General features: G+C 38.6%; 40 protein-coding genes, 7 tRNA genes and 1 other RNA gene (1 of these 48 running past the window's edge). 15 read left to right on the top strand and 33 right to left on the bottom strand.

Annotated features, from left to right (window positions below):
* Positions 1 to 3,998: the 3' portion of a T9SS type A sorting domain-containing protein gene (locus DDZ16_RS17725; RefSeq protein WP_109265822.1), read on the top strand. It extends 55 nt beyond the left edge of the window; the window shows 3,998 of its 4,053 coding nt (coding positions 56-4,053); the start codon falls outside the window, past its left edge; its stop codon occupies positions 3,996 to 3,998.
* Positions 3,999 to 4,058: 60 nt separating this feature from the next.
* Here the strand turns inward: DDZ16_RS17725 and cysK are convergent, their stop codons facing one another.
* The 6 genes from cysK to DDZ16_RS17690 form a co-directional block, all read right to left on the bottom strand.
* Positions 4,059 to 4,979 (bottom strand): cysteine synthase A, encoded by a 921-nt coding sequence (gene cysK / locus DDZ16_RS17720; protein ID WP_109265821.1) that lies wholly within the window; start codon positions 4,977 to 4,979, stop codon positions 4,059 to 4,061.
* 47 nt (positions 4,980 to 5,026) lie between these two features.
* Entirely contained in the window at positions 5,027 to 5,455 is a 429-nt protein-coding gene (locus DDZ16_RS17715; protein WP_109265820.1) for an RrF2 family transcriptional regulator, read from the bottom strand.
* Between the two features lie 419 nt (positions 5,456 to 5,874).
* Positions 5,875 to 6,294, bottom strand: a complete 420-nt coding sequence (locus tag DDZ16_RS17710) for a hypothetical protein (RefSeq protein ID WP_109265819.1) — start codon at positions 6,292 to 6,294, stop codon at positions 5,875 to 5,877.
* Between the two features lie 179 nt (positions 6,295 to 6,473).
* Positions 6,474 to 6,896 (bottom strand): DUF3244 domain-containing protein, encoded by a 423-nt coding sequence (locus DDZ16_RS17705; RefSeq protein WP_109265818.1) that lies wholly within the window; start codon positions 6,894 to 6,896, stop codon positions 6,474 to 6,476.
* 390 nt (positions 6,897 to 7,286) lie between these two features.
* A complete protein-coding gene (locus tag DDZ16_RS17695) occupies positions 7,287 to 8,975 on the bottom strand; it encodes a tetratricopeptide repeat protein (RefSeq protein WP_109265816.1) in 1,689 nt (562 codons plus the stop codon).
* A 15-nt stretch (positions 8,976 to 8,990) separates the two neighbouring features.
* Positions 8,991 to 10,157 (bottom strand): BamA/TamA family outer membrane protein, encoded by a 1,167-nt coding sequence (locus DDZ16_RS17690; protein WP_109265815.1) that lies wholly within the window; start codon positions 10,155 to 10,157, stop codon positions 8,991 to 8,993.
* A gap of 376 nt (positions 10,158 to 10,533) precedes the next feature.
* Here DDZ16_RS17690 and DDZ16_RS17685 point away from each other — a divergent pair, with 376 nt between their 5' ends.
* From DDZ16_RS17685 to DDZ16_RS17675, 3 genes are all read left to right on the top strand, one after another.
* Positions 10,534 to 11,067: an IS1096 element passenger TnpR family protein gene (locus tag DDZ16_RS17685; RefSeq protein ID WP_109265814.1), complete on the top strand. Its 534-nt coding sequence runs from the start codon at positions 10,534 to 10,536 to the stop codon at positions 11,065 to 11,067.
* Complete coding sequence (gene miaA / locus DDZ16_RS17680) at positions 11,046 to 11,993, top strand: tRNA (adenosine(37)-N6)-dimethylallyltransferase MiaA (RefSeq protein WP_232526806.1); 948 nt, start codon at positions 11,046 to 11,048, stop codon at positions 11,991 to 11,993. Before DDZ16_RS17685 ends, miaA begins: the two co-directional genes overlap by 22 nt.
* 64 nt (positions 11,994 to 12,057) lie before the next feature.
* Entirely contained in the window at positions 12,058 to 12,507 is a 450-nt protein-coding gene (locus DDZ16_RS17675; protein WP_109265813.1) for an NUDIX domain-containing protein, read from the top strand.
* Positions 12,508 to 12,628: 121 nt separating this feature from the next.
* Here the strand turns inward: DDZ16_RS17675 and DDZ16_RS17670 are convergent, their stop codons facing one another.
* Genes DDZ16_RS17670 through DDZ16_RS17660 form a run of 3 tightly spaced genes read right to left on the bottom strand, consistent with a single transcriptional unit; the run spans position 12,629 to position 14,887 of the window.
* Positions 12,629 to 13,360, bottom strand: a complete 732-nt coding sequence (locus DDZ16_RS17670; RefSeq protein WP_109265812.1) for a class I SAM-dependent methyltransferase — start codon at positions 13,358 to 13,360, stop codon at positions 12,629 to 12,631.
* Positions 13,361 to 13,370: 10 nt separating this feature from the next.
* The gene (locus tag DDZ16_RS17665; RefSeq protein WP_109265811.1) at positions 13,371 to 14,318 is read right to left on the bottom strand and encodes a glycosyltransferase family 2 protein; all 948 of its coding nucleotides are present in this window, start codon (positions 14,316 to 14,318) and stop codon (positions 13,371 to 13,373) included.
* Positions 14,318 to 14,887 (bottom strand): DUF4199 domain-containing protein, encoded by a 570-nt coding sequence (locus tag DDZ16_RS17660; RefSeq protein ID WP_109265810.1) that lies wholly within the window; start codon positions 14,885 to 14,887, stop codon positions 14,318 to 14,320. Before DDZ16_RS17660 ends, DDZ16_RS17665 begins: the two co-directional genes overlap by 1 nt.
* Positions 14,888 to 15,481: 594 nt before the next feature.
* Between DDZ16_RS17660 and ffs the strand changes: the two genes are divergently transcribed.
* The 8 genes from ffs to DDZ16_RS17620 all read left to right on the top strand — a co-directional run bounded on the left by ffs (position 15,482) and on the right by DDZ16_RS17620 (position 16,883).
* An RNA gene (gene ffs / locus DDZ16_RS17655) (signal recognition particle sRNA small type) lies at positions 15,482 to 15,575 on the top strand.
* Positions 15,576 to 15,582: 7 nt separating this feature from the next.
* A tRNA-Thr gene (locus DDZ16_RS17650) sits at positions 15,583 to 15,659 on the top strand.
* A 228-nt stretch (positions 15,660 to 15,887) separates the two neighbouring features.
* Positions 15,888 to 15,969: transfer RNA gene (locus DDZ16_RS17645), tRNA-Tyr, on the top strand.
* Between the two features lie 10 nt (positions 15,970 to 15,979).
* Positions 15,980 to 16,053, top strand: a tRNA-Thr gene (locus DDZ16_RS17640).
* Positions 16,054 to 16,251: 198 nt separating this feature from the next.
* A tRNA-Tyr gene (locus tag DDZ16_RS17635) sits at positions 16,252 to 16,333 on the top strand.
* 5 nt (positions 16,334 to 16,338) lie between these two features.
* Positions 16,339 to 16,411 (top strand) — tRNA-Gly (locus DDZ16_RS17630).
* A gap of 163 nt (positions 16,412 to 16,574) precedes the next feature.
* Positions 16,575 to 16,647 (top strand) — tRNA-Gly (locus DDZ16_RS17625).
* Between the two features lie 163 nt (positions 16,648 to 16,810).
* Positions 16,811 to 16,883, top strand: a tRNA-Gly gene (locus tag DDZ16_RS17620).
* 300 nt (positions 16,884 to 17,183) lie between these two features.
* Here DDZ16_RS17620 and DDZ16_RS17615 read toward each other — a convergent pair.
* Positions 17,184 to 18,791 (bottom strand): hypothetical protein, encoded by a 1,608-nt coding sequence (locus DDZ16_RS17615; protein WP_146192255.1) that lies wholly within the window; start codon positions 18,789 to 18,791, stop codon positions 17,184 to 17,186.
* Between the two features lie 375 nt (positions 18,792 to 19,166).
* On the opposite strand from DDZ16_RS17615, the gene DDZ16_RS17610 reads away from it, so the two are divergent.
* The 3 genes from DDZ16_RS17610 (at position 19,167) to DDZ16_RS17600 (ending at position 24,356) form a co-directional block, all read left to right on the top strand.
* Entirely contained in the window at positions 19,167 to 19,784 is a 618-nt protein-coding gene (locus DDZ16_RS17610; RefSeq protein WP_109265808.1) for an L-threonylcarbamoyladenylate synthase, read from the top strand.
* Between the two features lie 1,359 nt (positions 19,785 to 21,143).
* Entirely contained in the window at positions 21,144 to 21,938 is a 795-nt protein-coding gene (locus DDZ16_RS17605; protein ID WP_109265807.1) for a polysaccharide biosynthesis/export family protein, read from the top strand.
* A 12-nt stretch (positions 21,939 to 21,950) separates the two neighbouring features.
* Entirely contained in the window at positions 21,951 to 24,356 is a 2,406-nt protein-coding gene (locus DDZ16_RS17600; protein ID WP_109265806.1) for a GumC family protein, read from the top strand.
* Between the two features lie 5 nt (positions 24,357 to 24,361).
* Here DDZ16_RS17600 and DDZ16_RS17595 read toward each other — a convergent pair whose 3' ends face one another.
* The 23 genes from DDZ16_RS17595 to DDZ16_RS17475 form a co-directional block, all read right to left on the bottom strand.
* Positions 24,362 to 26,206 carry a T9SS type A sorting domain-containing protein gene (locus DDZ16_RS17595; protein WP_109265805.1) on the bottom strand — a complete coding sequence of 615 codons (1,845 nt, stop codon included), beginning with the start codon at positions 26,204 to 26,206 and terminating at the stop codon, positions 24,362 to 24,364.
* Positions 26,207 to 26,429: 223 nt separating this feature from the next.
* Positions 26,430 to 28,325, bottom strand: a complete 1,896-nt coding sequence (locus tag DDZ16_RS17590) for a polysaccharide biosynthesis protein (RefSeq protein WP_109265804.1) — start codon at positions 28,323 to 28,325, stop codon at positions 26,430 to 26,432.
* A 397-nt stretch (positions 28,326 to 28,722) separates the two neighbouring features.
* Positions 28,723 to 29,709, bottom strand: a complete 987-nt coding sequence (locus DDZ16_RS17585; protein WP_109265803.1) for a hypothetical protein — start codon at positions 29,707 to 29,709, stop codon at positions 28,723 to 28,725.
* Between the two features lie 215 nt (positions 29,710 to 29,924).
* Complete coding sequence (locus DDZ16_RS17580) at positions 29,925 to 31,253, bottom strand: MBOAT family O-acyltransferase (protein ID WP_158275702.1); 1,329 nt, start codon at positions 31,251 to 31,253, stop codon at positions 29,925 to 29,927.
* A 125-nt stretch (positions 31,254 to 31,378) separates the two neighbouring features.
* A complete protein-coding gene (locus DDZ16_RS17575) occupies positions 31,379 to 32,548 on the bottom strand; it encodes a DegT/DnrJ/EryC1/StrS family aminotransferase (protein ID WP_109265801.1) in 1,170 nt (389 codons plus the stop codon).
* A 61-nt stretch (positions 32,549 to 32,609) separates the two neighbouring features.
* Positions 32,610 to 33,218 carry a sugar transferase gene (locus DDZ16_RS17570; RefSeq protein ID WP_109265800.1) on the bottom strand — a complete coding sequence of 203 codons (609 nt, stop codon included), beginning with the start codon at positions 33,216 to 33,218 and terminating at the stop codon, positions 32,610 to 32,612.
* Between the two features lie 6 nt (positions 33,219 to 33,224).
* The gene (locus tag DDZ16_RS17565) at positions 33,225 to 34,271 is read right to left on the bottom strand and encodes a glycosyltransferase family 2 protein (RefSeq protein WP_109265799.1); all 1,047 of its coding nucleotides are present in this window, start codon (positions 34,269 to 34,271) and stop codon (positions 33,225 to 33,227) included.
* Complete coding sequence (locus DDZ16_RS17560) at positions 34,271 to 35,548, bottom strand: phenylacetate--CoA ligase family protein (protein ID WP_109265798.1); 1,278 nt, start codon at positions 35,546 to 35,548, stop codon at positions 34,271 to 34,273. The genes DDZ16_RS17565 and DDZ16_RS17560 overlap by 1 nt, the downstream gene beginning before the upstream one ends.
* An 11-nt stretch (positions 35,549 to 35,559) precedes the next feature.
* The gene (locus DDZ16_RS17555) at positions 35,560 to 36,948 is read right to left on the bottom strand and encodes an O-antigen ligase family protein (protein ID WP_109265797.1); all 1,389 of its coding nucleotides are present in this window, start codon (positions 36,946 to 36,948) and stop codon (positions 35,560 to 35,562) included.
* Positions 36,949 to 36,964: 16 nt separating this feature from the next.
* On the bottom strand, positions 36,965 to 38,020 hold the full coding sequence (locus DDZ16_RS17550) for a glycosyltransferase family 4 protein (RefSeq protein ID WP_109265796.1): 1,056 nt from the start codon (positions 38,018 to 38,020) through the stop codon (positions 36,965 to 36,967).
* A gap of 14 nt (positions 38,021 to 38,034) precedes the next feature.
* Complete coding sequence (locus DDZ16_RS17545; RefSeq protein ID WP_158275701.1) at positions 38,035 to 39,159, bottom strand: glycosyltransferase family 4 protein; 1,125 nt, start codon at positions 39,157 to 39,159, stop codon at positions 38,035 to 38,037.
* Between the two features lie 9 nt (positions 39,160 to 39,168).
* Entirely contained in the window at positions 39,169 to 40,305 is a 1,137-nt protein-coding gene (locus DDZ16_RS17540) for a glycosyltransferase family 4 protein (protein WP_109265794.1), read from the bottom strand.
* Positions 40,306 to 40,316: 11 nt separating this feature from the next.
* Complete coding sequence (locus tag DDZ16_RS17535) at positions 40,317 to 41,522, bottom strand: glycosyltransferase family 4 protein (protein WP_109265793.1); 1,206 nt, start codon at positions 41,520 to 41,522, stop codon at positions 40,317 to 40,319.
* A gap of 188 nt (positions 41,523 to 41,710) precedes the next feature.
* Positions 41,711 to 42,655 (bottom strand): hypothetical protein, encoded by a 945-nt coding sequence (locus tag DDZ16_RS17530; protein WP_109265792.1) that lies wholly within the window; start codon positions 42,653 to 42,655, stop codon positions 41,711 to 41,713.
* Between the two features lie 612 nt (positions 42,656 to 43,267).
* Positions 43,268 to 44,419: a sulfatase-like hydrolase/transferase gene (locus tag DDZ16_RS17520; RefSeq protein ID WP_109265790.1), complete on the bottom strand. Its 1,152-nt coding sequence runs from the start codon at positions 44,417 to 44,419 to the stop codon at positions 43,268 to 43,270.
* Positions 44,412 to 45,698, bottom strand: coding sequence for an oligosaccharide flippase family protein (locus DDZ16_RS17515; protein WP_262511945.1), 1,287 nt, complete (start codon positions 45,696 to 45,698; stop codon positions 44,412 to 44,414). Before DDZ16_RS17515 ends, DDZ16_RS17520 begins: the two co-directional genes overlap by 8 nt.
* Positions 45,699 to 46,387: 689 nt before the next feature.
* Complete coding sequence (gene trkA / locus DDZ16_RS17510; protein WP_109265788.1) at positions 46,388 to 47,728, bottom strand: Trk system potassium transporter TrkA; 1,341 nt, start codon at positions 47,726 to 47,728, stop codon at positions 46,388 to 46,390.
* Positions 47,729 to 48,305: 577 nt separating this feature from the next.
* Positions 48,306 to 50,426, bottom strand: a complete 2,121-nt coding sequence (locus tag DDZ16_RS17505) for a ComEC/Rec2 family competence protein (RefSeq protein ID WP_109265787.1) — start codon at positions 50,424 to 50,426, stop codon at positions 48,306 to 48,308.
* Between the two features lie 102 nt (positions 50,427 to 50,528).
* Positions 50,529 to 51,731, bottom strand: a complete 1,203-nt coding sequence (locus DDZ16_RS21155; protein ID WP_394340329.1) for a sugar transferase — start codon at positions 51,729 to 51,731, stop codon at positions 50,529 to 50,531.
* Between the two features lie 213 nt (positions 51,732 to 51,944).
* Positions 51,945 to 53,405 carry a class I adenylate-forming enzyme family protein gene (locus DDZ16_RS17495; protein ID WP_109265786.1) on the bottom strand — a complete coding sequence of 487 codons (1,461 nt, stop codon included), beginning with the start codon at positions 53,403 to 53,405 and terminating at the stop codon, positions 51,945 to 51,947.
* A gap of 577 nt (positions 53,406 to 53,982) precedes the next feature.
* Entirely contained in the window at positions 53,983 to 54,981 is a 999-nt protein-coding gene (gene nadE, locus DDZ16_RS17485; protein ID WP_109265843.1) for an NAD(+) synthase, read from the bottom strand.
* 4 nt (positions 54,982 to 54,985) lie between these two features.
* Positions 54,986 to 56,965 (bottom strand): asparagine synthase (glutamine-hydrolyzing), encoded by a 1,980-nt coding sequence (gene asnB, locus DDZ16_RS17480; RefSeq protein ID WP_109265784.1) that lies wholly within the window; start codon positions 56,963 to 56,965, stop codon positions 54,986 to 54,988.
* 3 nt (positions 56,966 to 56,968) lie between these two features.
* Positions 56,969 to 57,211, bottom strand: coding sequence for an acyl carrier protein (locus DDZ16_RS17475; RefSeq protein WP_109265783.1), 243 nt, complete (start codon positions 57,209 to 57,211; stop codon positions 56,969 to 56,971).
* Positions 57,212 to 57,671: the final 460 nt, after the last annotated feature.

The raw sequence follows: 57,671 nt of genomic DNA, 5'->3' as shown, positions 1-57,671 counted from the left end.
ATGCTTATGATTACAACATTCAATCGTTTGCAACGGATGAGAACTACCAAACACCGGTCGTGGCAGACATCAACAATGATCAGTCTCCGGATCTGATTATCTGTAATTCGACAACCAAAGAAATAGAGATATGGGAATATAGTGGTGGAACCTTTACCCAAACGGACGCCATAACAGGCTTCTCGTATATGGCATGGAATATTGCTACCGGCGATTTTGATGAAGACGGCGACATTGATATTGCATCTACCCATCGAAACAATGGACTCCATGTATCTTTTAACGAAGGCAATAGCTGGAATACCCAACAAATTGACAACACCTATGGCTGGCAAGTCATTGTTAAAGATTTCAATAATGATGGTCATCTCGATATTTTCGACGGGGTTGACTGGGATTATGCACTTCTCTATTATGGGGATGGAAGCGGTAATTTTTCTTCCGGCCCGACGCCTCAATTAAACGGATATTCAAACGGACATATCAGAAGTTTAAATGCTATTGAACTAAATAATGATGACAGAATTGACCTGATAGGCATCACTTCCGAGTGGAATTCGGGCGGAGACAACGATTCTTTCCTTAGAGCCTTTCTAAATAACGAAAATTCTACAACTGGAAATACAGAATGGAACACTTCTATTGGACCCGATGTTTCTTACGCATTCAATCCTGAATTTGTGTACAGTTCATCCAATTCTGCAGGGGACATCGACAAAAACGGTGTCATTGATGTTGTTGCATTCAATTCCGATAATGAAATTGTCATTTTCTGGGGCTCTTCCGATGCGGGGAACATGAGCTGGACGCCCCAGGTATTGGATACAGCTACAGGAGCACCCAACGCAACTTCAATTTATGACATCAACGATGATGGAAATTTAGACATTATAGCAGGTGGCAATACCGCTTTCAACAATCTCCTTGTTTATTACGGCAATGGGTCACAAACGCTTACCCCCTCAACCATTGATCTGGGGCACGGGGCTGCTGTCATCTGGCACGATATAAAAACTGCTGATTTCAATCAGGACGGACAAACAGACATCATCACAACCATCAGTGATGGCGGATTTGAACTTCTGACCTCAAGCAGGACTTCTCCCATGACACTTTTTGTGAATTTAAATGCTTCGGGAGAAGATACTGGCATGTCATGGCAGGATGCATTTAATGATCTTCAGGATGCGCTTAATTATGCCATCAGCGGAGACGAAATTTGGGTTGCCTCAGGAACCTATTACCCTACTTCTGAAGATCAAAGAGATGCAACTTTCACCATTCCTGATGCTGTAAAAATTTATGGCGGTTTTAGCGGAATCGAAACAAATTTGGAAGAAAGAAACCCTGATATCAATACAATCACATTGAGTGGGGATATAGGCATTAAGGGGGATAACTCTGACAATTCTTACCATGTTGTAACAGCAATCAATGTAACGAGTGCAACTATCCTGGATGGATTCACCATTACAAAAGGATATGCAGACCAAAGTGGATCCCCCAATGACCGTGGTGCAGGTATTTTTCACGAGTCAAATGAGTTTTACGGAAGCAGTGAGCTTACTTTAAGAAACTGTATAATTGAAGATAATCATGCTGCCAATTACGGTGGAGGAATCTGCAATGCAGGTGGAGGCCGGGATGCCAATATTTTACTCGATAATTGCATTATAGAAAATAATTCAGCCGGACAGGGAGGAGGTATGTATAATTATGGTTCTGGAAACGAGATATATCCTACCATTCAAAACTGCATTTTTTTAAATAACAACAGCACATCTACAGGAGGAGCGATTCACAATGGAGCTTTTGGGACTGGAGGAGAATGCCACCCCACTTTCATTAATTCAAAATTCATAAGCAACAGTTCCGACGGCCATGGAGGGGCAATGTATAACATATCACAATCAGCAGGTCCCTGTACCCCCAGACTCATAGGATGTGTTTTTTATGATAATACCACGCCGGGTTCAGGAGGAGCGATGGTTAATTACGAAGCAAATGCAGTTATTACCAATTGTAACATCATCGACAATAATGCGAAATGGGGAGGAGGTATCACGAATTCTTTTAGCAGCCCAACTATAACCAATACAATCTTTTGGCACAATAGTGCAACCAATTTGGGTGACCAACTATATAACTATTCTGCTACGCCTTCCATCGCCTTTTCTAACATCATGAATAGTGGCGGTAGCGATAGTTGGGATACAGCCCTTGGACAGGACAACGGAAACAACCTGGATGGGGATCCATTAATGACAGACCCATCTAATGGAGATTTCAGATTAACCCCCACATCTCCATGCATCAACGCAGGGACACCAGATATTTCAGAGCTAGGCCTGCCAGAGAAAGAAATTTTCAACAACCCAAGAATTCTAAACGAGAATATTGAAATTGGGGCTCATGAAAAATTTACTTCCACTGGTCAAACAATAATATTTGTAGATGCTGATGCCCAAGGGAACAACAACGGCAATTCATGGGAAAATGCATTCAATGACCTTGCCAATGCCATAGACTTTTCTGACGGCGAAGATACATTCTGGGTAGCAGAGGGAACATATCATACAACCACAGGAAGCGATCGAACCCTCAGTTTTTCTTTTCCGGACAACTCAACGGTTCTTGGTGGATTTTCAGGAATAGAAACAGCATCAGTTGAAAAGGATGCAGAGGCTCATCAAACCATATTATCAGGAGACATCGGAACGCAAGATGAACAAACCGACAACTCGTACCAGATTGTTAACGGAGCAAACTTCCTGGTGCTGGATGGATTTATAATTGAAGAAGGTTACGCCAACGGCACCAGCCCAAACGACTTAGGTGCAGGCATGTATAACCCGACCGGCCTTACCGATATATCCATAAAAAACTGTATTTTCCGAAACAATACAGCAATATCACAGGGAGGAGCTATTTTTAATGATCAATACATCAGTAACATCAAGGCCGAGGGTTGCGATTTCTTTAACAACAGTGCTAATGAAAGTGGAGCCATAAAAAGCCAAAATACCCCAATGGACCTCTTCTACTGTTCATTTGTTGAAAACAGCGATGAATCCCTGGGTGGAGCTGTCATGTATTGGGGCAGCAATTCAGGAACTCCCGCTATACGCAATTGTACCTTCCTGCGAAACACCTCCGGGGAAAGCAGCGGAGGAGCCATTCAATGCAGGGCATCGGGAATAAATGCCCAAATAAAAAACTGTTTATTTCTGGGTAATACACCTAAAGATATAAGTCTTACCAACTCAGCACAGGCAACCGTTTCATACTCCAGAATCACACAAGCTGAATATTCAGGAACCAATAACAACATGGATGAAGATCCACTGTTTTACAATGAAACATTCGGGAACATTGCTTTAATTGAATGCAGTCCATGTATTGATGCCGGCGATCCTACCTCACCTTTGGAACCAGATGGGTCGAATGCTGACATTGGAAATTACCACTTGATAAAAGCAGACGATATCATACCGGAAATCACCGTTCCGGAAACTCAAAACGTGGAGGCTGATGCATCCAATTCTTACACCGTTTCGGGGAATGAGTTTGATCCTGTTTATATTTATGATGACTGCCAATATTCAATCACCAATGATTACAACAATGCTTCAACGCTGGATGGGGCCAGCTTCCCTTATGGAACCTACCATATTCAATGGACCATTACAGATAGCAACGGCAACGAGAGTTCAAGTTCGTTTGAAGTAAATGTAGCGCAATACACTCAAATAAATGCCCCCAAAGATGATCTGTTTTCTGTAAGCCCCAACCCGACTCAGAGATTTTTAGAAATAAACCAAACAGAAAGCATTCCTTTACATATTGAGATTCTTGACCTTTCAGGCAATTCAGTGTTCAAGAAACAAATAAAGACAGGAACCTGCAACATTGACCTGTCACACTTACCCAAAGGTCTTTACCTCTTAAGAATGAGCAATGAGAACAGAGAAACAACCAAAAAGATCATTAAACAATAACGCAAAAGAGGCGCCTGGATTTACCGGCGCCTCTTTTATTTTAATGTTTATTCCGCTTATTCAAATCTCAAAAGTACTTAAATAGCGCTCACCGGTATCAGGCAGCAGAACCACAATTCTTTTACCTTTATACTCATCCCGTTTGGCGAGTTGAACAGCAGCCCATAAAGCAGCCCCTGAGGAGTATCCGCAAAGAATGCCTTCTTGCTTGGCGGCTTCGTGGCAAGTATGAATGGCATCCTCATTTTCAACTTTCACCACTTCATCAAAAACCTCGGTATCCAAAATATCAGGTACAAATCCTGCACCGATTCCCTGTATTTTATGAGGTCCGGGATCACCTCCCGACAACACAGGAGAGCCAGCAGGTTCAACAGCTACAATTTTCACACCTGACTTTTTCTTTTTCAGGTGATGTCCAACACCGGTAATAGTACCGCCGGTTCCAACACCAGCAACAAACACATCAACTTCCCCATCAGTATCATTCAATATCTCAATAGCGGTAGAGCAGTAATGAGCTTCAGGATTTGCTTTATTCTGAAACTGTTGAGGTATAAATGACTTGGGATATTGGGCTGCCAACTCCTGTGCTTTTGAAATGGCATTTTTCATACCGCCGGAAGCAGGTGTAAGCACAAGCTCTGCGCCAAACTTCTTCAGTAATTTCCGACGCTCAATACTCATACTTTCAGGCATCGTGAGAATTAGCTTATATCCCTTCACTGCGGATACCATGGCAAGTCCCACACCGGTATTACCACTGGTGGGCTCAACAATAACGGTATCTTTATCTAATAATCCCTCACGTTCAGCCGTTTCAATCATATTCAGTGCAGGACGATCTTTTACAGAGCCCCCGGGATTGTAAAACTCAAGTTTAGCCACAACTTCGGCAACTGCCCCTTCTGTCAGTCTATTAACTTTTACCAGTGGCGTATTCCCCACCAAATCAATCATGCTTTTTGCTATCTTCGTCATAGTTATTTCGTTTTATATAATGCGTATCTCAAATGAATATATCTCTCTTAAATATAATACATTAAAGTATCTTCATGTTTGTTTAAAGCCGGAAGAGCATCAAGTTTTACATCTCCAAATACAGTCTCCACAGAATGGGAGATATCTTTGAGAAATAATGACACCGCCTCTTGTTTGGAAGACTTTCTTTCCCGGCTGGTTACTACTGTTTGTCTCTCCCACTCAGGGTCGAGACATCGGATAACCTCCAGAAGAGTAATATCTTTAAGCGGCCTGGCAAGTTTATACCCTCCCTGGGCACCTCTTTTAACTTCACAAAAGCCGGTTTTCCGAAAATCAGACGCAATACCCTCAAGGAACTTTTGCGGCAATCCATCAGCTTCTGCCAACTCCTTAACAGCTTTATGACCTGGCCAGGCATAGTGCAGCTGCATTAAAAAAACCAGACCATAATTAACCTTTTTCGAAAACCTCATATTTCATTTCTTTTTAATATGCTTTGTTTGCAAATATAAGTTCCTTATTTTGAATTCCAATGTATTTTTCTTGATTTTTTCCCACCTTTTTTGTATGTTTTAAACAATCCAATCGATAAATGGTTCATCATTCCCATTCAATAGATCATTAGATTTTTAGATATTAGATGTAAGATGATTCGTATAATGCTAATTTTCTGCACATTAACTCAAAACGGGTGATTTTACAATCAATTGATTACGAATCTATTATAATCCCGACCCATCGGGATAACGGAGTATTGTCCCATTCAGAGAATAAAAAAACATGACAAAAAAAAATGAAAGCTTGAAATAATTAATGGAAATCACCTAAAGCCATCCGGAGAAGATGAGAAACAACAAGAACAACACAATAAGGCCATGAGAAGAATAGAATATCAAGAAACATTTTGAACCCAGTAAATTGCAGCTTTTAATGTTGTAAAGGGACGCAAACAATACCTAGCATCGGCCCTTGCCACAAGCATGGCAACAACAATATTGTGAGGATCATTTGCAACAAAACCAAGTCTTAAACGACCGAAGAAATCGAGGTGTTCCTTCAAAAAACCAACGATATGATCATAATCAGAAGCGGGAAAGACAAAATGACCTTCAGAGAGGTCAAAAACAATCCCTTTCATTTTCTCAGAGATAGAAAACCCATCAACAATTTCACCCCAAATGGAAGCTATACTATCAACAGTAACATCTCCAAAACATCTAATAACCAAAACCCCGGCTTCCTCATCATACGTAAAAGAGCCGGCATTTTCCGTTAAAGACCTGGAGATTGAAGATGAATGGTTAACTTGCATATAATAGCATATTAAACAGAACGGCAGCTAAAAAAGACGATGTAAACAAAGGGAAAAGGAAGGAAAATCACATCAAAACAAGGGTAAAGCTGAAAGTATAAAAAGCCCCCTTTGAAAGGGGGCTTCCTGGGGCTTGAAGGTTAAATTCGGGGTTTGGGATCCTAATTTTGGGTTTGGAATTAATTCTCTATTACAAATTTACCAACAAAGCTACTATCGGCAGTATCAATTTCTATTGTGTATTCGCCTGGTTCAAGAGATGAAATATCCACACTACACTCTGACGATCCATTAACATAGAAACTTTCAGAAACAGAGGAACCATTTAGCTGTCCATCGATATTGACTACCACTTCACCATAATAGTTACTAACGAAAATGGACATCTCACTTTCGTCAAAGGCAGCCTCAACAGAAACCTCTAAAGTTTTTGTAGTGCTAAAACTTTTCATTGAAAAAGAGCGAATAATAATATCACGAGTTCTTAACAAATCCACACGTTCTTGTTCCTCTTGTGATGGCTCTTCATCAGCTCTCAAAGGGCTGGCAAAAAAAACAGGAATAAGGAGAACAATTGCGAGAATAAACATTTTATAATTCATAGCGTAAAATTTTTAGCGTTTGCTGAAATAATCTATAATTCAAAGTAAGCCGATGTTTTTTATTCATTCAATAGATTTTCAGCAACCTCATTTTTTTTAATGGGCAAAAAACACCCAATAACCTGATTTTATGAGTTTTGGCAAAATTAGATTAATGCATACGGGGTGAATGAACCACAACGAAAAAAGCGACCGGGACATGTACCATTCACCCCAAAACCCTTTACTATGGCCATATAAAAACCACCCATCAGCGGCTCGAAGAAAACAAACTCAAGAATTCACAGTAGACGCAGAAGTGAAAAAACAGGGCGAAAAACAAATATTAATCAAAAAAACCCGTCAATTAGGCTTCTCCAATTTGATTTTAGTCCATTTCCAGAATACTTCTTAGAACAGAGAAACGACATTTTTCATAGAAGGATAATTCTCCAAATGATCTGTCATCCTTTTCTTTAAGTTCGATTTTCTTACTCTGAAGTTATTTGTGGAGATTCCCAAAACAGTAGCAATTTCTGTAGTGGGCATTTCATAATACATCAGAAAAAGCATAACCTTCTCTGAATCTGTCAACTGAAAATCCTCAGGTAGATTTAAATTTGAATAAAAAAGTTCATCATTCATAAGATCATACATCATTCCTGAGAATTCCTCTTTCAAAGTAAAAAGCTCGGTTTGAAGATCATTATATGCAATTGGATCTTCTTTTATATATTTTTGAGACAACAAATCAAATCGCTCCTGGGTCACCATTTCGCGTTGAGTAATAAGCTTGTAAAACTTCAAAAGATGCTCTCGCTGTTGATTTTGACGAATCGTCCCGGCAGCCTCCTTTTCAGCCGATTCTCTCAATATTCGCTCATTTTCAAGTTCAAGCCTGCTTTTCTTTAAGTTTAAATGGTAGATAAGAAAAACAAAAGACAGGGCTAAAAACAGGGCTCCTGCTATAAACAAAAACCGCTGAAATTTTTGTCGCTGTTTTAACGCTTCAACCCTGGCTTGCGAAAGATCATACTTCTTTTCAAGTTCCAATATTCGCTTCTCTGTCTTTTTCTCAGAGGCTTCCTTTAAACTCAGGAAAGCATTCTTATACTGCTTGGCTGCAATTTCAAATTCTCCATTTTTTAATGCAATATCGGCAAAATCAACATACAAATAGAAGTTATCGTACTTCACATCTGTTTTTGAAATATTCTCCACAGCCTTCTTGGCATAAACCATTGCAGAGTCAAGTTCAGCCATTCCTCTATATGACAAATACATTGAATAGTAAATATTAGAAACCCTCGGCTCCCCCTTAACTTGAGGAACCAATTTCTCGAGTTCCTGATACCCTGAAAGAGCTTGCCTGAAATCTCCAGTGGTATAATTATAACCTGCTTTAGCGTTTATCACATCATATCTCAGTTCGGGAGTAAGATTCTTCAATGAATCAAGACTAGTCAAAACTTGTTCGGCCTCATTAAAACGATCTTTTCTCAAATGGCTCCAGAACAGTAAAATTGAAATATTAACTACGTTTTCAACATCATCAATTCGAGAAGCTACTTTTAAAGCTTTTTCAAAATACCTCTTTCCAATTTCGTAGTTCTTATTGTCTTGATGAACAAGCCCCAGAAAGAAAAAAAGTTTAATTCTTGTTTTATCCTCATCCTCAAAAACATTCTTGGCCAAAATCCTTTCTGCCTCCTTTAGAGGCAAAAGAACAAGAGAATCAGGTACACTTTCGAGTCCGTAACGAACCATACCCTGATAAACCAAAGACCGGAAGTAATTTCTATCGGGCGGAAACCCTTTTAATTCTTCTGTAGTTTTGGAAATTAGGGAATCATTTTCAAATGGAATATAGAGCTTATGTCTGGTGATGACATCCAGCAGATTAGAATAAGCCTTATTGTCTTCTCCCAAATCGCTTTTATCAATTGCCGACAAACTATCAAAAGCCAATTCAGGTTTACTTTTCAAGAGAGTATCAATGCGAACCAGCTGCTCTCGTAATTCTATTTGCCCCGGCGGATCGCAGGAAACAAGAACCAATGCAACAAAAGCCACACAAAAAAATACGGTTTTAAAACTCATTGAAAATCCCTTTTATTAAAAAGCCTCTTTAAGTGAAATAAAAAATCCGGTGGTTCCAATAGATGAACGCCCAAAGTCAAAACGTACATTTAAAGGATCATCTGGCAGCATCCGAAACCTAAGTCCGGCCCCAAAAGAAGAAACAACATCTTCAAATGGATTCTGATAATTAACTTTTGCTTCACCAACACCGGCAAAAGCTGCAACACCAAACCGCCACCACAAATGCTGCCTCAATTCAACTCGGGATAACCAAACACTGTTTCCTGATCTTTTCAAAGGATGCCCAATACCCCTGAGTCTTTCTTTCCCTCCCAATTGCGGGGCATCATAGAAGGGAACCTTCTCTTCTGCATAATCCAAAACAGTTTGAAAAGCCAATGTTGTTTTTTCTTGTTTTAAAGGTACATATTTTCTAAAATCAACAGTAATTCTTGTGAAATTATAATCTCCAATGCCTCCAACCCCAACAAATAATGGTTGCAGCTCAAGCAAAACACCGGATTGGGGAGCCAAGGTTCGTTCCCTTGTATCCAACAGCAATTTTGGCCCCAACCCAAAAATCAATCCTCCTTTAAATCCTTGTAACCCTTCTTCCCGAAAACTAAGTTCAGCTTCATCAGAAAAATGATTACTATCAATAAATAATTGTAATCCAATCCAAAAACCCGGATAAATATTATTCAATAAGTCCCAGTCAACCTTAACTTCTCTTCTGTCAAAATAAAAATCCTCCTGGTCTCCACCAATCCAGAAGAGATCTTCTCTTTTATTTAGAAACGCTTCTCCACTAGTCAACCACTTTTCATGAAAATACCATTCATGCTCAAATTGCAATTGCAACATCCCCTTTGTAGAGGTTTCTGCATTTACAGTCAATGTATTTGATAAACCTTTTCTTTGACTTTCCCATTTCACGGCAGGCATTACACCATATACAAACCCGTTTCGAGGACTTACGCTCAACGAAGGGTAAACTGTAAAGACAAGCCCGTCTTTCTCCCATGTTACTAAATCAAGGATTTTCTCTCCAATCTGAGCTACCCCCCCTGTCTCTACCAAAGAATCTGTGGCTAAATATGTTTTCTCTATAATATGTGCCCCTTTTAGCGGCGAAAAAGGAAAAACAAAAAAGAGAAGCACAGAAATAAAAAAACGGCTTTCGATAAAAGAAATTTTCATTCGTTTAAAAATAGAGTTAAACATCCGGCCGAATGAAACGCACGATGATTTATTCATGCTTTTTTTAGATTTTAGCACTCTGAAATTCACGTTTGTTTCATTGGTATAAAACTTGCTTTTTTAAAGGTCTGTCTATATATTACCAGGGTGAAACCCACAAGGCCTGCATCCCCTATAGTGGCAGATCTGAAAAATTATTGTTCATGCCTGGTTTCATCCTAATTCTTTCTCATTTATTACGATCCGAAATTACCAGTTTTTTGTAACATATCTGCCAGTTTTGCGTTTTGGAAATTCAGAAGGAAACAATTAATTCGATAATATTAATCATTTCAATCAAGTTTACATTATAATAGGAAGGTCACATAAATAATATATGATTTACAAATTTCGGATTATATCAAGCGAACACGATGATTTCATAAGAGAGGTTGCAATTGATAGCAAGGCTGAATTTCTGAGCCTGCATAATTTCATTGTGGAAGAACTCGGATATGAAAAAGGACAAATGACCTCATTCTTTTTAACAGATCAGAACTGGCATAAAGAGATTGAAGTAACTCTTTTAGACATGGAGGAAGGACAAAATCCTGACAGAAAAGTCATGGACAAAGTCAAATTAGGAGAACTGTTAACTGAGAAAAAGCAAAGACTCCTTTATGTGTTTGACCAATTTGCCGAAAGGTCCCTTTTTCTTGAACTGTTTTCCATAATGGATGGGGAAACAGAACATCCATTATGCATTCGCCGAAATGGCGAACCCCCAAAGCAATTTGACCATAGTGCGATGGCAAGCGGAGATCTTGAAGACATCGATTTAAATGAATTACTTGGAGATGATGATCCGGATAGCAGTGATATAAATGCCGATGAAATTGACTTAACCGATTGGGAGGAGGATTGGTATTGAATTCTGCAAAAACAGCCATTGTAATTACAGGGCCAACAGGAATAGGGAAAACAGGGTTGAGCATTCAGGTTGCAAAGCATTTCAACAGCCCTGTCATTTCAGCTGATTCCCGTCAAATTTTCAAAGAAATAAAAATAGGAACAGCAGCTCCTACCAAGGCAGAACTTAGCCAAGTCACGCACCATATGGTGGGAACAAAATCCATCAATGATTATTACAGTGCTTACGAATACGAGCAGGAAGCGTTAAAAATCGCTGAAACCCTTTTTAATACAAATGACATTATTATTCTCACTGGTGGATCAATGATGTACATTGACGCTTTCTGCAATGGAATAGATGAACTTCCCACAATTGACCCTGGATTACGCAAAGACTTGCAGGATCAATACAACAACGAAGGCCTTGAAAACATGAGGAGGCAGTTAAAAATTCTGGATCCCGGGTTTTACAATCAAGTGGATTTAAAAAATCCAAAACGTGTAATTCATGCCCTGGAAATTTGTCTGATGACAGGAAAGCCCTATTCATCCCTCAGAACCAATACAAAAAAAGACAGGGATTTTAATATCATAAAAATCGGTCTTGACATGGACAGGGCATTATTGCATCAACGAATAAACCAAAGAGTGGATCATATGATAGCCTCCGGGCTTGAAAAAGAAGCCAATCAATGGCACCACAAAAAACACTTAAATTCCCTAAATACTGTTGGTTACAGGGAGTTTTTCAGCTATTTTGACGGGGAAGTCACAAAGGAGAAAGCCATAGAGCTCATAAAAAGAAATTCAAGACGATATGCACGAAAGCAATTATCCTGGTTCAGAAGAGACAAAGAAATAACCTGGTTTTCTCCTGATAATCTCACTGAAGTTATTAAATTTGTTGAAAACAAACTAAAACAGGCCGGAGTCCGGAATTATTAATTAATTTTTAATTTTTCTCGCGGTTTACAATCTTCTGAGAGGACTCCGGCTTTTTTTACTTTCCATGACCACAAGAAACTGTTTCAACATACGGGTATACGGTATATGCATTGAAAACAACCATCTGCTTGTCAGCGATGAATATGTAATGGATATGTACATGACCAAACTCCCCGGCGGAGGGCTGGAATATGGCGAAGGCCCTGTAGAGTGCCTGAAACGGGAGTGCCTGGAGGAAATGGACCTGAAAATAGATGTGACAGGGCATTTTTATACCACTGAATTTTTCCAGCCAACAAAATTCTATAAAAACACCCAGCTTATCAGCATTTACTATTCTTTCTTACTTCCACATGACCACCAACTTAATATCTCCAACAAAAAATTTGATTTCGAAGCAGAAAAGAATGGCATGCAATCGTTTCGATGGATTCCTATCTCTGAATTATCTCCGGAAGATATGACCTTTCCCATTGACAAGGAAGTGGTAAAAAAAATAAAGAAAAGTCATTAAGGGTAATGGTATTTTGAGGGCTGCACTATATCCAACAATGCATTACAAATCAATCCTTAACCATAAGATAAAACGAATTCATCACCCAAAGTTTTCACCTCATTGCCAAAATCCTCAACACTCATACAGGTTTCATCGCCGAAAAAACCAGGGGTATTGAATCAGATGTGAGGCCATTACCGCCAAAACCTCCAAAAACCCTCATCTTCTCAAATCCCGTCTCTTCAAACAGGCATTTAAGGTCTTTTTGACGAACCGGGAGCAATGAAACAACATTTCTCATTACAGTGTTTGATTCCTTAACAGTCAAGATTGTCCTGAAATCTATATGATTATCACCTGGCCCATAATCATAAAATCGCTCAAAAGAGATTTTTTCATTATCAATAGTGGGCAACGCATTAATTTCGTTATCCAAAATGCGGTCATAATTAATAATCTGAACCAACAATTTTCCGCCAGGCTTTAATACCATAAAACATCCTTTCAGAAATTGCAGCACCTGCTTCTTGTCTTTTAAATGCACCAGGGTATTTCCAAAAGAAACAACACCATCAAATGTTTCCTTCGCCCAGCGTTGATCAATCTCTAAAATATTCAGATTTTCAAAAGTAATTCGTCCATTGGCAGGCACCTTAGTTTTGGCTTTTAAGATCATCTCTTTATCCAGATCAATACCAGTAACATCTGCTCCCTTTTCTGAGAGCAAAGAAGCAAGATTCCCTGTTCCACACCCTGCCTCCAGCAAAGTTTTCCGCTCCAAACCGGATAACTCTTGCTCTATAAATGCCCTTTGCTTTTCGGACGGGGGAAAAATAAAATCATAATATTCGGCAATAGACTGGTAAAACATATCAGGAAGATTAAAACTTTTCAGCTATGGCATAAGCATTTCTATCGGATCTATTTCTGGAAACCAATTCAGCAAGGAAGCCTGTCACAAAAAGCTGTGTCCCCAGTATCATACAAACCAAGCCAATATAAAAGAAGGGATTGGTTGTAACCAAAGGAGCTACAATCCCCTTAGCAACACAATAAAGTTTGTGAGCGCCAAGCCAAAGAGCCAGACCTGAACCTAACAGAAACATAAAAGTTCCCAGAGATCCGAACAAGTGCATAGGTCGATTGCCAAATTTAGATATAAACATTACCGACAAAAGATCCAGAAAGCCTTTTAGAAACCTCTCCATTCCAAATTTGGTGGTGCCATACTTTCGCTCACGATGATGCACTACTTTCTCAGTTATTCTTTCAAATCCGGCCCTTTTAGCCAAAACAGGGATATAGCGGTGCATTTCGCCGTAAACCTCTATGTTTTTCACCACATCATGACTGTAGGCTTTAAGACCACAGTTAAAATCATGCAATTTGATTCCGGAAACCCATCGGGCAGTACGGTTAAACAGCTTACTGGGAAGTGTTTTATTCAGGGGATCATGGCGCTTTCTCTTCCAACCACTTACAAGATCATACTTTCCAGAAACAACCATTTCATACAGCTCAGGGATTTCATCAGGGCTATCCTGTAAATCGGCATCCATAGTGATTACTCCCTTTCCTTCAGCAAGGGCAAAACCGGTATTAAGGGCTGCTGATTTACCATAGTTTCTCCTAAAACGGACTCCCCGCAACCAGGAATACTCTTCTTTAAGTTGGCAAACAACATCCCAGGAGTTATCCGAGCTACCATCATCTACAACGATTACCTCAAAGGCTTTGTCCATCTTACTGCAAACATTACCAACCCATGCCAGTAGCTCAGATAATGACTCTTCTTCATTATAAAATGGTATAACAATTGATAAATCCATTACTCAATATTTTTCATGGCATCTGAAAAAGGATCTCCCTTTCTTCTTTGAAAGATGGCAATAATTAGTGAAAAAATAAAAGCGGAAAAGCCGGCACCTAACACCCCGGAAATAATCATCAGAACCGGATTGGCGGTTAACCTGAACATCCCTTCCATTTGAGCAACTTCTTCTTCCTTTAATCCCAGCTGAAGATAAGCCTCCTGCATTTGCACAATAAGTTCATCAATATAAGCCGGATTAATAACTTTCATAAAAAGAAACAAATAGGCTCCAACAATAATACCGGCAAGAATTCCCATTCGGGTTCCCATCCAGACACCTTGGCCATAGGATAATAGTCCGTCCTGAAAATGGTCACGGTATTTAACCATAGACACATGGATAAAGCCAATATAAATAGCCCAGGTTAAAATACTTTGAACAAAAGAATCCATCATTCCAAGCAGATGGGTCAAGTAATAGGCCCCTGCAAGTGAAACCCCCATAAAAGCCCCCTGATTTAAAACAAAGCGACTTTTCAAACTCTTCAGTTCTTTTTGTCTTTCTTCTGTGGACAAATCATTCATTCGTTCAATATTTTTAATTCTTGATTTATTACAATCAAATCTCTTTTTATACAACAACACCAGCGGTAACAAAACTAAAAAGCACCATAAACAACACATTCCTATTAGTAAAAAGCCTAATAAAAAATTTCATGCTTCTATCCTGCTTTATTTACAAATTTTCTATTCCGATGTCCAACTATCGGCAAAATACAACCGTCCTCTATAAAGATGGATTTGAAAATAATTCATTATTTCCTGCATCCATTTTATTTGCGGTTAATTGTATTTCTTGATATTTGAACATCTCATAACGATAATTCATGAATAAAGCAGGCTATATAGTAAATATGGAAAATGGGCATTCTCAAATATTGGGCTAAAATACACAAAATGTATGGGAAAACATACAAGCCGCAGGAACTCTCAATGGCAAACAACATCAATTTTGATGAAAATGTGATGGCTTTCGGTTGGTTGATAAAAAAAGATGAAAAAAACTTTTAAGCAAAAACAAATTGAAATAAAATACTTTAGCTTTCCGGAACGATTAAGAGCTGAAAAATTCTCCACCGGAAATTTGCCAGCAAAATATAATTATCTACTTTTGCGGTCGGGTAAGTCCTATACGACCAGCTCCTGCTGAATTCCCCCAGGGCCTGACGGCAGCAAGGGTAGGCGGTCGTAGCGGTGCGATATAGGTAGCTTACCCACCCGCCAATATAGCTCAGTTGGCCAGAGCAGCTGATTTGTAATCAGCCGGTCGGGGGTTCGAATCCCTCTATTGGCTCCATCACCTAAGATCTTTGACATTACGGGCATTGTAGATTCCATTTTTAAATGGAAAAAATCGAAGTGGTCAATCGACAATCCCGAACCATCGGGATAAATCTGTTGGCTCAAGCTTCGTTTATATAACATAAATAATATTGGGGAGATACCGAAGCGGTCAAACGATGGTCCCGAAGCATCGGGATAAATCTATTGGCTCTGCATTCGAAATAGTATCAAAAAATAAATTGGGGAGATACCGAAGCGGTCAAACGGGGCAGACTGTAAATCTGTTGGCTCAGCCTTCGTAGGTTCGAATCCTGCTCTCCCCACTTAAAAGATGCCAATATAGCTCAGTTGGCCAGAGCAGCTGATTTGTAATCAGCCGGTCGGGGGTTCGAATCCCTCTATTGGCTCTAAAAAAATTATTTTTACCATTAAAGTTTGCTGCAAAGATTTTTTTACTATCTTTGTCGTCCCAAACGCAAGGCACTACAAGGCCTGTAAACGTTCTTAACAACACCGGGGAGATACCGAAGCGGTCAAACGATGGTCCCGAAGCATCGGGATAAATCTATTGGCTCTGCATTCGAAATAGTATCAAAAAATAAATTGGGGAGATACCGAAGCGGTCAAACGGGGCAGACTGTAAATCTGTTGGCTCAGCCTTCGTAGGTTCGAATCCTGCTCTCCCCACTTTTGCGGGAATAGCTCAGTTGATAGAGCATCAGCCTTCCAAGCTGAGGGTCGCGAGTTTGAGTCTCGTTTCCCGCTCAACCAAAAAAACCTGTTGGATTTCCTTCAGGTTTTTTTAGGTCTTATTGTTTTTGAGAGTATATATTCGAGATACCGAAGCCGTCAAACGAGGGTCCCGATGCTTCGGGATAAATCTGTTGGCTCAGCCTTCGTAGGTTCGAATCCTGCTCTCCCCACTTTTGCGGGAATAGCTCAGTTGATAGAGCATCAGCCTTCCAAGCTGAGGGTCGCGAGTTTGAGTCTCGTTTCCCGCTCAACCAAAAAAACCTGTTGGATTTCCTTCAGGTTTTTTTAGGTCTTATTGTTTTTGAGAGTATATATTCGAGATACCGAAGCCGTCAAACGAGGGTCCCGATGCTTCGGGATAAATCTGTTGGCTCAGCCTTCGCAGGTTCGAATCCTGCTCTCTCTACTTTTGCGGGAATAGCTCAGTTGATAGAGCATCAGCCTTCCAAGCTGAGGGTCGCGAGTTTGAGTCTCGTTTCCCGCTCAACCAAAAAGCCTGTTGGATTTCCTTCAGGTTTTTTTTTCTTATTGTTTTTTGAAAAAGTTCCGGATCATATCCAGACGGATCCAGGTACAAATCTCACATTATTTGCAAAGACAAAATTTGTTGTCATGCAGAATTCTTGGTAGTGCTATGCAAAACTTTTTTGAAGTCTATTTCCTGCTGTGAGCGACTATCCTGCAGCATAAAAAAAAACCGGCATTGATTATTACATCAATGCCAGTTTCCCATTTAAGCTTCAATTCCATATTTATCCCAACAAATAAAAACAGATGATGGCTGCTATCTTGAATATATTTCATCTATCTCTCTCAAAATAGAATAAACCTCATCCATATTTCCTTCATAATTTCGTCTCATCCAAAATGACAAACCAGCTGGAATACTCTGAAACCGATCCATATCAGGATTCAGTTTTTTCATTATAAACTCATTTAAATCATAGACAGAAAATCCATAAGCTGAATTCTCAAACTTCCTGAACACCTCCTGGCCGTCAACGTTAATAAATTTCCCTGTCATTGTATCAAGGGCAGTATATGTATCAGATAGTTTTTGGGCGTAACCATCAATCTCTGACAGCATTTTATACGAATTGATTAGTTGCTTTAATTTTCGATCTATTCCAGACCTTTCATAACTGGTTGGTGGAAAAATCTCCATTAAAACAGGCTTGGCATAATCAAAAAGCTTCTTCACATTTTCGGGACTCCTGTCAAGTCGATATATAGAATAGGCAATTAGTTTTTCCCTGAAATTTGATTCGTTCTGTCCCGAATAATACCCCTGATGACGTTCTTTTTTTGCAACAAACTCAGGCAAAGCATTATATACATTCCAAAAATATGCCGATTTTAAACCAGGACCAAAAGGTGACCTGCCTCCAAAAACCGTCTTTTTCAGATAATCTTTCATTGTCTTAATTGAAGCCCCCTCAACAACCTCTAAATCATCATCTTTTAGTATTTTCTTCAACGTCTCTATTTCATCTTCAGGTAAGTCAAAATAGTTGGTCTTTACAGAAATGTTATCCTCTTCAACATCTGTAATCAAATTTTTCCTACCGTCAAGACTGGTAAACTTGTTCACAAAACTTCCCCTGTGGAAACCTTCACCCATGCTGCCAGTTATTTCATAGAGAACAAACCCATCTTCTACCACCTCATAATGGAACACCTGTGTTTTCCTATCTGGATTTACCACTCTTACCTGATCCATATGAATATCAAAGAAATCTTCAACAATTTCGTAACCATACCCCTCATACTTTGGATGCCCTTTAATTTCCCCCTTCGGAGTAAAAGAAATATTGGTTCCATCTTCCATTTTATATGAACCTGCCAAAAGAATATTGTTTAACGCATCAGGCATTTCAACTTTTTTGAAAGTCTGGATGGTCCTGCCATCCATTGACTTTAAACTGATTTCCTGATCAGTGTTAAAAATAATTTTAAAAGGCTCATCTGTCAAACTATTCTGATCGACAGAAGCACTTTTAAAGTAATTTCCTTTTTCATCCCAGGTCAACCGTGCCATGTAACCACCTTCGTGCGCTGATGCTCCTCCGGCATATGGGTTGTCCCCCATGAGGGCTTCTTTGTCAAATCCACATGAAATGACCGTTTCAGCCTCCCGACCAGCCTCCAATACAGAGTAAGTTGTCTGAATCATTTTGATATACTCTGAGTCATACCAAAGTCCATCCAACATCTTAGAGAATCCTTCTCTGTCTGGTTCAGGTGAAGAGGCGGATGAATAATTCTCTGTTTTCGGAGCTTCCCCTGCCGGGGAACTTAACTCTTCCTTATTTTTATTCTTTTCTGACGGTCCTCCGCAAGCCAAAAGCATGCTCAGCATTACAAATGGGGGTAAAAAACAATGTTTTCTCATAATTAACAACGAAACTATATGAAGTACAAAAAAAATGGCAATTACATCTCTACCTTCGCCCTATTTTAATCAAGGCATTATACATAGAGGTGTTCCTTAATCCAAGTCCAAAATATTAGTAGCATTTTGATAATAAAATTGAAAACCTTTTACGGAAAATACCCCCATGCATTGAGTTTACTTTCTAAAGCCGAATTGCTAAAACTCCCAATTATTAAATCCGGAGAAACCAAAATTAAATGCTATATTTATAATAGAAAGAACTCCCTTTTATGGGAGCTTTGAAAGTGAAACAAAAATCCATTAGTGAAGATGAAAACCTCAAAAATTAATTTTGATTTTTGCAGGAAGGAATAACACTTAAATTTTCAAGTTATGTTGATAAAGATTTATCCTGAAAATCCGAATCCCCGGGAAGTGGAAAAAGCAGTTGAAATTTTAAGGAATGGAGGTATTGTTATTTACCCAACGGACACTGTATATGGCATGGGATGCGATATCAATAATTCCAAAGCACTTGAGAGAATTGCCCGAATAAAAGGCATAAACCCTAAAAAAGATCACCTTTCCGTTATTTGCCATGACCTTAGCCATCTGTCCGATTACACAAAACCTTTAGATAGCAGCACATTTAAACTAATCAAAAAGAATCTTCCAGGCCCCTTTACTTTCATTCTTCAGGCAAACAATAGTGTGCCAAAATTCTTCAAAAGTAACAAGCGAACCATTGGCCTGAGAATACCGGATAACCCTATCATTATTGAGATAGTCAAGCAATTGGGCAATCCAATTCTTAGCACTTCTATCAAAGACGACGATGAAATAATTGAATATACAACTGACCCCGAGCTCATTCATGAGAAATATGAAAACATTGTAGATCTCGTTATCGATGGCGGTTACGGAGGAAATGAAGCATCAACCATCGTTGACTGCACCAAAAGCAATGAATGTGAGATTACCAGAGAAGGAAAAGGGGAGCTGGAGTTTTGAGGAAACACTGAGTATCCCGGCTAAACTGGTTAGGACAGTCCTTCATAGAATTCTCAAATGAAAGGTTGAATGTGAGTATTCAATTATAGCATTTTAAAACTATAATACTTTTCCAATAAGCATCAGCAGAATGCTACAATCTCATAAAAAACCATTACCTGAAATCAGGTTTCCGCTTCTTTCAAAATATCAGCAATCTCTTCTACCGACTTCTGCAATACAATACTCCGTTGTTTTTTCAAAACCCTCATAGTCCAACACTTAACACGCAATACATTTGGATTAAAAAAAAGATTTTGAAAAACATTTGATTTATCTTGGATCTTAATAAGTGCGTGTACATAAATTTTGACACTGTTTGCTTAGTTTATAGATGGGCACTAATTATGATAGATCGTTAGAGTTTTAGATATGAGATGTAAGACAAAAGCTGTAGTTTAAAAATGCGTTTTTGCCCTTGGAGATTAAATAGAGCAAGGCCTTGCAAGGACAAAGTCACCATATTAAAGTAAAAAAGGCATCATTGGTACTCCTGAAAAGGTAGTACCGAATTAGGTCTGGCGGATTCCGATCCGCCACCAGAGGTAAAACGGCGGATTGGCTTCGGCTCTGCCGCTTTCCCAGAAAGAATCCGCCGCACCTGATCTTCCATTGGTAAGGTTCGATCCCCAAAAACACGCAAAAATAAACTTAAGCCAAGACAAATATTATAACACTAAAAACCTATGCATTAGCCTAAATAAACATGTGCCTGCACACAATTAATTACAAATGTGCTGTAATAGTTTAACGGAGTATTGAATTAAAAAACACACCGATTTATAAGCAAAAGGTTCTTTAAAAAACCCCTTTCTTCTTTTCAGAGTTATTAGCCAGTCATAGTCATAAGTCAAATACGGGTCTGGTTAAAATTTCTTTCTAAGTTTAATACTTTCCCGGTTCATATTCAGGCCAACTTCAATGGGGGCAAAAAACTTTTTTCAAAGTCTGTTCAAGACATATCATACTTTCCAGTAAATAACCTAAATTATTTGACAAGAGACCATTATTCATTGATCAAATTACCTCAAAATATATTAACTTTGGTTAAGATCATGGGTTTTATCATGTTTTCCAAAAGAATATAATAGAGAAAGCAACCTCAAGGAGGAGACTTAAGGCCCCCTTTTTTCCGGGGAAACTGACCAAATCACTACCATAAGAGACAACTGCAAACCGCATAACTATTTCGGAGAAAAAACAAAACTCTGATTTCATAAACCTGCCTATAATTAAAAGTATAAAATATAAATCTGATCAATTATAGACCAACTCCTTTCAGTGCAAAGGAAATCTAAGAATCTAATTAACTTTTAACTTATGAAAAACCGAATAATCAACCATATAATTGTCGTTTTGATTATTTCTCTAACCTCATCATGTTATTCCCTGAAAAAATCGATTTACCTGGACGGTGAATTATCGCAGGAGCTAGAGGATATTGATGGAAAATTCTCCCAAAGACCTGCTGAATATACTGTTGAAATAAACGACTTGTTATACATCAGGGTAACCAGCCTGGATGAAAGGACATCGGCATTTCTGAACAATGAATCGGGCTATACCAGCATGCCTGAATCCATCTCTTCAACCAGCTTGTTAGGATACCGGGTCGACTCGGATGGATCGATAGAGTATCCGTTTATCGGAAAAATCTACGTAGCAGGGCTGACACTTGAAGAAGTAAGAGCCAAAATAATGTTGGCTGTAAGTAAATACCTTGAGCAGAGCAATGTTATTGTCAAACTGATCAATGACAATATTACTATCATGGGAGAAGTCACAAGGCCGGGACGATTTCCTCTCAACAGTGAACGAATAAATATAATGGAAGCCCTCAGTCTATCTGGTGATATAACTAATTTCGGAAACAAAAAGAAAGTCAGACTGATTCGTTTTAGGTATGAGGAACCGGAGATGTACTCAATGGATGTATCTGATGAGAATATAATTTTCTCAGAATACTTCTGGCTACAGCCTGGAGACATAATTTATGTTGAACCCCGCTCCTTTAAAGCGTTAAGTCTTAACTCAAATTTTATTACAATCGGGGTATCCATGCTTACCGCTACCTTCACCTTTTTAACCTACCTCAACTCACTTGAAGAGGAATAAAACCAGAAAGAGATGGCCAATTACTACGAGGATAATGCGAATGAAAAGAACCTGAATATTTCTAAGGTATTATGGCAGATGACCAATTATTGGTATTACTTTCCCATATTCTTTTTTATCACTTTGGCCGGGGCAGTTCTCTACCAAAAAACAACCACTCCGGAATTCCGCATAAGTACTAAATTATTGATTTCGGATAGCAATGAACCACAAACCCCTATACTTGGAGAAGATCAAAATGCTATTCCGGTTTTTAATCTTGGCAGCCAAAGCAACATTGAAAATCAACTCATTATAATAACATCAAGAAGACAATTGAAAAAAGTTCTAAAACAGCTTGATTTCTCCATTTCATATTTTCAGGACAATCTATTCCGTACCAACGAAATTTATCAAAACAGCCCATTTACAGTTCTTCCGGATACATCCAAAGTACCATTGGAAAACTACGATTTTGAAATACAATTCATCAGTAAAAACAAGTTCGCTTTAACGCTATTGCACGAAGACATTGATTATTCTGAATCCCACAGTTTTTTTGAAAAAATAGAAACACCTCATTTCTCATTTACAATTATCCCTAATGAAGAAAACATCTCCGCCAGCAATGAGTACATCGACCAGGACTACCTTTTTGAAATCCGCACTTTGGAGAAGCTGGCCCAAACATATCAATCCAATTTAGTACTCCAAAGAATCAATCCTGAAAGCTCAATTATTGAAATCTCGATAACTGAGAATAACATCAGAAAAGGGAAAAAATTTTTAAATAAACTTGCACAAAATGCCGTTAATTACAATTTGGACAAGAAAAACCAAATAGCTACGAATACCATTAATTTTATTGAAAAAGAACTGGTCGGTGTTATGGATTCCCTTGCTGCCGCAGAGTCTGTTTTGGAAGATTTCAGAAGCCGCAATGAAGTAATGGATGTTTCATTTCAGGGACAAATGATTATTACTCAGTCTAACGAACTGGAAAACGAGAAGGCAACTCTGGAAGCCAAATTGGATTATCTTAATTACCTGGTGGAAAATATTGAAAGCAATTTTGACCTGAATGAAATAGTCGCTCCATCATCCATGGGGGTTGAAAATCCAGTTTTGAATCAATTGATTGGGGAGTTTGCATCATTAAATGCTGAAAAATCCAGCTTGCAGTTCAATACCAGTAGCGAGAACCCCAATATAATCAGAATAAACAGGCAAATTAGAGCACTGAAAACCTCTATCCTTGAGACCACAAAAAGTTTAATAGAAACGACAAAAATCTCCCTTGCTGACATTAACAACAGATTGTATCAACTGAGTAATCAAATAAGAAAACTTCCAAAAACCGAGCAAACTCTTCTTAATATTGAACGACGGTTTAGAATGAATGATGAGATGTATACTTATCTGCTTGAACGTCGTGCTGAAGCACAACTTGCGAAATCAGCCAACCTACCCGATCATGAAATTGTGGAAGAAGCTATTTTGGATGGACAGGTAGCTCCCGATACGACAAGAAGTGCCTTGATGGTAGTGGTATTTGGTATTATGCTGCCTGTAGTCATTACGTTTTTAAAAGTCTACAACAACAACAAAATCCAGGATGAAAATGACATCCAAGAAATTTGCACCAATCCCATAATCGGGTCTATTCCCCTATCTTCATTCAAAAAATCAAGTCAAATAATTAATACCAACTCACACAGTCAACTTGCAGAAGCCTTTAGATCTATCCGAACTTCTATTAACTTTTATGCGATAGATAAAACTCAAAAGACAATCCTCATAACCTCATCTGTTCCGGGAGAAGGAAAAACTCTTGTGGCAGCCAACCTGGCCAGCACGTTTGCACATTTGGGAAAAAATACTCTTCTTGTTGGATTTGATTTAAGAATGCCAGCCATAAACAGTGAAATGTTTCCGTTTCTTAAGCCCGTAGGACTGATGCAATATCTTATTGGAGAACGGGAATTGGAAAATCTGGTGCAAACCAATCATGCTAAAACCATGAATGTCCTTCCCGCCGGGGGTGTCCCCCCAAATCCGGCGGAACTTATAGCCAACAAAAAAACGGAAGATCTATTCTCTGAACTGAAAAAACAATTTGAAATAATTATTATAGATTCTCCTCCTGTCGGTTTGGTCAGTGATGCCTATCTTTTGGCAGAACACAGTGATCTGATGTTGCTGATAACGCGCAGCAATGTTACGCCAAAACCTGTATTCCAAAAATGCTTGTCAGATGAAAAAATGAAGAAAATGCAACCTCTGGGAATCGTTCTAAATGGTATCCCGTCGGAAAAAAAAGGATATTCGTATTACTATGAATCAGGTGAGAAGAGAAAAAGGAGAAAAAGAAAAAAACTATTTGGGCTAATCCCCATGTCATTTAACCATAAAGAAAAATCCAGTCAATCTGTTCATTAATATCTCTACTGGTGATATACGGGAACCTGCGTTGAAGCACTGTCGGAATATTCCTGAACCTTTGAAAAGCCGGGATTGAAGTGGTTATCCTGTGAGGATGTAAAGTCATTTTTAACAACTTTACAGCTAATATTGGTTCCATCCTCTCCGGTCATTGAAACAATGTACATCCCAGCCGGAAATGGGGCCAAATTCAACACTGCTCTATTATTCCGGGGAGTTGGATGAATAACTTCATTATGAACAAGATGCCCATTATTATCAAAAACATTAACCTCCATCTTTCCAAAGTGCACATTGGCAAATTCGATTACAAAAATATCAACTGTAGGGTTAGGATAGCACCTGGATATTCTCATGGCAGGTGCATTATATACATTATTAGCACCTGACTCCCCTATTACTACAAAGGCCCCAAAATCGATTCCGGTATGAGGGGGAATAGCAGACAAATTCCCATAAGGCTCAAAGGTTTCTGTTAGGTTCATAGGAACCAAAATAGAGTTTCCACTTACCTCTCCCTCCACAACAGGAATCCCGTTCATGTTTTCTGCATCAAACAGATAGTATTTTTCGCCATCGGAAAGAAAAGATGAGACATCTACCTCCACCTGATCAAGAAACTCCCAATTATAAACAGCAATATTTGCCCTGGCTTCTTCATATTCGTTCGGATAAACAAACACTTTATTACTTGACGGAAGATTTTCTGAATAACTACTATTTTGATCAAATCCGTAAGCATCTTGCCATTCAGAAAATGAAACACCATTAAAGGTGCCCCCAAAATAGGCATTATTGTCCCAATCGTATACAGAAAAATAACCTTCATCATTTTCCAACATCACCAATGTTGAAGGATTAACAAAGGTATTGCCCCTTATGGTTAAATCTTCCCAGGCCTGAGTTACACCTAAAGCTTCATCTCCGCCAACAATATAGTTGTTCAAAACTGTGGCATCAACATTAATAAGGGTTCCATACCCAAGTTGCATAGAATATTCATCATACATTTCCGGACTTTGATACAAGCAATTATTAGAAATGGTAATTCTCGAAGCAGGTTGAAATCCTCCCACCAAAAGAGCTGTTTCAAGAGTATTGGCCAGAAGACCACAATTAAAAAAGATATTATTAAAGATATTATATCCCTCTATTCCCCCATTTTCAGTATACACATGAAATCCAAATCCGGCAGAGTTAAAAACAATGTTGTTGGCAATACGCTTGGTTCCACTCTCATTTTGGGTATATACAGCGTGCCCATGCCCCCTATCCGTGCCGATCCATCCATTATTAAAAATGATACAACCATATATTTCAGAATTTGGAGCAGAGCTCCAAAAGCCTATACCATTCCCTATATTGTCATATATCACACAATTAATCAACTTATTATAGTCACCAAAAATGGCTACTCCATCAGCACGGTAATAATCATCCGGTGAACTTCCGGCCTCACTACGAGTCTCCTTCTGTGAGCGAAAAATAAGGCCAAAAATATGGCAATACTGACCTTCAAAACTCAAAGCAGCAGTGCCACTTTCTTCGGATGGAGGTTCAATAATTACGCGTTCCCCCTGGTAAGGGCTAACGATAATAGGATTACCATCAGTTCCGGAAAGTTGCGAAACAAAAAAACCAGAATAAATCCCCTCATGAATGAGTATAGTATCACCGGCTTGCACTGTAAAAGGATGACTAAAAGCGGTTTGCAAATTCCATGGATCATCAATGGAACCGTTTGAAACAGAAGAACCGCCGGGAGTAACATGAAATGAGGTCGCATGCAAGCTCAAGATCAGCACCCACTCCAGTCCTACAACAAAAAATAAACGAATTGATTTCATGGCTCATTCAATTCAATCAAAAAACAATTAAAGATACTCTACTTCAAAATAATAGATCGTTAGAGTTTTAGACACCTGCCTGACGGCAGTCAGGTTAGATGTAAGACAAATCTTATAACACTGAATTCCTGCGTATTAACATAAATCAAAGTATACCTGCAAATACTTAATTACAAACATAAGGGCTAATTATTCTAAGACATTTCGGTTTGTGTCCAGGAGCTTAGTCTATTTGCTTAATTACCGGCACCAACTGATTACTTTCAAATTCAGGGACCAACTCTTTTAGTTTCACAATCAACATTTTGTCAGAAATAAAATTCAAAGTTTCCAATAAATCACTCACCATATTCCTGACAATCAGAAAATCGCAGGAACGGACTTTGCCAATCATAATCTTATCATGATAAGTAGGTAAACAATTTTCTGCTGATGCCAGAAGTTCCTCATAAAGTTTTTCTCCCGGTCGAAGACCGGTATATCTTATGTGAATATCTTCCCCCAACTGAAGTCCGGCTAGTTTAATCATCCTTCTGGCTAATTCATCAATTTTTATTGGTTGTCCCATATCAAAAACAAAGATTTCCCCTCCTTTACCCATAAATGCAGCCTCAAGTAATAATTGACAAGCTTCCGGAATGGTCATAAAATAACGGGTAATTTCCCGATGAGTTACTGTTAAAGGACCTCCCTGTTTGATCTGTTTCTTGAACAGGGGAACGACTGACCCATTAGACCCAAGCACATTTCCAAAACGGGTTGTTATAAAACTGGTCTTATGTCCTTTGGCAAGAGCCAGGGATTGGACATACATTTCACAAACTCGTTTCGTTGCTCCCATTACATTTGTTGGGTTCACTGCTTTATCAGTACTTACCATTATAAATTTTTCCACCCCAAATTCAGTGGATAAATCAGCAAGGTTTTTAGTTCCCCCAATATTTACACTAATACCCTCATATGGAGCTCCCTCCAACATAGGCACATGTTTGTATGCTGCAGCATTGAAAACAATGTTTATCTCCCTACTTTCAAAGACCTTTCTTAATCTTTGTCTATTGACCACATCGCACAACTCAATTTCAAACGGAGCATCATAGTGGGTTAACAATAGCTCCTGTTGCAAGTCATATAGTCCCGATTCGGCCTGATCCAGTAAAATAAGCTTTTGGACAGGGAAACGAATAAGTTGGCGGACTATTTCAGAACCAATAGAACCAGCAGCCCCGGTAACCAAAATATTTTTCCCCGTCAAACCATCCATTAATCGTTTCTGGCTCAACCGAATCTCCTCCCGGCCAAGAAGATCTTCAATTTTCACATCTCTTATTTGCATATTATTGGAGATCCCATTTAACCAATTCGTGGCTGTTGGCATGACCTTAAATTTCCAATTTTGCTTAAGACAGGTATCAGCAATTTGTTGTTTGCGGTCCACTCCAATATTATTTTCTGCCAGAATAACCACCTCTATTTTGGAAAAACGACCTTTGCCGGAAATGACTTCCTGCCAGCAAATGACTGGCAGTGATAATAATTTAACGTGCTTCAGCCCCGATTTCTCATTAACAAATGCCAGCACATTGTATTCATTTTCTTTGTTGTTTTTTATCGCTTCCATTGTAATAATAGCAAGATCATCCGTTCCGACAATCACCGTATTGATGAACCCCTTTTTGCAGGTGAAATAGTTGTAAGCTTCTTTTACAACCATTCGAAATCCAAAGGATAGAAAGATTAACAACAAGTAATGAATAATCAATACCAACCGGGGAGTACTCCCAAATAAAAACCAGTCAGACTTCACCAAAGAATTTGCAACCAAAAGGAATAATAAGGCAACTGAAGAGGCAGTAAACATATTTCGTAATTCATCTAAATCCGTATGTCTAACAACGCCCCTATAAGCTTGAAAAAACAGAAACGAAAACGCATAAGTAGCAGATACCAATACTGTAGATTTAAGAAAATCCCACATGGAGAATTCTGATAAGTGAACATTTAAACGGAGAAAAAAAGCCATTAACAAGGAAGAATTTACCAACAACATATCAATAGCGAAAATCCACCAGGGTGAAATTATCTTCCCTCCCAATATCTTGGAGATCGTCCTTTTCATCGGTCTAAAATTTAATTCTTAAACTCACCACACTTAAATCTCTCAATTCTCAAAACACCAAATAATTAATCCAATTGAGCCTACATCTTCAGGGAACTAAAAAAGTTAAATAAGGGGGTTAATAAAAACAGCTACAGGCAATTGAAATAAAAAATGGATTATTCGATTTTTTTAAACTTTTCCAAATGGATAGGAACATAATCCGAAAATAAACTCATTTCAGAGACCCGGAAAAGAAATAAAAAAAGAAGCCTGCCTTTAGATAAAAAAAGGTTAAATATGATCTCAGCAATGAAAAGCCAGGTCATTTAAAACAGAAACTCATAGACAAATTATTAAGAAAAGTCCTCCCTTTTAAACTCTTTATCCCCAGAGATCAAATCAGTAGACATAAAGGTCAATCTGGTTTGAGAGAAGTCCACTTTACTTCTTTATTCATAGATGAATAGTGAAGAATTGAATCGTTAATCATTTTTGATATAGAATCTGCCCCGGACCTGCTTAAATGAAGGTGATCTTTAAATAATCCATGGGATTTTAAACATCTCGAAAAATCCCAGAAGAAAACATGATCATAAGAAGTTGCTTCTCTTGCTCTTGAGTAATAGAATTCTAGATTGAAATCGGGAACCTTATCGTACAATTCAACATGCATGGGCATTCCCACCAGAAAAAGATCCACATTTAACTTTTTGGTGAGATTAATAATGGAGTCGAGGTACAAACTATTGGTCTTGCTCACACAGCAATCCTCTTTCAAAGGGTCAAAATATTTTCCGGAAATTTTTTGATAATCGCGCTTTTCAATTACCGCTTTTCGTGTGTTGAATTCATCATGATCGTTGAACCCCCCTATATGCGGAAAACATAAAGAATCATTACTCACAGAGTTCACTATCAGTGGCCAAACAGGGAATACCCTGTTGCGAAGATAAACCTCAAAATAGTCAAGCTTTGATGGGTGGTATGGTGCAAAAAACCGAAAAGGAACGTCCTGTCTTAAGAATGAAACACGAGAGAACATTTCAACACTATTTTCGCGACTTTCATTGAAGACTTCATCAAATTCAGGATTGGTCTCAATTAATGAAAAGGACAAGATTACACGCTCGACTCTATTGTTAGGGGAGGTCAATAAGTCTCTTAATTTAAGGTAAGATATGGACATCGGCTCCTGAGAGAGCGCTATGTTACAGGCCTTATGAATCCATATTGGATTAATACCATCGGTTACGACAGAACTGCCTGTAACAATAGTCACGACAGAATCGGGGGGAGAGTAATTGTACTCATTAAAGAAAATGCTATTTATCCTGTAAGAGAAAAAAAGAAGAAGTCCAAGGATAAAAGCAAATAATGCCAAACGTTTTATCAATTTAATCATAATAGAAACCAATCACCCGAACCTGGATTATTCATAAATTATCTATTACAATGTTCAATAACCTGCCAAATACCTACGTCTTCAATAAAACTGACTTGAAAAAAGTTCACTATTTCCTTCATCAATTTTCTTTGCGGTTGCCAATATTTATTGGAAATTGTACATTTCATAACGAAAACTCATGAATCGAAGATCGACGAAGTCAATAAACCAGGCTAAAATTCGGCATAAACAAATATCAATTGATTCTTTGAAAAGAAAACAACCAGAAAAAGCCACATAAAATAAAAGCTCCATTTATAGCCCCTCCGCAGGTTTGTGAACCAATTCAACAGATCAATCTTTTCGTCCTCATAAATTGTTTCAATCAGCAAACACAATATTGCTAAAATCAAAGCCATCCCAAGTTCCCAATGGACAATATTAAATCCATAAGAAGTATTTAAAATATCGGATACCTGGGGCATGTATCTAAAAAAGTGCACTGCATCGCTCAGGTTTTGTGAAAAGAAGAAGACGAGTGAAATTGAAAAAAAGAAATAAACAAAAACTCTGCTTCCCCATTTGTATAAAAAGGGCGGAACACTTTTACTCCAACCTGTGCGTCTCCTTTTAGAAAGGAATTCATATGTAAGAGCTATTCCCTGAAGCACCCCTAATATTACAAAAGTCCAATCAGCACCATGCCAAATCCCTATCACTAAAAATGTTATAAATACTGCGTAGATAGCAGCTCCTTTTCCCCACTTTCGATGTTTTAGCAACAAACGATTGTAGATAAAATCATTACACCAGCTTGAAAGCGAAATGTGCCACCTCCTCCAAAAATCAGAAACGGTTTGGGCCATAAATGGTCGTCTGAAATTATCGATCAACTTAATACCAAAAATCCTGGATAATCCTAAAGCCATATCGGTATACCCGGAAAAGTCAAAATACAATTGGAGCGGCTGGATTATGAAAACAATTACCAGAGACATGCCCTGATAAGCTTCAATATTTCCGTAAACCTTGGTAACAATCACTCCTAAGGTATCTCCAATAATAATTTTTTTAAACATCCCCCACATAAACAAACGGGCTCCATCCATTACACGCTGATAATCAAAAGCCCAGGGCAATGATTTTAGTTGGAGAAAAAAGGAACGGTGGCGGGCAATAGGCCCGGCAATGATTTTTGGAAAAAACACTGTATAAAGAGCCACATTTAAAAACCTCTTTTCTGCTGGATCAATACTCTTATACACCAAATACAGATAGCTGATGCTCTGAAAAGTGTAATACGAAATACCAAGAGGTAATACAATATTACCTAAAGCCCCTAAATTTGCTTGTTCAATGCCAATCAACAAAAATAAGTTTTCAACAATAAAATTCAGGTATTTAAAAAACACCAGTCCACCAATATTAAAAGTCTGGCCTGCCAGATAAACAAATTTTCTATTTCTGGACCCGGGTTCTTTCTCAACATACAATGCAACGAAGTAATTTACCAGGGTAAACACTCCAGCATAAACCAAAAAGGTGATTGAGAAAGAAGCCATAAAAATAAGACTGGCAACAAATAGAACTGCAGGTCTTGCTTTCCCGGGAAAAAGAAAGAACAAAAAGAAAACGATCGTAAAAAAGATCAAAAATTCTAATGAAGCAAAAAGCATCTTGTTTTTCGTTAAGCGGTCAAAACATTCCTTATGGAAGTAACAACATACATAAACTCTTCATCAGTCATGGAAGGATACAAAGGCAGAGTTACCGTCCCTTTCCAAATCTTTTCAGACACCGGAAAATCTTCAGGACTCAAATTGTAGGTATCCTGATAATAACTTAGACGGTGCATAGGCTTATAATGAACAGAGGTACCAATGCCCAATTCAGAAAGTTTTTCAATGAATTCATTCCGTAAAATTTTACTTTTTTCATTCAATATAACCGGAAACAAATGCCATGCATGGTTATTTGGAGGAACTTTACATTGGGGAAGATCTATCATCTCCATATCACCCAAATATTCATAATATTTCAGCGCCCATTTCTCACGTGCATCCCTGAATGCATCGGCCTGCTCCATTTGAGCTAATCCTATAGCTGCATTTACATCCGGCATATTGTATTTATATCCGGGAGCTACCACATTGTATTCCCAGGAGGGTTTATTGGAAGTAAACCTATCCCAAACATCCCTGTTAATGCCATGGAGCCGCATTATTTTAACCCGCTTATAGATATCCTCATCATCTGTTACAAGCATTCCCCCTTCACCAGTAGTTATGGTCTTGTTGGCATAAAAACTAAAACAGGTTATATCTCCAAATGAACCGACCATTTGGTTCCCTACTTTCGCAGGAAAAGCATGAGCGGCATCTTCCAATATTTTTATCCCGTTCCTTTCACAAATATCAACAATACCCTTTCCATCCTTCTTAATCATTTCGCAGGGTTGGCCTCCAAAATGAACAAGGATTAAATATTTGACATCAGGATAGCGCCTAATAGCATCTTCCAAAATATCCGGAGTAATCAAACTGCTCCCATATTCCACATCCAAAAAAACAGGATGGGCATTAAGGTAACGAACCACCTCAGCTGTTGCAGTAAAAGTCATATCAGGAACAAACACCCTATCCCCCGGTTTTACATGCAAAGCCTCTATTCCAAGATGCAAAGCAGCAGTGCAACTATTTACACAACAGGCATATACAGCTCCAACTTTATCAGCAAAAACCTTTTCAAATTCGCAAGCTTTCTGGGCCGTTGTAAGCCAGCCACTCTCCAATACTTCGGTAACATACTTTAATTCGTTACCCTCACATTTTACTCTGGAAAAGGGAACCTTGAGCATAATTTTTAACTGGAAATAATTCTTTTTGTATGATTTTGGAGATTTTAATTAAAAACAAAAATCACAAAGGAGCATTTTCCCTATAGAACAGAACCCTGATAGTTCTGAGAATAATCATCAAATCAGAAAAGAAATTATTATTTTTCACATAGGCTTCGTACAGGCTCAATTTGTAGGGGAGAATAACCTCCCGGTAGTAGGAAATTGGGTTTTTTATATTTGTCAATATTCTTTCTTCATTTCTGAACTGCATTGAGGCATTATCGGTAATCCCCGGCCTCACCTGGAGTACTTTTTCCCACCGGTCATGGTAGACTTCGGTCCATTCCTTTATCTCCGGTCGAGGCCCAACCAATGACATATCACCCTTTAAAACATTAAAGAGTTGAGGAAGCTCATCCAACTTAAATTCTCTTAAAAAACGCCCTGTGCGGGTAACCCTTGAATTATCTCCAGCATCAAAGGATCCATAACGGGCAGTTTTCAGCACTCCCATAGTCCTGAATTTTATCATCCAAAAAGGACGTTCAAACCGTCCCATACGTTGTTGAATAAAAAACACAGGCCTACCCGAATCCACCAAAATAAAAACTGAGATTATTACCATTGGAATTAATGCAATAATCAAGAGCATAAGAGCACCAAATATGTCAAACCCCCTTTTTATCATAGCAAGTTAACGATTGGGTGAATCAATCTTAAATGCGGATTTATTTCCACAGACTATTGCCCATAGCCCTTTGAGATACCCGAGGCCATATGACAAATGAATAACATTAAAAGACCAGATTACCGGAAAGAACATTTGATGCTCTCCCATTAAAACAGAGGAAAATGCAGTGATACTCAATAGAATTAAATAGAGAAATAAGACACCGGCAAATACAATAAACCACGAAAAATTAAAAAAAGATCCTACCACTCCGAAAATCAAAAAAAGTACAAAAAGCACCGGGATTAACTGACGCCATGAAGGAAGCAAATTGAGTTTCTTAACCACCAAGGGTTTAAACAACCCGTATTGAAAAAACATTTTAAACAACTTTCGGAAAGAATCTCTCACATAATATTTTATTTTCACCTCGGGGATTATCACAATCTTCATCCCTGCTTTTTTCATTCTTCCGTTGAATTCATCATCCTGATTGCGGATTAATTCCTCGTCAAAAAGTCCGATTTGCTCAAAAACACTTCGCCTAAAACACCCATATGGCACGGTATCAACCTCTTTGGAAACAATACTCCCTATCCGGTGAAATGAGTTTCCCACCCCTACGGGATGAGCAACAGCAAATGCTATTGCTTTTGATTTGGTAGAACCATCATAAGCACTTGACAAGAAGATTCCTCCTACATTATCAGCCTCATATTCATATAGCCCCCCGACTAATAGCTCAATGTAATCAGAAGGATATTCAGCATGAGCATCCATTCGGACAATGACTTCACCTGTGGCTTTCCTTATAGCAAGGTTTAAAGCTATTGGAGCTATTTTACCGTGGTTGGGAATAACCATAATCCTCAAGGTCTTAATTCTCATGCGGAATTCTTCAATCACACTCAGAGTTTTGTCTTCAGACATGCCATCAGCCAAAATAACTTCGATTTTATCGTGAGGATATGTTTGCTGATAAATTGCTTCCAGAGAGCCTGCAATAAACTTCTCCTCGTTTCGAACGGGCATGATAACCGAAACCGTTGGACGTTGGCTAAATTCAGTCATCACAATTTCACAAAAGTCTTAAATTTTCCGGCCCCGGTTCTATCTATCCTGGTAACTCTGGTGACAGAAACATTTAAACCCGGTTCCACATACTTCTCAAAAACTCTCTTTAGAGCTTTCCTGAGTGTATGAGTAATTGCAGAATCAGTTACAATCTGAATTTCGAAATTAAAACTATCCTTTGCAACAACTCTTGATTCCAAAATATCCTCTCTTTTCTCCAGAACATCCTGAATGGCATAATAAAAGGTAACACCCGGTACAATTCTGCCAGAAGGTAAAGACATCACTTCGCTGATTCGCCCCATCAAATCAGTTATGTATGTATGGCCATTTTCTCTTTTAATGGAAGCATAATCGCCTACCTCATATCGAATTAAAGGGGTGCCTTTATTAAAAAGCTCGGTACACAAAAGCCTTCCGGATTGTCCTTCCGGCAAAAGGCTCCCGTTTTCATCCACAACTTCAAGATAAATCAATGCATCCGAAGCCTGCCAATTGCGTCTGGCTCCAAACCCCATAACACATATTTCAGAAGCACCATATTCGTTGAATACCGGAATGCCAAAATTCTTTTCCAAAAAGGTTTCATCAGAAGCTGAACACATCTCTGAGGTTACAATACAGGTTTTAAGCGTAGGGCAAACTTCTTTTAGTATAATTGAGTTTCTTCGGAGAAACCGACCAAATGCAAGCAAAAGCGTAGGATAGCCATAGATGTAAACAAATGAACGCTTGCTGAAGTCATGCAACCAGTATTTTAAGGCGTTTTCATGCAAATTGAATACACTAAAGCGTCTACGGTTGGAAATAAAATCTTTGATCTTCTCTTTTACAAAAGGAAATCCTGCAGAAGGAATGCCATAAAAGCGTGCTTGTAAATCATTCAAAGTCACTCCTACACGTGAGTAATGATCCTGGATATTCACCCAGGTTAAGGCATGATTAAAATAATCTTTCGCAAAAACAAACGCCTGACCATCTGAACCTGAAGTCTTGGAAACATAAAAATGATGATCAGAGTTTGCGGGAATCCTGGCTTTATAGTCTCCCCGTAAATCTGATTTGGTTATAATTGGCAAATGGCTCCATATACCATCCCATCTATTTACATGTTTCCGATAAAATGAATTCTCCCTGAAATGATAGTCGAAAATATCCTTCCTTTTTTCTTCCTGCCAGGCAAGGATATCCCTTTTTGCCATAATATCCGCATATTCTTTTTGAGCTTCGTAAACAGGGAACCCAACAAAATTTAAAACTTTAAAAAAATCCATGTGCAGAGATTTTAAGAACGATGATCAGATAAACTGCGGTTATTTTCCCTTGCTGATCCGGAAATAACTATGAATGACAAACCATACACAATGCCGGGCATAGCCAAACGCATGGCAGAGTGAAACATGGTCAGGACACTTATGAGAAAAAAGGAGATAAACAAAAACTTATTGCTTCCGCTTTTGATAAAATGGTATTGTCTAAAGGGTAGGACAATGAAAGCGATTATTAAATACAAAAGACCCAAAATGCCATGTTCCGAAAGGAGTCTTGCATATTCGGTATGAGCGGCTGCCAGATGCCCAAAATACCGGGCATGCCACTCAGAAGCCATTCCATATCCAACCCCAAAAACCGGATATTCTTTGAATGCGTCCAAATCTCCCTTCATAATTTTTCCTCTTCCGGTAAGTAAATCTCTCTCACGTGATAATTGTCCGGTCTGAACCTCATTGGTGGTCTTCCCTTCATACCTGTAAAGCAAATAATTATCAGTCAAACTATTGGCATAGAAAACAACGACAACAAGGAACAAAAATCCAACAACAATCTTCGAAAGGTATTTCAGCACCACCCGCCGAAACCGATAATCATAATAAAAATAAATGGTCAGACCAACAATCAGAGAAAAGACAAAAGAAAGCATTCCACCACGTGAAAAGGTAAGCAGTCCGCGCATCAATAATAAACCAATGATTATCCAATCGGCCCATCCAAAGGGAGTAATAGAGTTGCCAAAAATCTTCAAGATAAGCCCCAACAAAACAAACCATCCTAAAATACTGGAAACCTGATTGGCTGCAAATCCTCCGGCGGTATCTGTATTGGACTGAACGCTTTCAAACTCAAGTGATCCTAAACCCGCCCGGATGGACATTAACACAATTAAGGCAAATGCAGGAAGAAATGAAATCCATAATCCGTTAAGCAGTTGTTTTTTTGATACAGCCCTTTGATAAAAATAGAATCCTGATAACACCAGTGATAATGGACCTGAGAAGTTAAACATGATCATTGACCTCAATCTACCTGATTCATCCGCTTCGCTAAGGAAAAATGAAGGAACAAGTAATAAAAACAACCCCAAAAAGATTAAAGGAATGTGTTTTCTTTCTTTTGCAATTATTCCTGTAAGAAGCATTAGAGATGAAGTATATTTACCGAATTCCCAAGAAATTACTTCTCCCCCCATCCGGTATACTATCTCAAAACTCATCAAATAAAGGGCAAAAAATCCGGCTCTTGAATTTCTATCTCTGGAAATGATAACATCAATCACAAAAAACATAAAAGCACCCAGATAGGAAAGGGTTATAAGCACAGGCATACTGGCTCCTACAAGCCCCAATACCAAATGATAAGCAATCAATATGCTGGTTTTCGTTTTCTCAGGAACCATTTTATTCTCAGCATTATCAATACACCCCCCAACCCTTGTTCTTTAATATGGATAGGGATGAATTCACCACATTCGAAATGGTAAAAGCTTTCACTGCTGTTCTAAGTCCTCCGCTCAACTGAACCTGAAGCTCTTTATTATCATACAATTCTTTCACTTTTTCTACGATGGCATCAATAGCCAAAGGAGGAACAAACAAAACACTTTCTTTGTCGCAAAAGAATTCATCCAATGCTTTTATTCTTGAGAGAATGGTGGGTATACCAACAAAACCAGCATCAATCATTATTCCGGGTAAGCCCTCCCCATCATGATAAGTAGGTAAAATGAATAAATGATACCTGCTCATTACTTCCTGCACTTTATCGGGCGTAAGCACTCCTTCATAAGAAATCAGCCCTTTTTTCCGGGAAAGCAATCTTTCAAAATCTTTGCTGACATTCTTATCAATTGGCCCATAAAAATCAAGTTTGATGGCAGGATTAAACTCGCGACTCAAAATTTCAACTGCGGTGGCCAGCTCAAATATTCCTTTGGCTTTTGTGATTCTTGAAGCGAATACCAACCGGCCATGCTTATTCTCTTTTTGCCACCGATGCCCAAAATCCTTTTTCCCGTTATATACAACAAATACATTTTTTACGCCGGAATCATTCAGATCACTTTTCAAATTCAGCGATTGTACAAATATTGCATCCAAATCGTTAAGACATTTGACAAAAAGGGTTCTGAAAAAGCGGTTTAGGTGTTTAACTTCTTCCCCCATTGCTCCACCCATCACGAAAAGAGCCGTTCTCCTTTTTCTGAAAAAACTTAACAAATAAACCAATGGAACCATGGTATACCTTCCTCTGATGTTTAAGGACAAAATCACTTGCTCTGAAACCAATAAGTACCTTAATATCCTGAAAAAATTGGTAAAAAAAGATTGATCTCTGGGAATGGTATCTAAAAACATTATATTCTTGAATCCTCTTTCTTTTAGTCCCTCCTTCAAGGTGGTGTTTTTCACCCCATCTCCATTGTAAGGTGGAGAAAACGGTCCCACAAAACAAGTTTTTAAATTTTCCATCGATGCTTTTTTCTTTACTGAAGATCAAGTGTTGTTTGGGCGAGATGGTGGTTATATATGGTAGTTATATCATCGATAACCGAAGCTTCAGAGTACTTCATTTCAACCTCTCTTTTTAAAGCTTTCGCTTTATTCTTACTCCCATCCGGATTGTCTAAAACAGAAATTATAGCTTTTGAAAAGAGGTCAGGTTGAGCAGGGGCGACCAATGTCCCAAACTCTCCGTTATTTAAAACTACAGAACATTCCCCCACGCTTGTGCAAACAACCGGCAAACCAGCGAGGCCGTATTCCAATAATGCCAGTGGAAGTCCTTCCGAGACCGAACTCAAAACACCAACATGACAATTTTTTAGAATTTTTCCCACATCATCTCTTGACCCCAGAACATGAATAGATGCATTATCTGAATTCAGTCGTTCTATTTCTTGCTTAACTTTTTCAAAATACTCATCTCCCTTATTTCCGCCTACTAAATACAACTGAGCTTCCAAGTACTTTTCTCTTACTCTGGCAAATGCTTTTAGCAACATAAAATGGTCTTTGGGTGGTCTAAAATATGCCAGATGCAGAATTTTAGGAAAAGCGTAACTCTTGGGCAAATCCTCTAATTGATATCTGTCTTTTTCGAATCTTAAAGACGGAAAATTCCTGAGACAGGAAATTCTGGATTCAGGAATTTTCAACTTCTCTATCCCCCATTTATACAATGGTTGATTGACAACAAACACAAAGTCAAAAAACGCAGAAATATTTTTTAATAACCAGGTTCTTATTTTAGAATAATTGACACTGTTGCCATGATGAATATGCCACATCACTTTTATTCGGGGAAAAAAGAGCTTTATTCCAAAAGCCCATGAAAATGAAGTGGAATGGGCATGAACAATCTGTATGCTGTTATTTTTTATATAGTTGATCAACTGCATGAAAGCCCTAATATCCAAAAAGTTTCTTTTGCCAAGAAAAAAATAATTTACCTCATTAGAAATAAATTTTTTCAGAGGTCCCTCCTGCCTGGTGGCGCAAAGATGGCTTTCTACCCCATTCTTCACTAACCCGTTGGAGATATTAACCGCAACCCTTTCGGCTCCCGCGGCAACCAGTGAATCAATCAAACTAAGGACTCTCAGCTTCACCAAAGAATTTTAATTTATAAAATGAACGATACTCCTTTCAAAACGCTCTAAGTTATACTGCCGTGCCCATTGCATTGCCAAATTTGCCTTTTTTGAATACTGATTCGGATGTTTTATTAAGAAAACAATTGCATTTGCCGCTTCCTTAAAATCCGGTAAAACCAATACTCCACGGGTATTACCCCCAAGCATCTGTTTCACACACGAAACATTGGTTACAACAGGAACACAACCCCACCACATTGCCTCGGCCACAACTTTGGGCCAACCTTCTGTCTCGGATAAAAAGACAAGAAAATGGGAATTTCTGTAGCACAACTCCACCTGATCGGGGAACATTTTACCGGTAAAACGGACAAACTCATCAAGGTTGTTTTCAACCACATACTCTCTAAGCTCTTCCTCCTGATTTCCGCCGCCTATCATGGTCAAATGGGCAGAAATATTTTGTCGCAACAACTCTTGCAACACCTTAATGGTAATTAGTGGTCTTTTATTAGGTGTTAATGTACCCACAAAAATCAACTTCACAGATTCATCTTCTTCAATATTCCGGGGTAAAACAGGCATAGCTTTCGCTTCTCCGTAAGAAGCAGTGAAAAAAGGAACCACATTTCTGCTTTTCTCCCCCCAGTCTCCATAAACCAGAAGCTTTGTATTTCGGGTCAGAAACTCATTTTTAAGTATATACTGCTGAAGTCGGTATGTCAATGGTTGCCGGGAACTCCTGTCCCAATTGTTAGCATATTTTACAGTCTTTCTTTTTTGAGGAAAACAGATCTGTAAAATAGCTCCCAGTAATCCCATATTTCCGGGGCAACGCAAATGAATATGATTAGACCAACGCATCGCTTTGAAAATCGAGAAAAGAATCTCGGGAAGCCTAAACAGCGACTCAACCCCTTTCCAAAAACTTTGAAAATCAAGCAATGGCACATCAACAAATGAAAGATTTGGATGCGCATAGGCCATTTCGAGGGAGGACAATGGCTCCGATACCAAAGGAGCCACTATCCTTACCTCATCAACATACCGCAACCAAATATTCATCTCGCGGATGTAAGGAGCATAACCATAATAATCGTCGTTATATATTTTGTGACGACCATGACCTATAATTAGAAACTTCACACCTTCATGACTCATTAGCTTATCGACTAAAAGATTATTGACTTAAATGTTAATGTCCCAGCACCAACTATATTGGGATCTTTCACCATTTTCCGGTTCAATATACCGGCATAGAAGCCAATATTATCATTTACAATTTTTTCTAACGCAAATTTTTCCTGAATATCTTTCAAGGCCTGACTGGCCAGCTTTGCTCCTTCGTCAGGGTTCTTTAATAAAAAAATGATTTTCCCGGCTAAATCATCAGGGTCATTGGGATCAGCCAGAATTCCATTACGTCCGGATTCAATTATTTCCCTCCCTGATGGGATATCACCTCCAATCAGGGGGACACCAACAGCCATTGCTTCAAGCCATGCAATGGGCAAAGCTTCTATTTTTGATGGCAACACACATATTTGCCCCTTACTTAAAACTTTAGGAATTTCAGAATGAGGAATTTCCCCCATAAAAAAAATTTTTGTTTTCAGGGAATCATCCATTAAACCTTTCAAAAACTGCATATAAGTCAGGGAGTTTCTTCTCATTGCAATATCACGTCCATAAATAAAAAGTCTGGCTTCAGGAACCTCTTCTATCACCCGGTGCATGGCTAGAATTAACTCCACAATTCCCTTTTTATCGTAAATTGAGCCAATAAAAACGAGTTTGGAGTTGGAAGTTCTGGAAGCAAGCGCCCCTTCTCTTTTAAAAGCCATAGTATCCACGGGGTTATACAGAACTTCAACCGGTCTTTTTAAATTCACATATTCTTTTGTGTATTGGGCAACAGTATAACTTACAGCACACAGATAGTCGGCCTTTTTTAGAGACATCATCTCTTTAAAGGCTTTCCATTTGGATACCTTTTTGCCAAATAAAATTGACAGATAATGATGTCCTCCATGCATTCTGATCACTTTCATATAATTGGTTTTACCGGAAAAAAAAGCCAAACCGTCTTCAGTTGTTTCAAGAATATCAATAGGCCTTTTTTCATTAATTTCTTTAATTTTTCGGTGCAAACAAATTGAATTGGGAATAAACTTTCCGGTAATCCACTTCGATTCTTTCAATCGATATACCTCAACTCCATTATCAATGATCTTTGAATCATTGGAAGCACCATCGGCCACTATCACTGATACTTCAATGCCATATTCCGTCATCTTTTTTCCAATGGTTCGGACAAAGGTTCCAACACCACCACTTTTCCATAAAGGATAATTATGAATATAATAACAGATATGCATATCCTGAGATCAACCAAAAAGAATTAATTACCTTAAGATCTTAGCAAAAAGTAAATTTCAACACATTTAAAAAGCTTGAAGACCGACTCAACAACTCATTGTAATATGCTGTTTTCAATACCATATGAATTATCTTACCTCTAACGATCAATAATAGTTTGAGCATAATCATAAAAGCTTAGACCATTTTAAAAAGACAAAACCCCATTAATGTCAATATATGGTGCCTTCGTAGCAATAACGCCACTTTTACCTTCCCTTGTCTGATTTCGAAAAAACACAAAGACACTTAGTAACAAAAACTGCTTTAATGACAATCGGTATTTGCCTGAAATAAGATCCACATATTTGGAAAGTAAAACCTCAAATTTCTTCTCATTTCGCTTTAAGATAAGAACATCATACATACTTTTGACCCTGCCTCTTTCAAAAAAATACTGCCAAACAGAGTTCACATTCAGGATTGGATCATAAAAAAGCCAGTAAAATTCGCTAACATGTTCCCAATCGAAAACCAGGAAACGGTCGCACCCATTATAAAGGCAATTATAGAAACAGAAATCACCATGAGAAAAACCTTTTGTCAATTCCCAATGATGGATGGAAACACTGTTGATAAGTTCATTTAACCATCGTCTTCCGGTATGCTCCTCCGATAAAATATGAGTAATCTCTTCTATTTCCTTTACCAACTCATCATGTGATGCATTTTGTTTTTTTCTAATTCCCTGAAAGGATGAAAGCCAGTCGAAGGATACATTTAAGTATTTCTCAATCGCTTTTAGAGATTTTTTTCGGAAAACTTTTCTAAGATCTTGACTGGCAACAAACCCCTGAACCCTAAAATACTCATCATCTATACATAATATTTCAAACGAAAACAAAAGAGAATCCATAAAAGCTTGGCTTCTCACTTGATTTTTCAAACTCATCATTACTGTGTTTTCCCGTTTCATCCGGGAAGCACTTGCTTCTTTATAAGTAGATATAACGTAATTAAGACGGTTGGATACAAACACATAAAAATGGACAGCATGACCAAAGTACCTATTATTATCGGCCATAACTGTTGATATTTCACAAATTGGATGCTTTCTTTGAATGTGCTTATTTAGTTCTTTGGAATAACTCATTCCCTTTTAATTGATAACCTTTTTACAAACCAGAATTCGGACCGGCCATTTTTTCTTCAGCCATTTAAAGATGCACTTGCTCTTTAGGATCAAATTAAGAAAGTTAATTCGCCTGGAGTTTGGGAACCAAATCTGAAGACTGTTCAGAAAAAAAGCTGAATCGCTGAGCAAAAACCCGTTTGCTTTGTGGCAGTATACAAAAAGTTGTTTTTCTATTTCCCACTCAGGTGATAGTGCTTGCAACTCATTTATTGGTAAGTAATATGTTTTTTTACCAGGAAAGGAGTAAATGCCCAATAAAGGTCTTATCAAAAAATCACTAAATAGGTCTGATTTTACATTCCAAACCAAAACCCGCTCCCCTTGAAACTTATCAAACACATCTTTTATTTCTAATTTGTTTCCATCATTCATCGAATACGGGAAATCACAAAAACACAAATCATAAAAACCATCATTTTTTGAAAAAAAATTGTTATACCCCGAATATTTTACTGTAAGACCTTTCAAAAATGTAAACTTTTTTTTCTCCCTTTTATCTGACAACCAAAGTATCTTGGTCTCTTTTTTCAGATCAAGCCAATAAATAATATCATTCAACATACCACTTGTTTAACTCCCTGCAAATTGTTTGAGCTGTTTCATTAATTTGTCTCTTATTTCGTCAAAGCCAGTTACAATGTTTTTTTTCTCATAAGGATCGTCTTTAAGATTGTACAACTGATCCTTAAAACCATTCTTTCTTAATGTTGAGACAAGTTTCCATTTATCCTTCCGGATAGAATACAGAAATGGCAAATGTTTTTTCCTGAGAATGGCACCGCAAGCCATCAGAAAAACAGGTTCTTCAATGAAAGGTGAGTTCCCGTTTAAAGACTCCACCAATGGAACTAAACTTTGCCCCGGCATCGAGTCTTCCTGATCAATTCTAAGAAGATCAAGTAATGTTGGGAACAGATCGATAGTAGAAGTCAGTTTTTTTACAGTGTGTTTTCTAAAATCATGAAACGGGGAGTATAGTATAAAAGGTACTCGAGTAAGTATGTCATAAACATGGAACCCATGTGCTTCACTGGAATCTATCCCTTCCAATGCTCCATCTATGTCGGCAACATAATGGCCATGATCTCCGACCATTAGTACTATGGTATTTGTTAAGTCAACCTTTGAAATTAGTTTTTCCAAATAGCCATCCAAACTTTCCAATGCACATTCATAAGCTGTTTTTGGACAGGAAGGTTGTTTCGATTCCCGCCACCGATTGTGTAAATTAAGAATATGGGTCCAATGAAACCAGTTTTTACCTTTTCTGATATCTAATCGATCCAGATTCTCAAACACTTGTTTCTGAATCTTCTCTGTTTGTTTAAAGCCCACACTCCATCGTCCAAACTTAATTTTCCATACAGGAGGCCGGTATACATAGTGGTCAAATCCACGCTCAAGGCCCGTTTCTTTGCTTAAGGGACCACTAACGAATGAAGAACACCTATAACCCTGGTTAGATAAGACCTCAGCCAAAGTTTTCACTTCAGGAGCTATTTTGTGGCCATAGGTTGAAATTACACCGTGAACTTTTGGAAATTGTCCGGTCATTATAGATGCAATGCTTGGAGTTGTTGAACTGGTGGTGGCAAACATATTATCAAACAACACCCCCTTTTTAATAAAACTGCTGAGAAAAGGGAGATTTAATCTTCCGGATAAAAGCTTATCAGTTCCAAGACAATCAATGGTAATTAGCAAAACATTGCATTTAGACATTTTTTATTCTATTAAAAATCAACAGTGTAAAAACAAATAACATAATTGCTGTGAATGACCATGAGATAGAAGCACCAACAACATCCATATGCTTAACCAATAAATACATGGAGCCTAACTTAAGAGGCATGACCAGAAGCCTGGAAAGGCTTTTTAACTCTGGACGTCCCACTGATGAAAAAAGCTTATTCATGAGCATTGTCAGACCAAAAAAGACACCTCCTGCCAGAAGGATGTTCGAGTACAGATAACTTTTGGCAAATTCATTTCCGTAAATCAACACAATCAATTTTTCGCCTACAAGTGCGAAAAGCCCCCAACCAATGCAATAAAGCAAAATGAAAAGACCAAAAGATTTAAATAGAGTTTTAATTCTGCTTTTTTTAGTTTCTCTTATCAATTTAGGAACGATGATAACACCTATTGAGGCTGCAACAAAGTCAAACATACTAATAATTGCCTCGGCAACAGAGTAAACGCCAAGTGCTTCAACCGAGATAAAGTTTGCAAGAATGAGTATGTCAAACTTAAAATTCAGTCTGTTAATCACTCCTCCTACAAACTCTCTCGCACCATACCACATCCCTATTTTTAGGGTTCTGAAATCAAAATTAAAAACTTTAAAGGAGACTTCGGAGCGTAACTGCCACCAGGCAAATACAGAGCTACAAAGGGTGGATATTAAAACAGCGACAATCACATACTCTACCGTGCAGATATCAAGAAAGACCCCAACCAGCAGTACTACTACATATATAAAAGCTGATATCAGAATAACCAGGTTGTAATCGGTGAATCTTTCCAACCCTCTCAAAAAGGCTAATGCATGAACTTTGAATGAGGCAAAAAAAAGTTGCAATAATGAAATATAGACTACAAATTCGGTTATTCCCCGGTAATACCTTGGTTTTATCCAAGTCATAAAGGCTACAGCAATTACAAGTACTATTGAAGCAGTAAGAAACCAAACTAAAATGGTATTGGTATAAAGAATACTGCCATTGTTTTTTTGGTTGATCTTTTTGTTGAGGTAATAGGTATTGGCCATTGGTAAGCCAAAATCCAGAAATCCGATAAGCCCTAAAAATGACAGCGCCACTGCCACTTGCCCTTTTCCTTCAGCTCCTAAAGTTCTGGCCACAATAATTCCGCCTGCTAAATGCAATATATAGCCCAGAATTTTAGTGGAAAAAACCTTATAAAAAACAAGTATAAAAGGGTTCGATAATAGATTGCTTCTTAAATAAGAAATCCTGTTGATTATATCTTTATACAACACATTCTCTATTATACATTGACATCCATAAATGCATGGCAAGTGAGAAAAAATTTATTTAGAAAAGCCAAGGGAACATTATTCCGGGTAGCAGTTTGGGCACAAAATATTCCCTGTAAAAAAGAAAGTTAAAGAGAAAAAAGAACAGTTTTATTTAAGTATTAATAAAGCTCCGCTCTTTCAGTCCCAGACTTAAGGAACCAATCAAATAGAAGAGGAAGTCTCGAATTAGAAGTTCCTTTAAATTACAACATAGTTTAAGCATTGACCAGTCTTTTTACACTAATTTGTACGAAGTTTTTAGTAATGGAGTCTTTTAGTAAACAAAGGTTTATATAGCTATAGAAAGCAGGCGGAGGCAGCAGAACTTTTAACTCAAAGCCACAATTGGCAGAATATTTAATTTTCAAAAATTCACTGCATTACACTCAACCTCATTTCACGCAATTAAGGGAAGATAATGAAAACAAAAAGGAAAAAACAGGACATTACCGGCCTTTGGAAATAACATCATAGTCATTAATATTTTAAGCAGACTCTGACAGCCAAACAGTTTTTATCCATTCGGGGCTCATTCCTCTAATTGAAATTTGAGCAATTAGAGTCAAACAGGCAACAAAAACCTTTTAAACACTGACAGTATATAAATTAGCCCCAACACCAGATACTTCAATACAATTTCGAGATTCTATTTATGAGAACATCTTCTCAACCTTCTTCAGACCGGAAGGCAAAGCAAAAACCACAACCTTATCACCAGGCTGAATACGGGTTTCACCATTGGCGATAAAAACTTTATCGCCTCTTGTTACCCCTCCAACATTCATATCCTTTGGTAAGTCGACCTTTTTCAAGGGGCCCCGTGTTATTTTCGAATTTGGCTGAGCTGTTAGTTCCAGAACCTCTGCATCGGTAGCAGTCAAACATTTCACATGCGAAACGCTGGCTTTCATAGTATAACGGTAAATATAACTGGCAGCTATCAGCTTTTTATTGATAAGGGTTCCAATCCCAATATTTTCGGCCAGATCGATGTAATCCATATTTTCGACCTCCGCAACAGTCTTTCTAACGCCCATCTTTTTGGCCATCTGGCAGGCGAGAATATTGACTTCCGAATTATCGGTAACCGCCACAAACGCATCTGTTTTGTGAATACCTTCTTCTTTCAGAAGTTCCAAACTGCGGCCATCCCCGCTAACAACCTGAGTGTTTTCAAGAAAATCGGCAAGTTTCAAAGTCTTTTCGCGGTTGAGCTCAATCAGTTTGATCTTATATCTGTGTTCAAGCTCCTTGGCTACTTTTTTCCCGATTCGGCTCCCACCCAGTATCATGACATTGTGTATCTCAAATTGCTGTTTGCCGGCATCGGAAAGAACCTGGGGTATTCCCGGTCGCGTGGTAATAACGTAGGCCAAATCTCCGTGGCGGAATCGGTTGTCCCCTCTCGGAATGATGGTTTTGCCATCGCGATAAATGGCAACGGTATAGTAGTCATTTACCTCATGTAGGTTTGATGCTTCAGACAAGGAAAGATTGGCAATAGGGGCATTGTCCCTTATTTTAAGTGCAAGAAGCAACAACCGTCCATCCGAAAATTCAAAAAGTTGTCTGGTACCCACTTGTTTGAGAGAAGCAATAATTTCCTGAGATCCTAAATGCTCAGGATAAACCATCTCATCAACACCAAGCTGTTTAAAATATTCTTTATTAGCCGGAACCAGATATTCAAAATTATTGATACGGGCAATGGTTGTTTTGGCTCCTAATTTCTTGGCCAGCATGGCGGATAATATGCTGACCTCTTCATAAGGAGGCACTGCTATAAACAAATCAGCAGACTTTACTTTAGCCTCAACCAAATCACGTATAGACGTAACGGATCCCTTGATTGGCATAACATCCAACAAGCGACTAAGTCTTCGCAGCTTAACCTCGTCTTCATCAAGCAATGTAACGTCATGGTCAGCATTTGAAAAAAGCCTGGCCAAATGTGTTCCAACTTCCCCTGCTCCGGCAATCAGAATATTCATCAGTATAAAATTTGTCTATGTTATTGGTCTTATGTAACTCGCATGATGACAGTCATCTTTATCCTGTCGAGACATCTGTTATCGTGCTCATTTCATCTGAACAAATTTTCCTTTAAAGGTACAATAAAAACCTGGTATACTTAATTCTAACATTTAAGATCAGTCAGAAAAAAATAAATTTCAAAACCTTAAAACAATAAAATATTAAAGCCCGAAAATTCCGGGAACAAATTAAAAGATAATAAATGAACTTTGGAAGGATAATGTATCAGAATTACTACCTCAATAGATCGTTAGATTTTTTGATATTAGAGGTAAGATAATTCGTATCATGCTAAAATTATACATATTAACACAAAAGAGAGCACTCTTTTAATCAATTGATTACAAATCTATTGTACCGGATATTTTTCTTGTGTATTTGTTATCACGTGTCTGGACAGAAAGACCCGGATGCAAAGCCTGCCCCGATTTTTCTTCGGGGGCTTGTGAAGCCGCCAAAAGCGGAGGCCCGATGCTTCGGGATGAGTTTTTAACGGCAAGCGTAACGACGCACAAGGTACTTTATGGACAGATTCTAATTAAAGAATGTATCAAGAGAAAGCGGAACGGCCAATGACACATAAGCCCCTGATTGGGATACATCATAGATTTCAACACCTGAGGATTTTAAAGTGGATAGCCGGCGTCCTTTACTCCAGGGCGGACAAGCATCGGTAAGAATAACCGTTGGTTTCCCTATAGTATTAAGAAATTTCTTTATGTCTCCTTTGAGGTCACCAAGTATAATAACTCCCAAAATCTTATTCTTTACCGAAGATTTTATTTTTATATGGTCGACATCTACATCTCCAACTCCCAGATAATATCCTCCCAAAGCATAAAAAGAACTTACCTGAGAGCCTCCATCGGAAGAATGAAACAATTTTTGCCTCTGCATATTAATGGAATAACGGGAAAAGAAGCCACTACAAATAAAATTCATCTGTCTTTCGGTTGTCTCATCATCAGAGAATAAAGATGCTTGCCCCGAAACAATACATCCAATCAAAGGTTTCCTTCCCGAATCGAAGACGACAAATGCATCGGTATTGCGTTTGCCCCAGTATTCTATATTTAAAATCAACAAAATAAGTAAGAGCCCTGCCAAACAACTTTTCAAAAATAGTCTGATTTTAAAGTTATGCCACATCGTCAATGATGTCAAAACAAGGTAAAAAAGGAACATGGTTGCACCACTTAGCCAAATCCCCTGTAAATAAGCAGCCGGAAGGCTATTCAGCCATTTTACAACCTCAATCATAAATCTCAGCAGTTCGTTTAAAACTCCGGCAAAAACTGAGGCTAGAAACGATTGAGAAGAGGCAAAAACTAAAAGCTTTGCCAGTATTAAAACTGGTGCTACAAGAGGCAATATAAATAGGTTGGATAGTAAGAACCAGCTGGGAAATGCGCGAAAAAGAAATAAGGAAAGAGGAAATGTTCCCAGTTGAGCTGAAAGTGAAACTGCAACAAGATCTCCCAGGCTTCGGATGAAAACATTCTTCCCTGCATACAACTTACTAAAAAGCGGATAAAAAGTAACAATGCCGGCAACAGCCATGTGACTCAACCAAAAGCCCGGATGAAAAAGAGCCATGGGCTGAATAAGCAAAATAATAAAAGCTGAAAGTCCTAGTAGATTGTAGATATTTCCAGGTCTTTGAGCATATATCCCAATTTGAATTACGGACAACATTACTACTGCTCTAAAAACTGATGGTGCTCCTCCGGTAAGAATGGCATAAAACACCAAAACTAAAATCACAAATATAACCTTCAATATACTTCTCCTTGACAAAAAAAGAGAGAGGAACCAGTTTACAAAAACGAAAATTATCCCTACATGCAACCCCGAAACGGCCAGAACATGTATTGCGCCGGAATGAATGAACCAACTTTTCACCTCATCATCCAACACCTGCCGCATACCCAAGGTCAAAGCAGAAAGAACCTGCAACTCTTCATCTGCGATACCATTTTCCCGATATATATCATAAACCTTGTTTCGCGTTCTTTTTATGGCCCCCATAATACCGGCCATTCCAGTTTTTTCAACCACCTGGAAATCTTCTGCCAAAACAAATCCAGTTGCTGAAATACCTTGCCGGAAAAGATATTTCCCATAATCAAATGATTCGGGATTGGTATTGTCTGAATGCCCCGACAGATTTGTTCTAAAAGATACAATATTGCCAGGTGAAGCAGGTATGACAAGAAAGCTGTCCTTTGGTTCAACAATGATTTGCCATAACTCATCATTTCCGCATCGAAACTGAGACCGGGTGCTGTATTTTAAAGGATCAACCACAAAAATATAATAGCCCGATAATGAAATATCTCCTTCCACAACCCTGGCTTTTGCCGTTATTTCACATTCACCATCAAACCTGCGAACTCCGGAGGACAACGTTATTGCAATGCCTGTCAGCAGCAGAAAAAAGAAAAAGAAGCATCCTGCCAGCCAGCGAAAAGTATATTTCTGAAAGACAAACGGAACTAAAAGTGTCAGCAGCAAGAAAACAGCAACAACTCCAAAGATAATCAAAGCCGTTTGCAAATCCGCTTTTTCAAGTTTTTCAGCAAGAAATATCCCCATCCCAAGAGCCAGGGAAAATCGCACAAACGGAATACTTTTGATAAGTTGCTTTAAGGACATAAAAAAAGTTTTGCATTACAGTTATTTCTATAGGGAATCCCCCTGAATATGTAATGCAAAACCCTTTGATTTTAAAGATAGTCATTATTATTAAACCACCAACTAAGAACTTTTTATTTTTCCTGTAAATATATTGTAAAGAGCCAAAAATAAATACTTGACATCTGTCCAGTAAGGATGTTTCATCTTCTCAGAGAGATAAATCCTTTCAGCTTCAATATTTCCCTCAGAGTCCGGCATCAATAATGCAACATAAGGAGGAATACATCCGGGTTTAAATCTTATTCTTTGAACTCTGATTTCTTCAGGCAGCTCATTAAATCTGGTTCTACTCAATGGCCGAACACCAACAATGTTCAATTCACCTTTCAAAACATTCAGCAATTGAGGTAATTCATCCAGCCAATATTTCCTATAAAATTTACCCCAGGTTGCAACCCGGAAATCATTTGCAGGTTTTCCGGTTTCATTGTATCCGTTCAATTTTGTAATATACTCCTGCAGAAATTCAGCAAAAGGGTGCATTGTCCGGAGTTTATACACTTTTATCATGTCTCCGTTTTTCCCCACTCTGTTCATTGGAAACAGAGGCCCAAAGCTGGGTTTTTGACCATAAACAGGCTCACTGGTCTTCATTACCGAGAAATACAATAAGCCATCAATCTCTTTGTATTCAATTATTTCAAACCCGCAACTTACTATTCGCCCCAGAGTCTCTCCCATGGTTAAAAAGCGATATTTGCCTTTGGTCAAAAAGAAGTAAATCTTCTGAACATAGCGGATCTTCGGCATTACTCTGTGAAAGACAAAAACAAAGAACCATATAAAAGTAAAAAGAAAAGGGATTTTGGTCTGTCTTCTAAGCCGGCTTCCGGCAAGTTTTATTGGCTCTACACAACCCAGGAAAAATCCGGCATCGGGCATTTTCTCATTTACCTTCATGAGAAACTTATTAATATACCGGACATTATTGATGGGTTTCAGATTAATAATAGAACGTGTATCATCAGATACATGTTCCTCAATCCCCTCACGTGTGTTTGTATCAATCACGCTCACGTTTTGACGCTCAGGAACAACATGCCCAACAAAGAATTCATATACATCCAGACTGACATTCCTTAGTAGAGCTTCTTTCTTTTTATCTACTCTGGGTTTTACAAAGGGGGGGCGAATAGACAACTTTTCCGGCAGTTTATGCTCGGTAAAAACCTGTGATATTAATTCAGGATGCTTCATAGCCCTTGATAATTTAATTAATGCTTTAACTTCATCATTCATTTGTTCTTCCTTTCCCCTTGTCATTCCTTTTAAAACCTACCAACAATATACACCTCAGGCTCCCAGATTGTCCAGAGCCCTTACACCAACGGCTGGAAATGTTTGACAGAACACCGATTCATTACATCCGCTCACATCAATATTTCAGGTACTCGAATACTCATTTATTAATTTTGTCAAAAATTAATTTTATAGTCCGGATTTGAGGAATGGTTGTTTTTTGATGATGGACGAACTTTACAAAGTTCCTTTAACTTTTTTGCCGGTGGAACTTATATCCATATTATCTTTGAAAACCACTTCTCCCGGCACTTTATAGGAAGCAAGTTTTTCAGCACAGGCAGCTCTCACATCTTCTGATGACAGATCAACCTGAGGTGTTTTTACAACCACAGCGCGCAGGGCTTCTCCCAATACAGCATGTGGCACACCTTCAACGGTGCAATCTATGACACCGTGAATGCCAACAATAACCTCTTCAATCTCCTTAGGACCAACTCTTTTGCCCCCAACTTTGATCATTTCTTTCTTTCGGGCGCTCAGAAAAATAAAGCCATCCTCATCCACTGTTCCCAGGTCTCCTGTATGCAGCCATTCATCTTTAATAGCATTATTGGTTGATTCCGGATCCCTGAAGTATCCTTTCATGATGTTTTTACCTTTTGCAATAATCTCCCCTACCTGCCCGGGCTTAACCAAATGCTCATTTTCATCGACTACCTTAAGTTCCACATCCGGTATTCCTTTCCCTATTGAGCCCAATTTATCAGTCAATCGTTCCGGAGGTAAATAAGATAGTCTTGCTGTTGCCTCCGTCTGCCCATACATCACAAAAAATTTAACTTCGGGAAAAAGTTCGATGAATTCTGCAATAAAGGCTTTATGGAGCTTCCCTCCTGCCTGGGTAACATATCTCAAATCCGGGAAATGCCCATTTCGAAACGAATCTGATTTTCTTAATAAAATTTGAAAATGACTTGGCACACCTGCAAAACCGGTGCACCGATAATTCTTCAGATCACGAAGAACACTTCCCAGAAACATAAAACTGTTGTTTAAGACCAAAGTGCCCCCTACCCTTAAATGGGTATGCAACAACGAAAGCCCGTAACAATAAAAAAAAGGCAAAACCACCAACATGGTATCATTTTGCTTAAGGTGAAGATACCCTAAAATAGAATTAGTATTGGCTACCAGATTTCCATGAGTAATCATCACCCCTTTGGGAACTGCAGTAGATCCGCTGGTGAAAATAATCTCTGCAAGGTGATCGTCTTCCAGATCAGGACCTTTTTCGTAATTTTTTTCGTCATAAAGCTCCGGCACAGAATCCACCTTTATTTCATCACTTATTTCAATCTCAGGATTCAGTCGGCGAAGCACAGATGAATGAATAAATGCATGAGAAGCAGATGTCTTTTCTTTAATAAAATCCAGATTGGAAGGCTCAATTGCTGAATTAAGAGGAACAACCACGCAGCCAGCCTTTATAATGGAAAGATAAATTTTAACAAAGAAATTGTTGTTTGGTGATATCAGTAACAGCACTGTACCTTGCGGGAATGTTTCCCGAATCCAGCTGGCCAGTTTATTAACCTCCGTGGCCATTTCTTTGTAGCTGCACCTTTCCTTCGCAGAAACGATCAAATCTTTTTCCAGCCCGGCGGTATCCTGAAAGAAATAATCAATTGCATTCATCAGTATAAAATTTGATTTTTAAGGCCTGTTCAATAGACCTTTAGAATTTTAGATACAAGATTTAAGGCGAATCATACAATACTAACAACCAAAACTTTAAAGCAACAATGAATGTAATCCCCAAAGATTGATTTATCGTCTTTTGCAATCCCGAACCATCGGGATAACGGAGTATGGCTAATGGAACTCGCATAAAAAACCATACCTGTTCTTTTGAAAAAATAGCTACCTGGCTCACGTCTTTGAAAAAGGGTGTTATGGATGTAGCAAGGAATAGAGTCAATTCTGACAAGCACATCCTGTTTTACCAGACAGTTTTTTGGAGTAGTTCATAAATTGGTGCTGAGAAGTCAAAAATTCCTCCTCCCTCCAGCTCCCCTGTTTAGAGAACGTCTATAAACTCTCCAAAATTAATTGAGTGCGCATGTGTTTATTTAGAAAGTGCCAGTTGCAAAGCCTGCCCCGATTATTCTTCGGGGGCTTGCGAAGCCGCCAAAAACAGAGTTCCGATGCTTCGGGATGAGTAATTTTCGGGCAAGCGTAAGGAAGCAAATGGTACTTTTTAGACAAACACTATTTAAGGTTTCCAAAAGTCATAATCATGTAAAGGAGCACTTCTCAGGTAATCAGTGGTTTTTATTTTCCTTTCAAAGTTGGCAAAATTATTCAGCACCTCCTCTTCCTTCATTCCCATAACCGTTGCAACTTCAGCCGGATTGTAACCATTTTCCCAACCAAACCAGAGTAAATCCATTCTCTCGAAAGGCATCTGGTAAAAAAATTCTTCCTGAGTTTGTTCGGCTGTATAGGTGTCTGTTGTAGGTGTTCTTTCAATAATCTCCTGCGGAACCCCTAAGTATTCAGCCAACTGATACACCTGGGTTTTATACAAGCTCCCGATGGGCATTACGTCGGCGCCACCGTCGCCAAATTTCACGAAAAAGCCTTGTTTTACCTCATGCTTATTGGGCGTTCCTATTACCGAAAAATGGTTAGCTTCAGCCTGATAATAGAGCATCGACATCCGGCTCCGTTGTTTAAAGTTGGAAGCAGCCACTATTTGCAGATAAGCATCGGGTGGTAATCTTTTCGAAACTTCCTCCCCATTCTCAAAAATAACTGTCACATAAAAAACCGGTGGCAATTTTTTTTCAAGAATATCTTTAGGGATAACGATTTTCATCTTGTCAGTTTCCGGGTTAAATTCCGGAATAACCCGTTTAACAGCCTCATCACGCCTTTGATAACATCCAAATCCATCAAGTGCATGGCTGATATTTTCCTCAACAGTCTTAACCCCGAATTTTTCAGCCAAATCCAACGCCAGGGATTTACTGTCAGGATTCGAGTCATGTTCGGGCAACATAACTCCCAATACCTTTTCGTGACCAAATGCTTTGGCAGCAATCGCCAGGGTTACTGAAGAGTCAATTCCGCCGCTTATGCCAACAACTCCTCCCCTTCGACGAAATCTTTGAAAAACATCAGCACGTAACTTCTCGCATATCTGATTAAGTAACTCTTCCGGGTTTTTGATCTCTAGTATTTCTTTGGAAAATTCTTTTTTGTTTGCCATAAGTTCAGGTATTTTTTTCAATTGTATTTCTTGATTCTGAAGCAATAATCTCATTCGGTTTCAATGGCGAAAAATCGGACACAAACTGCTGCCACAAAAGATGCGTGGAGAGTACGGCAACCAATCCCATCTGATCGACCTCTGAATAAGATGATCCTTTCATCAGTTTTGTCATTAAAACAGAGACACTTTTGGGGTCAAAAACCCCGGCGGACCTCGTAAAATCTTCTGACAACAAGTTGCCGACATACCCGGACTGAGTTTCATTCAGGAAAGGTGCTGCCAGTGGTGCCCTGTAAGCTTGTTTAGAACGGTTTACAACCTCAAGGGGCAATCTGTCTGCAAACTGTTTTTTCAATAAAAACTTTTCATTCAACCCTTTCAATTTAAAGTCATCGGGTAATGAATTACAAAACTCCATGACCCGGTGATCTAAAAACGGATATCGACCTTCCACGCTGTTTCCCATTGCCATGCGGTCACCCTGTGAGGAAAGCAGATAACCTGACATAAAAATCCCTGTTTCCAGATATTGAGCCTTTGCAAGATCACTTTTATTTGCCATAATCGGGCCGAGCTCTTTTTCAAGGCTATCGACAAAAGATTGCCCGTTGGCCAATTGTGGAAGCATCAATTTCCGGATTTTGGAAGTATTATTCCATCTCAGCAAATGAGAGTACAAACCGGAATCAACATCCTGAAGCCGGTATCCAAAAAACAACTTTAATGCTGAAGGAGACATTTTTTTTAACTGCGACAAGTATGGATACAGTTTGCTTAACAAAAGTGGTCTCAACCTGGAAGAGGGCTGTCGGCTCCAGAACCGGCGGATTGCCGCTTCTTTAAAAATATTATAGCCCCCCAGCATTTCATCAGCCCCTTCTCCCGTCATAACAACCTTAATATTATTCTCACGGACCAATCCGGAAAGCAAAAGCATAGGCAACGGAGCAGTCCTTAGTAAAGGCATTTCTGTATGCCAAACAGTCCGGGGAAAATGTTTTTCGATATCTTCCTGCTTACAGAAAGTTTGATGATGGCGGGTTTTGAGCAGTTCAACCATTTTATTCTGATAATCACCCTCATCAAACTCCTTGTCCGAAAATCCAATTGAAAAAGTCTGTAACAATCCTTCGGGACTGTTTTTTCTTATCAATGAAGCTATAACTGATGAATCCAGCCCTCCGCTGAGATAGGATCCAACGGGCACATCAGCCCTCAACCGAAGTTTCACCGCATCGGTCAAAAGGTACTCAAGATGCTCTCCGGCCTCATCAAAACTACCTTTAAATCCTTCGCCTATGTCCGGGAATGTCTGATCCCAATACTTCTTCAATCTGGCATTCCCTTTTTCAAAATAAAGATAATGCCCGGGAGGTAATTCATTCACCCCTGAAAATGAAGTCTTAGGTGTAAGGGTAGTCCAAAAGGTAAAGACTTGCTGAAGGGAAACCGGATCAAGCTCCCGTTTTATGCCGGGAAACTCAAAAATAGCTTTTATCTCAGATCCAAAAACCAGGCAATCATTTTGAAGGGAATAAAACAGGGGGCGAATCCCCACTCTGTCTCTCGCAAGGAATAAACTTTCCTTTTGCATATCCCAAATGGCAAATGCGAATTGGCCATTGAGCATTGGAAGACAATCAGCCCCGTATTCGCGGTATGCCAACAAAAGCACCTCGGTATCACTGTGCGTTTTAAAGTGACAGCCCCGCTTCTCCAAATCTGCTCTCAATTCCTGATAATTGAATATTTCTCCATTAAAGGTAATCCAATATCGCCCGGTATCGTCACATAAAGGTTGCTGACCTGTTGACAAATCAATTATACTGAGCCGCACACTTCCCAGGCCAACGCCCGTTGAAACAAAGTTACCTGCCTCATCCGGCCCCCGGTGTCTAATACGGGTCAACATCTTGTCCAACACAAATCTGGCTTCCTCATTACTGGTCATATGACCTGAAAATCCAACGATACCACACATAAGCTATCCTTTCTTTCTTGTCACAAAATTTTCAATAGCAACCAAATTCTGAAAGTTATCCTCCATCAAATCTGTATCTTCCGTCTTCACTCCATATTTCTCCTCGAGAAACGAAATCAGGTTTAACAACCCCATGGAGTCAAAGATCCCTTCCTCAAAAAGCATTGTTTCATCTTTAATGATTTTGGGATCTGTAAAAGATGTTTCTGCAATAAAACCTTTGATCTCTTCTTTCATAGATGACATAAATAATGTTTTAAAATTGACTACAACTATTAAGACACAAGTTAAAGGGAGCTGATGTGAATAGCCACCAATATTTGTCAGGTTGCAGGATTATTTACATGAAATGGTTCTAAATAGTGATAATGGAAATTATTTTACTCCGAACTTTTGACTCCCTAACCCGCATTATTCATAAATAATCTATTCCGATGTCCAACTATCGGCAAAATACAAACGTCATCAAAAAAATGGATTTGAAAATAATCCATAATTTTCTGCATCTATTTTATTTGCGGTTGATTGTATCTCTTGATCTTTGAACATCTCATTGCAATAATTCAGGAATAAAGCAGGTCACTATCATCCGAGAGTTTTTTGAAATTGAGAAGAAAATTGCTGCATCCCTTTATCCATAGAGGGATAATTGCTCGTTTTGAGAAAAAAAGTCGGATGACAGTGGTATTTTCATTTGCTTGCTCTG

Source organism: Marinilabilia rubra, assembly GCF_003121985.1.
Taxonomy (GTDB): Bacteria; Bacteroidota; Bacteroidia; order Bacteroidales; family Marinilabiliaceae; genus Marinilabilia; species Marinilabilia rubra.
This window is presented reverse-complemented; position numbering and strand designations above follow the sequence as displayed.

Excerpts from the sequence above, each read along its gene's own strand:
- DDZ16_RS17530 (WP_109265792.1), bottom strand. The coding sequence starts at position 42,655 with ATGAGTTATTCCAAAGAACTAAATAAGCACATTCAAAGAAAGCATCCA.
- DDZ16_RS17690 (WP_109265815.1), bottom strand. The coding sequence starts at position 10,157 with ATGAAAATTTCTTTTATCGAAAGCCGTTTTTTTATTTCTGTGCTTCTC.
- DDZ16_RS17695 (WP_109265816.1), bottom strand. The coding sequence starts at position 8,975 with ATGAGTTTTAAAACCGTATTTTTTTGTGTGGCTTTTGTTGCATTGGTT.
- DDZ16_RS17675 (WP_109265813.1), top strand. The coding sequence starts at position 12,058 with ATGACCACAAGAAACTGTTTCAACATACGGGTATACGGTATATGCATT.
- DDZ16_RS17685 (WP_109265814.1), top strand. The coding sequence starts at position 10,534 with ATGATTTACAAATTTCGGATTATATCAAGCGAACACGATGATTTCATA.
- DDZ16_RS17600 (WP_109265806.1), top strand. The coding sequence starts at position 21,951 with ATGGCCAATTACTACGAGGATAATGCGAATGAAAAGAACCTGAATATT.
- DDZ16_RS17595 (WP_109265805.1), bottom strand. The coding sequence starts at position 26,206 with ATGAAATCAATTCGTTTATTTTTTGTTGTAGGACTGGAGTGGGTGCTG.
- DDZ16_RS17590 (WP_109265804.1), bottom strand. The coding sequence starts at position 28,325 with ATGAAAAGGACGATCTCCAAGATATTGGGAGGGAAGATAATTTCACCC.
- DDZ16_RS17570 (WP_109265800.1), bottom strand. The coding sequence starts at position 33,218 with ATGATAAAAAGGGGGTTTGACATATTTGGTGCTCTTATGCTCTTGATT.
- DDZ16_RS17475 (WP_109265783.1), bottom strand. The coding sequence starts at position 57,211 with ATGTCATCTATGAAAGAAGAGATCAAAGGTTTTATTGCAGAAACATCT.
- DDZ16_RS17505 (WP_109265787.1), bottom strand. The coding sequence starts at position 50,426 with ATGTCCTTAAAGCAACTTATCAAAAGTATTCCGTTTGTGCGATTTTCC.
- DDZ16_RS17575 (WP_109265801.1), bottom strand. The coding sequence starts at position 32,548 with ATGCTCAAGGTTCCCTTTTCCAGAGTAAAATGTGAGGGTAACGAATTA.
- DDZ16_RS17710 (WP_109265819.1), bottom strand. The coding sequence starts at position 6,294 with ATGCAAGTTAACCATTCATCTTCAATCTCCAGGTCTTTAACGGAAAAT.
- DDZ16_RS17535 (WP_109265793.1), bottom strand. The coding sequence starts at position 41,522 with ATGCATATCTGTTATTATATTCATAATTATCCTTTATGGAAAAGTGGT.
- DDZ16_RS17670 (WP_109265812.1), bottom strand. The coding sequence starts at position 13,360 with ATGTTTTACCAGTCTATTGCCGAATATTATGATTTTATTTTTCCCCCG.
- DDZ16_RS17605 (WP_109265807.1), top strand. The coding sequence starts at position 21,144 with ATGAAAAACCGAATAATCAACCATATAATTGTCGTTTTGATTATTTCT.
- DDZ16_RS17520 (WP_109265790.1), bottom strand. The coding sequence starts at position 44,419 with ATGTCTAAATGCAATGTTTTGCTAATTACCATTGATTGTCTTGGAACT.
- DDZ16_RS17665 (WP_109265811.1), bottom strand. The coding sequence starts at position 14,318 with ATGGATTTATCAATTGTTATACCATTTTATAATGAAGAAGAGTCATTA.
- DDZ16_RS17610 (WP_109265808.1), top strand. The coding sequence starts at position 19,167 with ATGTTGATAAAGATTTATCCTGAAAATCCGAATCCCCGGGAAGTGGAA.
- DDZ16_RS17585 (WP_109265803.1), bottom strand. The coding sequence starts at position 29,709 with ATGATTAAATTGATAAAACGTTTGGCATTATTTGCTTTTATCCTTGGA.
- nadE (WP_109265843.1), bottom strand. The coding sequence starts at position 54,981 with ATGGCAAACAAAAAAGAATTTTCCAAAGAAATACTAGAGATCAAAAAC.
- DDZ16_RS17555 (WP_109265797.1), bottom strand. The coding sequence starts at position 36,948 with ATGGTTCCTGAGAAAACGAAAACCAGCATATTGATTGCTTATCATTTG.
- DDZ16_RS17560 (WP_109265798.1), bottom strand. The coding sequence starts at position 35,548 with ATGGATTTTTTTAAAGTTTTAAATTTTGTTGGGTTCCCTGTTTACGAA.
- DDZ16_RS17495 (WP_109265786.1), bottom strand. The coding sequence starts at position 53,405 with ATGAATGCAATTGATTATTTCTTTCAGGATACCGCCGGGCTGGAAAAA.
- DDZ16_RS17565 (WP_109265799.1), bottom strand. The coding sequence starts at position 34,271 with ATGACTGAATTTAGCCAACGTCCAACGGTTTCGGTTATCATGCCCGTT.
- DDZ16_RS17705 (WP_109265818.1), bottom strand. The coding sequence starts at position 6,896 with ATGAATTATAAAATGTTTATTCTCGCAATTGTTCTCCTTATTCCTGTT.
- DDZ16_RS21155 (WP_394340329.1), bottom strand. The coding sequence starts at position 51,731 with ATGACAAGGGGAAAGGAAGAACAAATGAATGATGAAGTTAAAGCATTA.
- asnB (WP_109265784.1), bottom strand. The coding sequence starts at position 56,965 with ATGTGTGGTATCGTTGGATTTTCAGGTCATATGACCAGTAATGAGGAA.
- trkA (WP_109265788.1), bottom strand. The coding sequence starts at position 47,728 with ATGAATATTCTGATTGCCGGAGCAGGGGAAGTTGGAACACATTTGGCC.
- cysK (WP_109265821.1), bottom strand. The coding sequence starts at position 4,979 with ATGACGAAGATAGCAAAAAGCATGATTGATTTGGTGGGGAATACGCCA.
- DDZ16_RS17615 (WP_146192255.1), bottom strand. The coding sequence starts at position 18,791 with ATGAGAAAACATTGTTTTTTACCCCCATTTGTAATGCTGAGCATGCTT.
- DDZ16_RS17540 (WP_109265794.1), bottom strand. The coding sequence starts at position 40,305 with ATGAGTCATGAAGGTGTGAAGTTTCTAATTATAGGTCATGGTCGTCAC.
- DDZ16_RS17550 (WP_109265796.1), bottom strand. The coding sequence starts at position 38,020 with ATGGAAAATTTAAAAACTTGTTTTGTGGGACCGTTTTCTCCACCTTAC.
- DDZ16_RS17580 (WP_158275702.1), bottom strand. The coding sequence starts at position 31,253 with ATGGCTTCTTTCTCAATCACCTTTTTGGTTTATGCTGGAGTGTTTACC.
- DDZ16_RS17715 (WP_109265820.1), bottom strand. The coding sequence starts at position 5,455 with ATGAGGTTTTCGAAAAAGGTTAATTATGGTCTGGTTTTTTTAATGCAG.
- DDZ16_RS17660 (WP_109265810.1), bottom strand. The coding sequence starts at position 14,887 with ATGAATGATTTGTCCACAGAAGAAAGACAAAAAGAACTGAAGAGTTTG.